Genomic DNA, 54773 nt, shown 5'->3' on the forward strand with positions numbered 1-54773 from the left:
TGCTGTCGAGCGTATGCGACACCCGGGGCGCGGGGCCCCGGGTGCTCCGGCGGCTAGACCGGCAGGTTCCACTTCTGGGTGCCGAGGCCGTTGCAGTCGTAGATCTGCAGCTTGGTGCCGTTGGCGGTGCCGCCGGAGGGGATGTCCAGGCAGCGGCCGGACTGCGGGTTGAACAGCGAGCCGTCGGCCCGGTGCCGCCACTGCTGGCCGCCGACGCCCGGGGCGCAGTCCCACACCTGGACCTTGGTGAAGTTGGCCGTGCCGTTGCCGTCGATGTCCAGGCACTTGCCGAACGCGCGCACCGTGCCGTCGGGGGCGACGGACCAGCGCTGGCCGGTGGCGCTGCTGCAGTCCCACAGCTGGGCGGCGTTGCCGTTGCCGCTGGTGTTGGTGTCGACGTCCAGGCACTTGCCCGCGACCCACGGCGTGGTGACCTGGCCGACCGGTCCGCCGAGGCCGCCGGTGCCGAACCGGATCTGGCACTGGTTGCCGGTGCCGAGCCAGGTGGCGGTCAGGTAGAGGAAGGAGGTGCCGTCGGCACGCGGCACGATCGGTGAGCTGTAGCCGGGGCAGGAGGGCTCACCGGGGTTGTAGCCGCCGGTGGGGTCGGTCAGGACCGGGGCCTCGATCTCGGTCCACTCCCCCGCACCGAGATGGGTGTTGGCGAAGACCACGGTGCCGGACTCCGACAGCACCGTCTTGTTCCCGGTGGGGCCGCTCACCACACGCTGGCCGGACATCAGCAGCGTGCCGTCGGGACCGCCGCCCGGCACCCAGGCGAGGTAGGGGGTGTGCAGCAGTTCCCTGCCGTCGGCGGTGCGCACCAGGGTGCCCGGGTCGTCGGCGGGCGCCCAGTTCAGGCCGTCGGGGCTGGTCTTGGTGTACACCTCGCAGGCGTGGTCGGCGTCGGTGGCGTCCCGGCACATCTCGTAGGCCATCATGAACCGCCCGTCGGGCAGCGGGACGACGATCGACATGCCGGGGCGGGCGAGGTTGTCGGCGGGGAAGGCGACGTCCTGGGTGAGGGTGCCGCTCCAGGTGCGGCCGCCGTCGGTGGAGGTGTAGTGGCCGATGACCTGGTTGTTGGTGGGGCTGTTCGCGGGCCGTTCGTCGGAGATGAAGCAGGCCAGCGTGTTGTCGGGGGCGAGCAGGAACCAGGGTTCCCAGATGCCGTGCCCGATGGTGTCGGGCAGGCCGCTGGTGCGGGTGCAGTCGGAGAGGTACTGCCAGCTGTTGCCGTGGTCGGTGCTCCTGAACACCTCGACGCGCTGGGTGGTGTAGTCACCGGCCTGCCAGGCGGTGCCGGCGGCGAGCAGGTCGCCCTGGTTCAGGCCGTTCGCGGTGCGCGGCACCTCGTAGAGGACGGGTGCCTCGATGTCCCAGCCCGGGGTGTGCGAGGTGATGGTGGAGATCGGGGCGGCGCTCCAGGTGCGGCCGCCGTCGGTGCTGCGGTGGACGGGCAGCGTGTTGGTGGCGCCCTGTTCCCGCCGGGCGTAGGTGGCGAGCATGGTCTGCCCGGCCGAGCCGTCGTGGTCGAGGCGGACGGCGCGCGGGTAGCTGTCGTCGCCCTGCGGGTGGGCCGCGAGGTCGGGCGACGCCAGGACCTGTCCGGCGGGCGCGGCCGACGCGGGCTGCGACCACAGGGACAGCAGGGCCGTGATCAGGGCGAGGACACCGAGCAGGGCCGGTGATCGTCCGAGGGTGAGTGACGGGTTGCGCACGGATCGACTCCTTGGTGGTGGGGATGTCGGGTGGTGCGGGATCGGTGGGTGGGATCGGGTGGGGCGGGCCGGAGGTCAGGCGGTGAGGCGGGCCGGAGGTCAGGCGGTGGGGCGGGCCTGCGGGTCGTCGCCGATGTACGGGTCGGTCCGCGTGTCCACGTCCAGCGCGGTCCGGGCGGCGACGGTGCCGTCCACGACCAGCGCCACGTGCAGTCGGCCGCTGGTCCAGCCCTCGGGCAGCGTGGCGGGCACGGTGACGGCGGCGCCGAGGACGTACGGCTTGGCCTCCGCGCGGCCGCCGGGGACGGCGTCGCCGGGAGCGTCGGGCGTCCTGGCGTACACCGGGGTCCAGGTGGTGTGCAGGGTGCCCGCGACCGGGTCGGCCCCGTGGTGGGAGACGTGGACGTCGACCGTGAAGTCGCGGTCGGAGGTGAGCAGGTCGCGGCCGGGTGCCACCGGCGTGACGTCCAGGACGAGGGTGGTCGGCGCGTTGGCGTGGGCCGGGTCGACGCCCGCGAGGTCCTTCGTACCGCGGCCGAAGTCCAGCAGCCCGGCGCTCTCGTGCTCGATGTCGTACAGCTCGGTGTACACGTACCCGGCGAGCCGGTCGTGGCGGCGCAGTTCCTGGGTCTGCCAGCGCAGGTGCCAGGCGCGGTCCAGGCCGGTGAAGCCGCCGCCGTACTCGCTGTTGAGGTTGGGCAGGCCGCGCAGCGGCTGTCCGGGGACGGCGAGCTTCTTGTGGACGACGAAGTCGGGGCCGAGCTTGACGGGGAAGTCGTCGCGTGCGCCGGAGAGCAGGTCGGCGACGGTGGTGGCCCAGGAGGCGGCGCTCTCGTCGTAGTAGTGCCAGTCGAGCAGGTCGGTCTTGACGTGCGTCCAGCCGGAGTTGTCGACGACCGGGCGGGTGGCGTCGAGGGCCTTGAGCCGGTCGTAGGCGTCGGCGGTGGCGCGCTGCTTGGCCGGGTCGCCGGGGATGTCCCAGTCCAGGCCCCATTCCTCGTTGTACAGGCCCCAGATGACGATGGCGGGGCTGTTGCCGTCGCGTTCGACCATCGGCTCGATCTGCTCGGCGAAGGCGGCGGTGGAGGCGGGCGAGAAGCGGCCGGGCGAGGCGGGTTCGGCCCACAGGAGCATGCCGAGGGTGTCGGCGTGGTGGGTGAAGCGGGGGTCCTCCAGCTTGAGGTGCTTGCGGACGAGGTTGTAGCCGGCCTCGGCGGCGAGTTCGAGGTCGTGGCGCAGGGCGGTGTCGTCGGGGGCGGTGATGCCGGTTTCGGGCCAGTAGCCCTGGTCGAGCACGCCGCGTACGAACAGCCGTCGTCCGTTGAGGTACAGGGATTCGCCGTCGACGGTGATGGTGCGCAGGCCGGTGTAGGCGGCGACGCGGTCGATGCCGTCGGCGGAGGTGAGTTCGGCGTCGACGTGGTAGAGGTGCGGGTCCTCGGGCGACCACAACCTGGGAGCCGAGAGCGGGAGTTCGGTACGGAGTCGTCCGTCGGGGTCCACGGTCGCCGTGACGGCGGTGTCCTCGTCGCGTACGCGCAGCCGCAGTTCGGCGCGATCGGCCGCGGGGCCGTGCACGACGGCTTCGACGGTGATGCCGGTCAGGTCGTCGTTCGGGCGCAGCCGGAGTGCGGCGAGGTGGGTGGCGGGGCGGGCCTCCAGCCAGACGCTCTGCCAGATGCCGGAGGACGGGGTGAAGCAGACGCCGTCGTAGTCGTCGCGGGGCATGCTGCGCTGCTTGCCGTGGGCGATGTCCCGCTTGTCGGCGGGGGCGTGGACCCGCACCGTGAGGAGCTGTTCGCCGTCGCCGAGCGCGTCGGTGACGTCGGCGGCGAAGGGGGTGTAGCCGCCCTCGTGGTGGGCGACCTCGGTGCCGTTCACCCAGACCGTGGCGGCGTGGTGCACGGCGCCGAAGTGGAGGACGACGCGCTGTCCGGCCCAGTCGGCCGGCACGGTGAACGTCCGCCGGTACCAGGCGGTCCGCAGCCAGTGCTCGGCGATGCCGGAGGCGGGCGTCTCCCAGGCGAAGGGCACGGTGATCGCGCGGTCGTAGCCGCCGGACGCGTCGGCGGAGTAGCGCTCGGCGGGGTCGGCGCGGAAGTCCCAGGTGCCGTTGAGGGTGAGCCAGGAGTGGGACCGGTCGAAGTGGGGCCGGGGGTATTCGGGACGGGGGGTGGTCATGGGCGTGAGTGCTCCGATTCGGTGCGGCTGCGGGGGATTCAGCGGTGTGGGGCGGGAGGTCAGCCCTTGACGCTGCCCGCGAGGATCCCGTTGATGAAGTGGCGTTGCAGCAGGACGAACAGGGCCAGCACGGGCAGCATCGCGATGCTCCCGGCGGCGAGCAGTTCGCCCCAGACGGTCGCGAAGTCGGCGCCGACGCGGTTGCCGGTGACGTTCTGCGCGAGGGTGGAGAGCACGACCTGGAGCGTCTGGTGGCCCTCGTCGTTGACGGCGACGACCGGCCAGACGAAGTCGTTGTAGATGTTCATGGCGGTCAGCACGCCGAGCGCGGCGATGCCCGGCCGGATGACCGGCACCACGATCCGGGCGAAGATGCCGAACTCGCTCGCCCCGTCCACGCGTCCCGCGTCGAGGAGTTCGTCGGGCACGGCGGCGATGGTCTGCCGCATCCAGAAGATGCTGAAGGCGTCGATGCTGCCGGGCAGGATCAGCGCCTGGTACGTGTTGACCCAGCCCAGTTGGCTCATCTCAAGGAGCAGCGGGATGACCAGCACGAGGGTCGGCAGCATCAGCGTGAGCATCAGCACGCCGAAGAGCAGGTTCTTGCCGGGAAAGCGGTACTTGGCGAAGGCGTAGCCGGCCAGCGGGCAGAAGAACATGGTCATCGCGCCCTTGACGGCGACGACGAGCACGGTGTTGACGAAGCCGGTGCCGATCGGCACGTCGTCGAACATCGCCCGGTAGTTGTCGAGCGTGGCCGAGCCGAGCGAGAAGGACAGCGGGTCGCGGACGATGTCGGCCGGCGGCTTCAGCGAGGAGCTGACGGCCCACCAGATGGGGTAGACGAACACGAGGGCGAGGAGGCCGAGCACCAGGTACTGCAGCGGCCCCGGCCGGGGCTGGGACAGGCTCCTGCCCGGCTTCTTGGTCCGGCTGGTCATGAGGCTGGTCATGGTCACTCGTCTCGGGAGCGGAGCAGGCGCACGGACAGCAGGGACAGGGCGAACACCAGCAGCACGAGCAGGAAGGAGTTCGCGGCGCCGGTCCCGAGGTCGGACGCCAGGATGTGGTTGTAGAGGTAGAGCCCGCCGGTGGTGGTCGAGCCGTACGGGCCGCCCTGGGTGACGACGAAGGGTTCGGCGAACATCTGGAACACCGCGAGGGTCTGCACCACGACGAGGAAGGCGATGCTGCGCCGGACCAGTGGCAGGGTCAGCGACCAGAACTGCCGCTTGCGGGAGGCACCGTCGAGGTCGGCGGCCTCGTACACGTCGGCGGGCACGGCCTGGAGTCCGGCGAGCAGGATGATGATCGCGAATCCGGTGGTCTTCCACAGGAACAGCAGCGCGAGCGTCGGTTTGGCCCAGGCGGTCGACTGGAGCCAGTCGACGTCCGGCAGGCCGACGAAGTTGAACAGGTGGTTGACCAGCCCGTAGTCGGTGTCGAAGGCGACGATCCAGACCTGGGCCATGGCCACCAGCGGGGTGACGAACGGTGCGATGAAGGCGACCCGGAACATGCCGCGCAGCCGCAGCCGCGCGTTGGCGAGCAGCACCGCCGCGGCCAGGCCGCCGACGATCTGGAGGGGCACGATCAGCAGCCACATCACCGCGCTGTTGCCCAGCGAGGACCAGAACTCCTCGCTGGTGAGCAGGTAGGTGTAGTTCTCCAGGCCGATGAACTTCGCCTCGCCGGCGCCCTTCCAGTTGGTGAAGCTCAACTGGAGGGCGAAGACGAGGGGGTAGAGGCCGAAGGCGGCGAAGACGATGTAGAACGGCGCGACGAAGAGGTAGGGCGCGAGGAAGGGCTTGCGCCGGGAGCGGGCGGGGCGCGGCGCGGCGGGTGCCGCCCGTTGCTTGCGGGGCGGGGTGAGGGTGCCGGAGGTCATGCGCGGTCCACCAGGTTGCGCTGGATCTTCTTGGTGGAGTCGTCGATGACGTCGTCGGGCGCCATCTTCCCCTCGATGAGCCGCTGGAGGTTGTTGCCGAGGTAGTCGACGGACTTGGCCCACCAGGCGGGGATCGGCGCGGCGGACGGGATGGTGTCGGCGGCGTCCACGGCGACCTTCCACAGGTCCTGTCCGCCGAGCGCGGCCACCGGTTCGAACAGCGGCTTGTCGGGGCGGCGGGCGGGTCCGTAGCTCGGCACGGAGGTGGTGAGTCCGCCCGGGTAGACCTCGCTCGGCCCGTACACCGCGCTGTAGCCGGGCTCCTTGAAGCACAGGAACTCGTACAGCAGCCAGGCGAGTTCGGGGTTCTTCGCCTTCGCCGGGATGATGAAGCTGCTGCCGCCCATGGCGCCGCTGCGCGCCCCGCCGGGGGTCCAGGCCGGCAGCGGTGCGGCGCGCCACTGGCCCTTGCCCTTCTTCAGCAGCTGCTGGGGCGCGAAGGACCACCACACCGCCCACGGGACGAGGGCCTGCTGACCGTTCTCCAGGGTGGCGAGGTCGGCCTGCTTGAGGTACTCGGCGTGGGTGACCAGGTCGTCGTCGACGGCGTCGCGGACCCAGTTGAGGACGTTGCGGTACTCCTTGGAGTCAAGGCGCACCTGCCCGTCGGCGTCGGCGAGGCTGGTGCCCTGCTGGCCCGCGAGCATCTCCAGCCAGAGCTGGCCGAGGAAGGGGTCCTTCTCCATGTGCAGGGGGCGGGCCTTGGGGTTCTTCTCCCGCAGCGACCGGGCCGCGGCCAGCAGGTCGTCGTAGGTCTTCAGCCCGGCCGGGTCGACGCCCGCGTCCTCCAGCAGGTCCTCGCGGTACCAGAGCAGCCCGGGGTCGAGGTCCCAGGGCACACCGTAGATCCGGCCGTCCACGGTGTTGACGGACAGCTTGTACGCCGAGGTCTTGTCGCGGTAGGGCGCTATCAGGTCCGTCAGGTCGTACAGGTGCTCCACCTGGCCGCCGATCTTGGCGTCGTCCCAGAAGCTGCCGTCGGGCAGGTCGGTGCCGCTGATCAGGGTGTTGGCGAGTTTGGCGTCGATGTCGACGGCCTGGTGGTTGACCTTGATGTCCGGGTAGGCCTTGCGGAAGGCGTCGATCGCCGCGTCGAAGACCTTGAACAGGTCGCCCGAGCGGTTCCAGATGGTGATCTCGCCCTTGGCCGACGCGCTGGGCGTCCCGGTGAGCTTGCGCGGCTCGGACCCGGAGGAACCGGGGGCGCACGCCGCGAGGGGACCGGCGAGCGCGCCGGCGCCGAGCGCGCCGCGCAGAACGCTGCGCCGCGGGACGAATGATCTGGACATGAGCACGGCTCCTCGGTCGGGATTGCGGGCTGGGGTGCGCGAGAGGAAGTGGCTGAGCAGGAGTGGACGTGAACGCGCGCAGGCGTCGTCGGCGGCGCGGCGGCACGCACCTGTCCCGTGCCGCCGCCTTCGCTTTGCAACGATGCAGAGATGATGCTGCGCCTTTTGCAACGATGCAATACCTGAGTAACATCAACCTTCGTCAGCGCCGGTCCGCACCGACGCGAACACGAGATGCTGCCGACCGAGGCCCCGCGGGGGCCGTGAGGGGGAACTGGATGGCCGGCTCCACGCTCCGCGACGTCGCCCGACGCGCCGGAGTCTCGATTCGCACCGTGTCCAACGTGGTCAACGGGTCGGTGCCCGTCTCCGACGAATTGCGGGTCCGGGTGCAGGCCGCGCTCGACGAACTCGACTACCGGCCCAACCTGGTGGCCCGCAATCTCCGCCGGGGCCGCAGCGGCATGATCGCCCTGGTGGTCCCGGAGCTGGACGTGCCGTACTTCGCCGAGCTGGCCCGCGAGGTGATCACCGCGGCCCGCACCCACGGGTACGTGGTCATGCTCGACCAGACGGACGGCGACGGCGAGCGCGAGCGGGAGCTGCTGGGCCGCGAGTCGCGCGCCACGATGTTCGACGGCCTGCTGCTGAGCCCGCTGGCCATCTCGGCGGACGAGCTGCGCCGCCGTACCAACCGGGTGCCCGTCGTGCTGCTCGGCGAGCACATCTTCAACGGCAGCTTCCACCACGTGGCGATCGACAACGTCGCCGCGGCCCGGGACGCGACGGAACACCTCGTCGGCCTCGGCCGCCGACGGATCGCCGCCATCGGCGACCAGCCCTACAGCACCGGCGAGACCGCGCAGTTGCGTACGACGGGCTACCGCCAGGCACTGGAACGGGCCGGACTCACCGTCGACGAGCAGCTGATCGTCCCGACCCCGCGTTTCCACCGCCACCTCGGCGCCCAGGCCATGGAGCGGCTGCTCGCCCTGCCCGAGCCGCCCGACGCGGTCTTCTGCTACAACGACCTGCTGGCCATCGGCGCCATGCACGCCCTGACCCGGGCGGGGGTACGGGTCCCCGACGACATCGCCGTCGTCGGGGTCGACGGCATCCAGGAGGGCCGGTACAGCTCACCGTCACTGACCACCGTCGCCCCGGACAAGGCCGCGATCGCGCGCACGGCGGTCAGCACCCTGCTCGGCGTGATCGACGGTTCGGCGCCCGCACCGACGGAGGCCAAGGCGCCGCACCGGCTGGTGGTGCGGGAGAGCACGGCGGGGGCACCGGCCGACTGACGACGCGCGGGCTCCCGCACGCCCCGGCACCCTTGCCGCGTCCCCGGTCCCGCCTCTAGCCTGACTTTGTGCCGCAAATAAACAAAGCCCGATCGCACAACGTCGTGCCGGGCTCCCGCGACGACCTCACCCGTCTCCGAATAGCCCTGACCGCCTTCTTCGCCCTCGACGGCTTCGTCTTCGCCGGCTGGGTGGTCCGGATCCCCGCCATCAAGGAGCAGACCGGCGCCTCCGCCAGCGCCCTGGGGCTCGCCCTGCTCGGTGTCTCGGCGGGCGCCGTGGTCACCATGACGCTCACCGGACGGCTGGCCCGCCGCTACGGCAGCCATCCCGTCACCGTCGCCTGCGCGGTCCTGCTCTGCCTCAGCGTCGCCCTGCCCCCGCTCACCCACTCCGCGCTCGCCCTCGGCGTCGTACTGCTGGTCTTCGGCAGCGCGTACGGCGGGATCAACGTGGCCTTCAACAGCGCCGCCGTCGATCTGGTGGCCGTGCTGGGGCGCCCGATCATGCCCAGCTTCCACGCGGCGTTCAGCCTCGGCGGCATGGTCGGCGCGGGGCTCGGCGGTCTCGTCGCCGGGGCGCTGTCGCCGACGCGGCACCTGCTCGCCCTCACCGTGACCGGCCTCCTGGTCACCCTCGTCGCGGGCCGGGCACTCCTGCGCTGCGAGCCCGCCGCGCCGCCGGACCGCACTCCCGAGGAGGACGGCACCCCGCGCCGCCCGGACCGCCGTACCCGTCGCCTCGTCATCACCTTCGGCCTGATCGCCCTGTGCACGGCGTACGGCGAGGGCGCCATGGCCGACTGGGGCGCCCTGCACCTGGAGCAGGACCTCGACGCCTCCCCGGGCCTGGCGGCGGCGGGCTACTCGTGCTTCGCGCTCGCCATGACCGTGGGCCGGCTGACGGGGACCACGCTGCTGGAACGCCTGGGCCGGACGGCCACGGTGGTGGCGGGCGGCACCACCGCGGTGGCCGGCATGCTGCTCGGTTCGCTCGCCCCGTCCGTGTGGGCGGCGCTGTTCGGCTTCGCGATCACCGGCCTCGGGCTCGCCAACATCTTCCCGGTCGCGATCGAGCGGGCCGGCGCGCTCGGCGGCCCGAGCGGGGTCGCGACCGCGTCCACCCTGGGCTACGGCGGCATGCTGCTCGGTCCGCCCGCGATCGGTTTCATGGCCGACTGGTTCTCCCTCCCGGCCGCCCTCACCAGCGTGGCCGTGCTCGCGGCGGTGGCGGTGCTGGTCGCGGTCGCCACGCGGCGCGCGGCGGTGCCTGGCTGAGCCGGGCGCCGCCCGGGAACGGGAACGTGCCGGGGAGGCCTGCCGTCGAGCGCGCTCCATACGGCACACTCCCTGTCATGAAGACCGCGGCGTACGTCGAGAGCCTGGACCGTGAAGGCGCGTTGCTGGCCGCGGCCGCCGAGGCGGCGGGCGGCGACGCCGTGGTGCCGACCTGCCCCGGCTGGCGCGTGCGGGACCTGCTGCGGCACACGGGGATGGTGCACCGCTGGGCGACGGCGTTCGTCGCCGAAGGGCACACCGGTCCCCGGCGCGCCGACGACCCGCCCGCCCTCGACGGCGCCCGGCTGGTGAGCTGGTTCCGGGACGGACACGCACGGCTCGTCGAGACCCTCACCGGCGCCGCGCCCGACGTGCGGTGCTGGCAGTTCCTGCCCGCGCCGTCACCGCTGGCCTTCTGGGCCAGGCGGCAGGCGCACGAGACGACGGTGCACCGGCTCGACGCCGAGTCGGCGCGCGGCGGTGAAGCCACCGGCATCGGCGTGGACTTCGCGGTGGACGGCATCGACGAGCTGCTGTGTGCCTTCCACGCCCGCCCGAAGAGCGCCGTGCGCACCGAGGAGCCCCGCACGCTGCGGGTACGGGCGACGGACGCACCGGACGCCGTGTGGACCGTATGGCTGTCCGCGCAGCCGCCGGTGACCGTGCGGGGGGCCGCCGGGACCGCCGACTGCGAACTGTCCGGCCCCGCCGCACGCCTCTACCCGGCGCTGTGGAATCGCCGGCCGTTCCCGGAGGTGACCGGCGACGGCTCGCTCGCCGCGCTGTGGCGCGAGCGGTCGGGCGTCACCTGGAATTGAGGCGGGTGTCCCGGCGGTGTCGGTCAGCCGGCCAGCATCCGGTGCAGCACCGCCCGCTGCACCGGGAGCGCCTCACCGTGCCGGGCGCGTCCCTTCGGCGTGAGCGCCACCCGCACGCCCCGCCGGTCCTCGGGGCACAGGGAGCGCTCGACGAGACCGTCCTTCTCCAGCCGGGCGACCAGCCGGGACAGCGCGCTCTGGCTGAGGTGGACCCGCTCGGAGATCTGCTGGACGCGGTATCCGCAGGGGCCGGAGCCGTCCTCGTCCCGGGTGCCGGCCAGGACGTCGAGGACCTCGAAGTCGCTTCCGCACAGGCCGTGTCCGTGCAGCGCACGGTCGAGTTCGCACTGGACGCGGGCATGGAGGACCAGGATCGAGCGCCACCGGGTCACGAGCGCCTGTTCGGCCTTCTTCGCCGCCATCCGCGCACCGTAGCAGAGCTCCGCGCGGCGGGCACCGCGCTGCCGAAACGCCGCCGCTCTGGGAGACTTGCCGCCATGGATGCCCATGGGGGACGGCGCACGCAGGGCGAGCGGGACGCCGTCACGGTCGAGATCGGCTACGCGCTGTGCAGCGCGGCGTTCGCGGCGGCCGTGCTGTTCGGTGCCGTGGCGGGGCCCGCGTACGTCTTCGGCCTGACGGGCGGCGTGCGCTCCGCGCTCGTCGGGGCGGGCGCGATGCTCGCCGTGGTGGTGTTCGCCGTCCGGGTGGTGAGCGTGCTGGTCCGGTTCGGGCGCGGCACTCAGCCCAGCCAGCCGGGCCGCACCAGCCCCGACTCGTAGGCGAGGACGACCAGTTGGGCCCGGTCACGGGCACCGAGTTTGACCATGGTCCGGCTGACGTGGGTCTTGGCGGTCAGCGGGCTGACGACCAGCCGGCGGGCGATCTCCTCGTTGGACAGTCCGATGCCGACCAGGGCCATCACCTCGCGCTCCCGTTCGGTCAGCCGGGCCATCTCGCCGGCCGCCGCGGGCTCCTTGGAACGGGCCGCGAACTCGGCGATCAGCCGCCGCGTCACGCCCGGCGACAGCAGCGCGTCGCCGTCCACCACCGCCCGCACGGCGCGCAGGAGTTCCTCGGGTTCGGTGTCCTTGACCAGGAAGCCGGAGGCTCCGGAGCGGATCGCCTCGAAGACGTACTCGTCGAGTTCGAAGGTGGTGAGCATGACCACCTTCACGTCGGGCAGCCCCGGGTCGCGGGTGATCCGGCGGGTCGCGGCGAGGCCGTCGAGCAGGGGCATGCGGATGTCCATGAGGACGACGTCGGGGCGCAGTTCGCGGATCGAGCGCACCGCCTCCTCGCCGTCGGCGGCCTCCGCGACCACCTCGATGTCCGACTGCGCGTCCAGCAGCGCCCGGAAACCGGCCCGTACCAGTGACTGGTCGTCGGCGAGCAGTACGCGGATCACCGGTCGTCCTCCTTCGTGCGGTTCGGGCGGTTCGGGTGCTTCATGTCGATCGGCAGGGCCGCCAGGACCCGGAAGCCGCCGTCGGGACGCGGGCCCGCCTCGATGGTGCCACCCAGCGCCGCCGCGCGCTCCCGCATCCCGGCCAGCCCGTTGCCGCTGCCGCCCGCCTCGGCGCCGGTCGCGGGGCCGTCGTCGTCGACGCGCAGCAGCAGCGTGCCCCCGTCCCGGTCGAGGCGCACGCGCGCGTGCCGCGAGCCCGAGTGCCGTACGACGTTGGTGAGCGCCTCCTGCACGATGCGGAACGCCGCGAGGTCGGTACCGGGCGACAGGCGCGGCGGTTTCCCCTCCACCTCGACGGTGAGGCCCGCGCTCGCCGCCTGCTCGACCAGCTCCGGGAGCCGGTCGAGGCCGGGGGCCGGAGCGCGCGGCGCGTCCCCGGGGGTGCGCAGCGTGTCGAGTACCTGCCGCACCTCACCGAGCGCTTCCTTGCTCTGGTCCTTGATGGTGGTGAGTGCGGTGCGGGCCTGTTCCGGGTCGGTGTCCAGGAGGGCGAGTCCCACGCCTGCCTGCACGTTGATGACGGAGATGCTGTGCGCGAGTACGTCGTGCAGCTCGCGGGCGATCCGCAGCCGTTCCTCGTCCGCCCGGCGCCGCGCCGCCTGGGCCCGCTCGGCCCGCTCCCGCGCCCACTGCTCGCGGCGGGCCCGGGCCAGCTCCGACAGGGCGGCGATGGCCACGACCCAGGTGGCGATCACGAGTTCCTGCCCCCAGGAGGCGGCCGAGTCCCCGGACGGCGGCAGCCACCGGTAGAGCCAGTGCGCCACCAGGGCGTGCCCGGCCCACAGGGTTCCCATCGCCGCCCACGCGGCCCTGCGGTGCCCGGCGACGACGGCGCTGAAGCAGGCCACCGCGACGGCCACGAACACCGGGCCGTACGGGTATCCGGCGCCGAGGTAGACCAGGGTGGTGACCGCGGTGCCGAACACGACCGGCACCGGGTACCGCTGCCGCCACAGCAGGGCGGCTCCCGTCACGAAGAGCAGCACGCGTGCGAAGGGGTCCAGTCCGGCCCGCTCCGCCTCCTGGGCGTGGGCGGCGAAGTTGGAGCCGACCAGCACGAACGCCGTGACGAGCACGGTGGAGCGCCAGGGCCAGGCGGGGCGCTGTTCCTCGTCGCCCCGCCGGTTCCACCACGGGGGCCCGTGCCACCACCACTGCGGCGCCCGGCCCGCGCGCTCGCGCTGTCCGTCCATGACCGCCACGCTAGACGCCGGGCCCGGCGGGCGGCGTCACCCGCGCGTGGTGATCACACGTACTCCCGGCGAAGTACACCCCTCCACGGCCCGCGAGCCGCCACGGCCCCGGACCCGCGGCCGGATGGGCGGGGCGCACCGGGCCGACCGGACGAGCGAGACGGTCCGCCGGGTGACAAACGGCTCGGCCTCGCGGGCCACCCGCGCCGTCACGGTCCCGGGCGGCGGGCCGGGGGGCCGGGGTCCGTCCGGTGGGCCCCGGGCCGTGGCTCGGTGGGCAGCACCGGCTCGGCGAGACCCTTGCCCGGGTGTGCCTCGCGGTCAGGTCCTGGCCGGGCGGGCGCCGACGGCCGGACTCGGCCGGACCGCCGCCGACGGCCGGTCGCCCGCGGTCAGGCGCCGGTCTCTTCCCCCGTGGACGACGTGGACGACGCGGGCGGCGCGGACGGCGCGGACGCTTCGGCCGCCTCGGACCGGCGGTCCATCGCTCCCAGCGCCCGCTGCGCCAGCGGATGGCTGCGCACCAGCTCGCCCAGCGAGGTCGAGCCCTGCGTGATGTCCCTGAACGCCTTCCAGGCCGGGCGGAAACCGGTCAGGGCCGCGTGGAAGAGGCCGGGCCGGCGCTCGAACACCGCCAGCATCCGCTTGCCGACGCTCATCTCCACGCCCAGCCCGGCCTTGATCGCGAACGCGTAGTTCAGGGCCTGCTTGCGCGCGTCCACCGCGTCGTGGGCCTCGGAGATGCGCACGGCCCACTCCCCCGCGAGCCGTCCCGAGCGCAGCGCGAAGGAGATGCCCTCGCGGGTCCACGGCTCCAGGAGCCCGGCCGCGTCCCCGCACACCAGGACCCGCCCGCGCGAGAGCGGCGAGTCGTCCGCGCGGCAGCGCGTCAGGTGGCCGGAGGAGATGCTCGGTTCGAATCCGGCGAGCCCCAGCCGGGCGACGAAGTCCTCCAGGTACCGCTTGGTCGCCGCGCCCTCGCCGCGCGCCGAGATCACCCCGACCGTGAGCGTGTCGCCCTTGGGGAAGACCCAGCCGTAACTGCCGGGGATCGGGCCCCAGTCGATGAGCACCCGGCCCTTCCAGTCCTCGGCGACCGTCTCGGGCACCGGGATCTCCGCCTCCAGGCCGAGGTCGACCTGGTCGAGCTTCACCCCGACGTGCGCGCCTATCCGGCTGGCGCTGCCGTCCGCGCCGACCACGGCCCGGGCCAGCACCGTCTCGCCGCCCTGGAGGACGACGGCGACCGTGCGCCGGTCCGGGACCGCCGACCCGTGCTGCTCCACCCGGGTCACGGTCGCCCCGGTGCGCAGCTCGGCGCCCGCCTTCTGGGCGTGCTCGACGAGCTGCAGGTCGAACTCCGGCCGGTTGATCAGCCCGAACAGCATCTGCCGGGAGCGCCGGGTCCGGGTGAAGCGCCCGTTGTTCGAGAAGGTCACCGCGTGCACCCGGTCCTGGAAGGGCAGCTCGAAGCCGGGCGGGAGGCTGTCGCGCGAGGGGCCGATGATGCCGCCGCCGCACGTTTTGTAGCGGGGCAGCTCGGCCTTCTCCAGCAACAGCACGCGCCGCCCCGCGACCGCCGCCGCGTAGGCGGCCGAGGCCCCTGCCGGTCCCGCGCCCACCACGACCACGTCCCAGACCTGACGCGCGTCGTCCGCCGAAGAGTTCTCGCTGCTCACGATGGTCTACTGCTCCGATCAAACCGCATGCCGCACCTGACCCCCGCATCCTACGGCGGGCATCGCCGCAGGCCACTGTGGGAGGATCGGCCCGTCATTCCAAGTACTCCTTGGTACAACGTCGCACCCACAAGGAGCGTGCCCATGTCGTCGAATCCGGTCGCCGAGACCGTCGCTTCGCTGATGCCCCGCGCGAAGGAGGAACTGGCCGCGCTGGTGGCCTTCAAGTCGGTGGCCGACTTCGACCAGTTCCCACGCAGTGAGAGCGTGGGAGCCGCCAACTGGATAGCGGCGGCCCTGCGCGCCGAGGGCTTCCAGGACGTGGCCCTGCTGGACACGCCGGACGGCACGCAGTCGGTGTACGGGTACCTGCCGGGACCCGAGGGCGCGAAGACGGTGCTGCTCTACGCCCACTACGACGTGCAGCCGCCGCTGGACGAGGCGGGCTGGGCCACTCCGCCGTTCGAGCTGACCGAGCGCGACGGCCGCTGGTACGGGCGCGGCGCCGCGGACTGCAAGGGCGGCGTGCTGATGCACCTGCTCGCGCTGCGCGCGCTGAAGGCGAACGGGGGCGTGCCGGTGCACGTCAAGGTGATCGCCGAGGGTTCCGAGGAGCAGGGCACGGGCGGCCTGGAGCGGTACGCCGAGGCCCACCCGGACCTGCTGGCCGCCGACACCATCGTCATCGGCGACGCGGGCAACTTCCGGGTCGGTCTGCCGACGGTCACCTCCACGCTGCGCGGCATGACGCTGCTGCGCGTGAAGGTCGACACGCTCGAAGGCAACCTGCACTCGGGCCAGTTCGGCGGCGCGGCGCCCGACGCGCTGGCCGCCCTGATCCGCGTACTGGACTCGCTGCGCGCGGAGGACGGCTCGACGACGGTCGACGGTCTGGCGGCGGACAGCACCTGGGAGGGGCTGGCCTACGACGAGGAGCAGTTCCGCCGGGACGCGCGGGTGCTGGACGGCGTGGAGCTGATCGGCTCCGGTTCGGTCGCCGACCGGATCTGGGCGCGGCCGGCCGTCACGGTGCTCGGCATCGACTGCCCGCCGGTCGTCGGCGCCACCCCGTCGGTGCAGGCGGGTGCGCGGGCGCTGGTGAGCCTGCGGGTGCCGCCGGGCGTGGACGCGGCGGAGGCCACCAAGCTCCTCCAGGCCCACCTGGAGTCGCGTACGCCGTGGGGCGCCCGGGTCGCCGTCGAGCAGATCGGCCAGGGCCAGGCGTTCCGCGCCGACACCACGAGCCCGGCGTACCAGGCCATGGCGGACGCGATGGCGGTGGCGTACCCCGGCGAGGAGATGCAGTACGCCGGTCAGGGCGGCTCCATCCCGCTGTGCAACACCCTGGCGTCCCTCTACCCGGAGGCGGAGATCCTGCTGATCGGCCTGAGCGAGCCGGAGGCGCAGATCCACGCCGTGAACGAGAGCGTGTCCCCCGAGGAGCTGGAGCGGCTGTCGGTGGCGGAGGCGCACTTCCTGCGCAACTACGCGGCGAGCTGAGTCCGCTCCCGTCCCGCGTTCCGCCGTCGGCACAGGGGCCTCGCCACCCGGTGGGGCCCCGCCGTCAGCCGACCGGCGTGCCCGCCTCCAGGTAGTGGGCGGCGCCGCGTTCCCGGGCCCGCAGCGCCCAGCGCAGCCGCTCGTAGCGGACCGGGGGCAGCAGGTCGGCGGCCTCGTCCTCGGTGGCGAACCGCCAGTCGCGCAGCTCGGGGCCGGGCAGCACGACCCGGTCGGCGTCCGCGGCGTCGAGCCGGCCGCCGTCGAAGAGCAGCCGCAGCCCGCCGTAGGCGGGAGGCGCCGGTGGTTCCCAGTCGACGACGAGCAAGGCCGGTACGTCCCGCAGGCGGAGGCCGGTCTCCTCGGCGACCTCGCGCATGCCGGCGCGGGCGGGCGCCTCGCCGGGTTCGACGACGCCGCCGGGGAACTCCCAGCCGGGTTTGTAGGTGGGGTCCACGAGCAGAACCCGGTCCCGCTCGTCGAAGAGCAGGACGCCGGCGGCGACGGTCTCGCCGGTGGGCTCGGGTGTCTGGACGATCTCGCAGGCCGGCACGGCACCCGAGCCGACGGCCTCGGCGACCCGGGCGGCGGCCTCGTAGGGGGTGAGGGCGCCGGTGTCGACGGGGTGGGCGTCGGCGGTGAGCCAGGAGGCGACGGCGGCGCGGTAGGGCTCGATGTGGTCGTAGGACCACTGCCGTACCCGCAGCTCGCCGTCCGGGAGGTCCCGCGGTACCTCGCGGCTCGCTATTCGCTCCCGCAGGATCGTTTCGGCCGGGGCCAGCAGGATGTGCCGGACCTCGATCCGGCGGGCGGCGAGACCGCCGAAGATCTCGTCCCGGTACTCCTGGCGCAGCAGGGTCATCGGGACCACGAGCGTCCCGCCGAGGTCGGCGAGCAGCGCCGCCGCCGTGTCGATCACCAGCCGGCGCCAGATCGGCAGGTCCTGGAAGTCGCCCACCTCGGCCAGGCGTTTGGGCGGCAGCAGGTGCGCGAGTGCCCCGCCGACGACCTCGGGGTCGAAGAGCGTGCTGTTCGGGATCAGTTCGATCAGTTCCCGTGCGGTGGTGGTCTTCCCCGCACCGAACGCGCCGTTGATCCAGACGACGGTCACATGTCCCCCTCTTCTGTTGGCCCACTGTGGCTTGCCCGCTTCACCCCGCCACGGAAACCAGCCCGGCCGGTGACGTGGGAAAGGGCATATGACAGCGGCGCCGGTGCCCCCGCGAGGGCACCGGCGCCGGGTGGCCCCGGCCGGGCGCGTCGGCCCGGCCCGGGGCGTCAGCCCAGCGGCCCCAGGGCGTCGTCGTCGAGGGTCAGGCTCTCGGTGGCGACGGTGTCCTCCAGGGTACTGACGGTGTCGTCCACCCCGAGATTGAGCGGAAGGTCGCTCGGGGCGGCGTGGGACGGGCTGACGGCCGCGACGACGAAGCCGGTGGCGAGGGTCGCGAGGGCGAGGATGCTGCGCTTCTTCATGCCCCGTTCAACTACGCCGACGCCCCGGGGTCACGGGCAGGACCGCGGGAGTCGCCCGTGCCACGCGGTCCGCCCCGGCCGCCGCGGCGCGGGCCTCAGACGTGCGCGGCTGTCGCGGCCGCCGTCCTCGACAGGGCCGCGGCGGCCGCGCCGACCAGTCCGGCGTCCGTCCCCATCTGGGCGGGGACGACCGCGAGGCGCTGGACGAAGGACAGCGTCGCGTAGTCGGTGAGGGCCTTGCGCAGCGGGGCGAAGAGGACGTCCCCCGCCTTGCCCACTCCCCCGCCCACCACCGCGATGTCGATCTCGACGAGGGTCGCGGTGGCGGCGATACCGGCGGCCAGCGCCTGCGCGGCCCGCTCGAAGGACGCGACGGCGACGGGGTCGCCCAGCCTGGCCGCGGCGGCGACCGCGGCGGCGGAGGTGTCGCCGTCGGGGCCGGGCACCCAGCCCCCTTCCAGGGCACGGCGGGCGATGTTGGGCCCGCTGGCTATGCGCTCCACGCAGCCGCGCGCGCCGCACGGGCAGGGGTCGCCGTCCAGGTCGACGCTGATGTGACCGATGTGCCCCGCGTTGCCGGTCGGTCCGGGGTGCAGCCGGCCGCCCAGCACCAGTCCGCCGCCGACGCCGGTCGAGACCACCATGCACAGCGCGTTGTCGTGCCCGCGGGCGGCGCCCTGCCAGTGTTCGGCCGCCGTGATGGCCACCCCGTCGCCGATCAGCTCCACCGGCAGTCCGCCGGCGGCGGCCCGGACTCGTCGGACCAGCGGGTAGTCGCGCCAGCCGGGCACGTTCACCGGGCTGACCGTGCCGGCCGAGGCGTCCACCGGACCGGCGCTGCCGATGCCGACCGCCGTGGCCCGCTCCCACAGGGGCGACGCGGTCAGCTCGGCGAACACGTCCTCGACGGCGCGCATCACGGTGTCACCGTCCTCCCGGGCGGGTGTCGCACGCTGTGCGCGCGCCTGGATGCGGCCGTGGCCGTCCACCAGTGCGCCGGCGATCTTGGTGCCGCCGATGTCCAGCGCTGCCACTAGGTCGGTGTGCATCAGAGTCGGATCTCCCCGTCGGACCGAAAGCGAAAAAGCCGTACAACACGAGCGCGCGGCGACCGGCCCCGTGGTGGGGACGAGGGCCGGAGAGTGCGATGGACAGTGTCTCCCGCATCTGACAACGTTGTCCAGGCTCTATGCTCGACGCCACATCCTCATACAAGCCCATGACCGACACATCCCCCCGGACAGCAGGAGCCGACGCAATCCCGTGGACGACAGGACAGGACACCGCATCGTGCCCGACGCGACCCGCCGCGCAGACCGCCTCCCCGGGAACCGTTACGGCAACCGCCCGACCATGAAGGACGTCGCCGCCCGGGCGGGAGTCGGCCTCAAGACCGTCTCCCGGGTGGTCAACGGGGAGCCCGGCGTCACCCCGGAGACCGAGCGCCGCGTCCAGGAGGCCATCGACGCGCTGGGCTTCCGCCGCAACGACAGCGCGCGGGTGCTGCGCAAGGGCCGCACCGCGAGCATCGGCCTGGTCCTGGAGGATCTGGCGGACCCGTTCTACGGGCCGCTCAGCCGCGCCGTGGAGGAGGTGGCCCGCGCCCACGGCGCCCTGCTGATCAACGGGTCCAGCGCGGAGGACCCGGAGCGCGAGCAGGAGCTGGTGCTCGCCCTGTGCGCGCGGCGCGTGGACGGTCTCGTGGTGATCCCCGCCGGGGACGACCACCGGTATCTGGAGCCCGAGCTGAAGGCGGGCGTCGCCACGGTGTTCGTGGACCGTCCGGCGGGGCAGATCGACGCGGACGTGGTGGTCTCCGACAACTTCGGCGGTGCCCGCGACGGGGTGGCCCACCTGATCGCGCACGGGCACCGCAGGATCGGCTTCATCGGCGACATGCCCCGCATCCACACCGCCGCCGAGCGGCTGCGCGGCTACCGGGCGGCGATGGAGGACGCGGGCATACCGGTCGAGGACTCCTGGATGTCCCTGGGTGTCACCGATCCCGTGCGGGTGCGCCGGGCGGCCGAGGAGATGCTCGCCGACCCGCAGCCGGTCACCGCGATCTTCACCGGCAACAACCGGGTGACGGTCACCGTGATCCGGGTCCTGGCCGAGCACACCCGGGGCGTCGCCCTGGTCGGTTTCGACGACATCGAGCTGGCCGACCTGCTCCAGCCGGGCGTCACCGTGGTCGCGCAGGACGCGGCCGCCCTCGGCCGCACCGCCGCCGAGCGGCTCTTCCGGCAGCTGGACGGCTCCCTCCTCGCCCCCGACCGCGTCGAACTGCCGACCAGGCTGGTCACCCGGGGCTCGGGCGAGCTGCCGCCGTCGCACTGACCGGGCCGCGCCGCCCTGGCCGCCGGGAGGAGACCCACCGTGTCGCAACCACCGTCCGAGGGCCGCGAGCCCGTGCCGCCGCCCGGCGGCGACCGCACCCTGCGGGCGCTCGGGCTGGACGGTGTACCGCGCGAGGAACCGCTGCTGTACCCGGGCGCGTGGCCCCGGGAGTCCGGGCTGCTGGACGGGGACCGGCTGCTGCCGCTGGAGCGGCCCGCGCGTCAGGAGTGGGAGGACGGGGAGGGCCGGGTTCCGGTGCTGGCGATCGGATCCAACGCGAGCCCGGCGCAGCTGCTGCACAAGATGGCCGAGTTCGGGATCGGCTCGCCGATCCCGATGGTGAGGTCCCGGGTCACCGGACTGGACATCGGCGTCTCCGCGCACGTGAGCCGCATGGGCTACGTGTCCGCGTCGCCGGTGGGCGCCCCCGGCACCGTACGGGAGCTGTTCGTGCTGTGGCTCGACGCCGAGCAGCTCGCGGTGATCGACGCGAGCGAGGGCGTGCCGATGGCGGGCGGCAACTTCGACCGCGTCTGGCTGCCCGCGCCCGACGTGCGCGTCGAGCCGGGGGACGGCTCGGTGCTGGGCGGTGCGTACGCCTACGTCAACCGCCACGGCGTGCTGCACGACGGCACCGGTGCGCCGCGGCGGCATCCGGGGGCGCAACGGCCCCTGATCACCGAGTTGCTGCACGGGTCGGCCCGGCTGCGGGAGCTGTTCGGGGCGACGCCCGAGGAGTTCAGCGCGCGGGCGCGGGCGGACCGGCGGCTGTGCGACCGGGGGACGCGGCTGTTCGCCGAGGAGCAGCGGGTGACGGCGTCCGGCCTGGAGCGGTACGTGGGCTCCGGGCCGGACGATCCCCTCGCCGGGGGCCGGACGCCGTCGGCGGGACCTACTGCGCCGATGCCGTGAGGTCGCCGCGCCGCGGGCCCGAGAAGCCCTCCAGGTCGGCGCGGGTCAGGCCGGTCAGCCGGGCGACCTCGCCGATGTCGAGGGCACCGCAGTCCAGGCCGCGCAGCAGGTAGCCGCTGAGGGCCTTGGCGGTGGCGGGCTCGTCCATCACGTCGCCGCCGGTGCGGTTGGCGTAGCGGGCGAGGCGGGCGGCGGCCTGTTCGAAGCCCTCGCGGTAGAAGGCGAAGACGGCGGCGTACCGGGTGGGGATGTGGCCGGGGTGCATGTCCCAGCCCTGGTAGTAGGCGCGGGCCAGGGCGCGGCGGGTGAGGCCGTAATGCAGCCGCCAGGCGTCGTGGACCTGCGTGGTGGGGCCGACCGGCAGGACGTTGGTGGAGCCGTCGGAGACCCGTACGCCGGTCCCGGCGGCGGCGACCTGCATGACCGCCTTCGCGTGGTCGGCGGCCGGGTGGTCGCTGGCCTGGTGGGCGGCGGAGACGCCGAGGCAGGCGCTGTAGTCGAAGGTGCCGTAGTGCAGGCCGGTGGCGCGGCCCTCGGCGGCCTGGATCATGCGGGCGACGGTGGCGGTGCCGTCGGCGGCGAGGATGGACTGGCTGGTCTCGATCTGGATCTCGAAGCCGATCCGGCCGGGTGTGAGGCCGCGCGCCTTCTCGAAGGCCTCCAGGAGCCGCACCATGGCGGTGACCTGCTCGGGGTAGGTCACCTTGGGCAGGGTGAGGACCAGCCCGTCGGGCAGGCCGCCGGCCTCCATCAGGCCGCTGAGGAAGACGTCGAGGGTGCGGATGCCCCGGGCGCGCACCGGAGCCTCCATGCACTTCATGCGGATGCCCATGTAGGGGGCGGCCGTGCCCTGCTCGTACGCCTCGGCGATCAGCCGGGCGGCGCGGGCGGCCGCCTCGTCCTCCTCGGCGTCCGTACGGTTGCCGTAGCCGTCCTCGAAGTCGACGCGCAGGTCTTCGATCGGCTCGCGCTCCAGTTTGGCGCGCACGCGCGTGTACACGGGCTCGGCGAGGTCGTCGGCGAGGCCGAGGACGGCGGCGAAGGAGGCGGCGTCCGGGGCGTGTTCGTCCAGGGCGGCGAGCGCCCGGTCGCCCCAGGTGCGGATGGTGTCGGCGGCGAAGACGTCACCGGGGACGTAGACGGTGTGGACGGGCTGGCGGGTGCCCGGGTCTCCGGGGTAGCGGCGCTCCAGCTCCGCGTCGACCGGTGCGAGGGAGGCACTGATCTCCTCGCCGACGGCGCCCGCGAGGCTCGTTGCCACCTTCTCCTGCTGACCCATTCGACACCCTCCTGATGTTCATTTTTCCGCTGAACGGAATCCGTTATCCGTAGAGTGAAGTTATCTGGCGCCTCTTCGCCGGTCAACACCATCCTGCGCGCACGCCGAGGCCCCCGCGACGTCCGTGGACGTCACCGGGGGCCTTGGCGTGCCGTGCGGCGGGGAGGGTCAGCCCTTGCGGGTCTTGACCTCCTCGGTGAGCTGCGGGACGACGTCGAAGAGGTCGCCGACCACGCCGTAGTCGACCAGCTCGAAGATCGGGGCCTCGGCGTCCTTGTTGATCGCCACGATCGTCTTCGAGGTCTGCATGCCCGCGCGGTGCTGGATCGCGCCGGAGATGCCGGAGGCGATGTACAGCTGCGGGGAGACGGACTTGCCGGTCTGGCCGACCTGGTTGGTGTGCGGGTACCAGCCCGCGTCCACCGCGGCGCGCGAGGCGCCGACGGCCGCGCCGAGCGAGTCGGCGAGCGCCTCGATGATCGCGAAGTTCTCCGCGCCGTTGACGCCGCGGCCGCCGGAGACGACGATCGCGGCCTCGGTCAGCTCCGGGCGGCCGGTCGACTCGCGCGGCGTGCGCGAGGTGACCTTGGTGCCGGTGGCGGCGGCGGAGAAGGTGACCGACAGGGCCTCGACGGCACCGGCGGCCGGGGCGGCCTCGACGGCGGCCGAGTTCGGCTTGACCGTGATGACCGGGGTGCCCTTGGAGACGCGGGACTTGGTGGTGAAGGCGGCGGCGAACACCGACTGGGTGGCCACCGGGCCCTCGTCGCCGGCCTCCAGGTCGACGGCGTCGGTGATGATGCCCGAGCCCAGGCGCAGCGCCAGGCGGGCGGCGATCTCCTTGCCCTCGGCGGAGGACGGGACCAGGACAGCGGCCGGGGAGACGGCGGCGACGGCGGCCTGGAGGGCGTCCACCTTCGGCACGACCAGGTAGTCGGCGTACTCGGCGGCCTCGTGGGTGAGGACCTTCACCGCGCCGTGCTCGGCGAGGGCGGCGGCGGTGTCACCGGCGCCGTTGCCCAGCGCGACGGCCACCGGCTCGCCGACGCGGCGGGCCAGGGTCAGCAGCTCCAGGGTCGGCTTGCGGACGGCACCGTCCACGTGATCGACGTAGACGAGAACTTCAGCCATGGGACTTCTTCTCTCCTGCTTGCGAAAGATGAGGGGCGGTAAGGGCGGCAGGGCCTCAGATGAACTTCTGGCCCGCGAGGAACTCGGCGAGCTGCTTGCCGCCCTCGCCCTCGTCCTTGACGATCGTGCCCGCGGAGCGCGCCGGACGCTCGGCGGCCGACTCGACGACCGTGTAGGCGTTCTCCAGGCCGACCTCGTCCTCGTCGATCTCGAGGTCGGAGAGGTCCCAGGACTGAACCGGCTTCTTCTTGGCCGCCATGATGCCCTTGAAGGAGGGGTAACGCGCCTCGCCCGACTGGTCGGTGACCGACACGACCGCCGGCAGCGAGGCCTCCAGCTGCTCCGTCGCCGAGTCGCCGTCACGGCGGCCCTTCACGACGCCGTCCTCGACCGAGACCTCGGACAGCAGCGTCACCTGCGGTACGCCCAGGCGCTCGGCGAGCAGCGCGGGGACGACGCCCATGGTGCCGTCGGTGGAGGCCATGCCGGAGACGACCAGGTCGTACCCGGCCTTCTCGACGGCCTTGGCCAGGACCAGGGAGGTGCCGATGGCGTCGGTGCCGTGCAGGTCGTCGTCCTCGACGTGGATCGCCTTGTCCGCGCCCATGGACAGCGCCTTGCGCAGCGCGTCCTTGGCATCCTCGGGGCCCACCGTCAGGACGGTGACCTCGACGTCGTCGTCGGAATTCTCGGAGATCTGCAGCGCCTGTTCGACCGCGTACTCGTCCAGCTCGGAGAGCAGACCGTCCACGTCGTCCCGGTCGACGGTCAGGTCATCGGCGAAGTGCCGGTCGCCAGTGGCGTCGGGCACGTACTTCACAGTGACAACGATCCTCAAGCTCACGCCGGCTCTCCTACTGCGTCGACATTTCAGTGCTGCCTCTTGCAGGCAGCATAGGCGCCCCAAGCGGCCGATCCCGGTCGGGGCGACCTGCGCTCCGCCCGGAATATTACTCGTCAGTACACCCAGTTCCTGCCCGCTAAGCAAGCGCTTTGAACTGTGACCTTCGCAACGCAGCGTAACCGGAACCCGACGCCTTCGCAGCAGCCGTCCCGCTGACCGGTCAGTCGCGCAGACCCCGGTAGCGCCCCTGGTGGTACAGCAGCGGTTCGCCGGCTCCGGCGGGGTCGCCGAGGAGGACTTCCGCCAGCACGATCCGATGGTCCCCCGCGGGCACCCGGCCGGCCACCCGGCACACGAGCCAGGCGAGCACGCCGTCCAGCACCGGCACCCCCTCGGGCCCCTCCCGCCAGACGGTGGGTGCGGCGAAGCGGTCGGCGCCGCTGCGGGCGAAGGTGGCGGCCAGCTCCTCCTGGTGCTCGCCGAGCACATGGACGCCGACGTGCTCCGCCTTTGACACCGCGGGCCAGCTCGACGAGCCGGTGCCGATGCCGAAGGAGAGCAGCGGCGGGCGGGCGGAGACGGAGGTGAGGGACGTGGCCGTGAAACCGACCGGGCCGCCGGGTCCTCGCGCGGTGATCACGGCGACGCCCGCCGCGTGCCGCCGGAAGACGGACCGCAGCAGGTCGTCGGTGGCGGGCCGGGGTGCGGCCAGGTCGGGTGTGACCGTCATGCGGGGTGGTCCTTCTGCGTTGCGCCTCGGTCCCGGAAACGGCGAGCGGGGCATGGGGGCAGGCTGACGACGGGTGGCACACACAGTCAATTACGTCCCGGGATGTGGGGGCTGTGGAGAAGACCTCACCACCGGCGTGGCGCTTGTCACACCGCCTCGCCCAGCGCGGCGATCACGTCCGCCCTGCGCGGCTGACCGGTGGCACGCCGCACGACGCGGCCGTCGGCGTCCAGGACCAGCACGGTGGGAGTCCTGAGCACGTCGAGGGCGCGGACGAGTTCGAGGTGTCCCTCGGCGTCGATCTCGACATGGGCAACACCGGGGACCAGACCGGCCACCTCGCCCAGCACCCGCCGGGTGGCCCGGCAGGGTGCGCAGAAGGCACTGGAGAACTGCACGAGCGTCGCGCGGGAGCCCAGCTCCGCACCGAGATCGGCCGCGTCGACCCGTACGGCGGTGGCCCCCGACCGGTTGCCGTCGTCCTGCCCGCGCACCAGCGCGCCCCCGTTCCGCCGCCACCGCGGCACTCTTGGGCGCGCGTACCCCGCACGCCACCGGTTCGGTACTCCGAAGGTGCAGCGTTCGCGGAGCCGCGGAGATTCCCGCCCACCGTCGCATTTCGGCCACGCGAGGGACCGGCAAGTGATGAGGATCTCGCCGCGCGCGGGCACCAAGGCTGGTACACCGGCCGTTCTTGGGGCACGATCTGCGACAAGCCGCAAACCTACGGCTGCGTAACTTTCGACTGGGAGTTTCCCTTCCCAGGCTGACAAGGAAGGGTCCGACCCGCCCATGGCAGAAATCGTCTACCGTCCGGTCATCGGTCTCGCCCGCACCATGTTCAAGGTGTGGGACCTCAAGATCGACTGCCGTGGGTCGGAGAACATCCCGCGCACGGGCGGCGCCGTACTGGTGAGCAACCACATCAGCTACCTGGACTTCATCTTCGACGGTCTGGCCGCACTGCCGCAGAAGCGGCTGGTGCGCTTCATGGCGAAGGAGTCGGTCTTCCGGCACCGGATCTCCGGTCCGCTGATGCGCGGGATGAAGCACATCCCGGTCGACCGCAAGCAGGGCGAGGCGGCCTACGCGCACGCCCTGGACTCGCTGAAGTCCGGCGAGATCGTCGGGGTCTTCCCCGAGGCGACGATCTCCGAGTCGTTCACCCTGAAGAGCTTCAAGTCGGGTGCCGCGCGACTCGCGCAGGAGGCGGGCGTCCCGCTGGTTCCCATGGCGCTGTGGGGTACCCAGCGACTGTGGACCAAGGGCCACCCGCGCAACTTCAAGCGCAGCCACACCCCCATCACCATCCGGGTCGGCGAGGCGATGGAGGCCCCGCGCGAGCAGTACGCGGGTGCCATCACCCGGCGGCTGCGCGAGCGGGTGCAGGAGCTGCTGGAGGCCGCTCAGCGCGCCTACCCCGTGCGCCCCAAGGGAGCCGACGACACCTGGTGGATGCCGGCCCATCTCGGCGGCACGGCCCCGACGCCCGAGCAGCTGCGCACCGCCCAGGCGCACTGAGCCGGGCGCTTCAGAGCGCGGTGGGGAGGGTCTCCCACAGGTGCGGGCGGTCGGTGGCCGCCTTGAGGACGTCCAGGACGGCGGGATGCGGCGCCGCGTACAGCTCCGGACAGTCCTCCTCGCCCGCCGCGTGGTCCGGCGTGAAGGCCAGTCGCTCCCTGCCCAGGGAGAACCGCGCGTTCACGCCGGGCTTGTTCCCGCGCGGATCCTGCCGGTGCCAGGCACCGTCGAGGCGTACCGCGACCAGCCCGTGCACCACGTCGAACCGCTGGTAGCACAGCGCGGTGGGGATGTCCTCGGCCCGCAGCAGCGCGGCCAGCGCGTGGGCCTTGGCGTAGCAGATGCCGGTGCGCTGCTCCAGGACGTCGGAGGCCCGCCAGGTGACGCGCGGATCCCCGGAGTCCTGTGAGTGCGGGATGGTGTCGCGCACGAACTCGAAGGCCAGGCGCGCATAGGCATACGAATCCTCCGCCTGCCTGGCGAGTGAGCCGGCCACCTCCCGCACGCGCGGATGGTCATGGTCGATGGCCTCGTCGGCAGCCAGATAGGCGGACAGGTCGGGGTTCTTCTGGATCAGCTCCATGCCCGCAGAGCATAGGAAAGCGATCACCCGCCAGTCAATGACTTTTCAGGTGACCGCATACCTATGCAGTGTCGGGAGATGTCCCCGTCAGCGCGCCGTCTCCTCCTTGAGGGCGGCCACGAACGCGTCGACGTCGTCCTCGGTGGTGTCGAAGGCGCACATCCAGCGCACGTCGCCGGCGGCCTCGTCCCAGAAGTAGAAGCGGAACCGCTTCTGCAGGCGCTCGCTCACCTCGTGCGGCAGCCGGGCGAAGACCGCGTTGGCCTGCACCGGGTAGAGGATCTCCACGCCGTGCACGGCGCGCACGCCCTCGGCCAGGCGCTGGGCCATCTCGTTGGAGTGCCGGGCGTTGCGCAGCCACAGGTCCTTGGCCAGCAGCGCCTCCAGCTGCACGGACACGAAGCGCATCTTGGAGGCCAGCTGCATGGACAGCTTGCGCAGGTGCTTCATGTGGCGCACCGCGTCCTGGTTCAGGACCACGACCGCCTCGCCGAACAGCGCCCCGTTCTTGGTGCCGCCGAGCGAGAGCAGGTCGACGCCGACCGCGTTGGTGAACGTCCGCATGGGGACGTCCAGCGAGGCGGCGGCGTTGGCTATCCGGGAGCCGTCCAGGTGCACCTTCATGCCGTGCGCGTGGGCGTGCTCGCAGATGGCGCGGATCTCGTCGGGCGTGTAGAGGGTGCCCAGCTCGGTGCTCTGGGTGATCGAGACGACCTGCGGCATCGCGCGGTGCTCGTCGTCCCAGCCGTACGCCTGGCGGTCGATCAGCTCGGGGGTGAGCTTGCCGTCGGGGGTGGGGACGGTGAGCAGCTTGAGGCCGCCCATCCGCTCGGGGGCGCCGCCCTCGTCGACGTTGATGTGCGCGCTCTCGGCGCTGATCACGGCGCCCCAGCGGTCGGTGACCGCCTGGAGCGCGACGACGTTGGCGCCGGTGCCGTTGAAGACCGGGAACGCCTCGGCGCCGGAGCCGAAGTGGCTGCGGATCACCCGCTGCAGGTTCTCGGTGTAGTCGTCCTCGCCGTACGCGACCTGGTGTCCGCCGTTGGCCAGGGCCAGGGCGGCGAGCACCTCCGGGTGCGCCCCGGCGTAGTTGTCACTGGCGAAACCGCGGACCTCGGGGTCGTGATGGCGACGCGCGTCGGTCTTCGGGGGGTTCACGGCTTCTCGGTCAGCCACAGACGGTTTCCGTTCACTTCCGCGGCGGGCTTGCCCCAGACACCGGCGACGGCCTCGGCGAGGTCACGCACGTCCGTGAAGCCCGCGAACTTCGCGTTGGGGCGCTCGGCGCGCATCGCGTCGTGCACCAACGCCTTGACCACCAGGATCGCAGCCGCCGACGTCGGTCCCTGCTCGCCCCCCGCCTTGCGGAAGTAGTCCGCCATGGCCAGCGTCCACGCCTCGGCGGCGGCCTTGGCGGCCGAGTAGGCGGCGTTGCCCGCGGTGGGGCTGGACGCGCCGGCGGCGCTGATCAGGACGTAGCGGCCGCGGTCGCTGCGCTGGAGCGCCTCGTGGAAGGCGAGGGAGGTGTGCTGCACGGTGCGGATGAGCAGCTTCTCCAGGAGGTCCCAGTCGCCGAGTTCGGTCTTGGTGAAGCTCTTGCTGCCGCGCCAGCCGCCCACGAGGTGGACCATGCCGTCGACGTGGCCGAACTCCTGCTCGGTGCGGTCGGCCCAGGCCCGGGTGGAGTCCAGGTCGAGCAGGTCGACCGTCTCGCCGGTGACGGTGGCGCCGCCGTGCGCGTAGCGCGCCGCGTCCACCGCCTCCGCCAGCCGCTCCGGGTCGTTGTCCGCGCCGACGACGGTCGCACCCGCCTCGGCGAGCCGCAGCAGCGCGGCCCGTCCGGCGGGTCCGCCCGCTCCTGCCACCGCGATCACCGCGCCGTCGAGCGCCCCGTTCCCCATGGTCCTCGCCTCCCGAGCCTGCTGAGCCGGTGTCTGCCGTGCGTGTTCGTGCGTGCCGCCGCCGTCGCTCACGCGGCGGCCCGCTGGGCGCCGTCCGCGGCCGCGGTGATACCCCGGGTCGAGGCGATCACCTTCTTCAGCTTCTTGGACAGGGCCTCGTAGAACATGCTCAGCGGAAACTCGTCCGGAAGCACGTCGTCGACGAGTTTGCGCGGCGGCAGGGTCAGGTCCAGGGCGTCGGGGCCCTTGGCCCACTTCGAGCCCGGGTGCGGGGCGAGGTAGGTGGAGACCAGCTCGTAGCCGGCGAACCAGTGGACGATCTTGGGGCGGTCGATGCCGTCGCGGTAGAGCTTCTCGATCTCGGCGCACAGCTGGTTGGTGACCTGCGGGGCGCGCTGCCAGTCGATGAAGAGCTTGTTGTCGGTCCAGCGGACGACGTCGTGCTTGTGCAGGTAGGCGAAGAGCAGCTGGCCGCCGAGACCGTCGTAGTTGCGCACGCGCTCGCCGGTCACCGGGAAGCGGAACATGCGGTCGAAGAGCACCGCGTACTGCACGTCGCGGGCCTGCGGGACGCCGTCCGCCTCCAGCTTGACGGCCTCCTTGAAGGCGGTGAGGTCGCAGCGCAGCTCCTCCAGGCCGTACATCCAGAACGGCTGGCGCTGCTTGATCATGAACGGGTCGAAGGGCAGGTCGCCGTGGCTGTGGGTGCGGTCGTGGACCATGTCCCACAGGACGAAGGCCTCCTCGCAGCGCTTCTGGTCGTCGACCAGCGCGGCGACGTCCTCGGGCAGCTCCAGGCCCAGCAGGTCCACGGCGGCCTCGGTGACGCGGCGGAAGCGGGCGGCCTCGCGGTCGCAGAAGATGCCGCCCCACGAGAAGCGTTCGGGGGCCTCGCGCACGGCGATGGTCTCCGGGAAGAGGACGGCGGAGTTGGTGTCGTAGCCGGCCGTGAAGTCCTCGAAGGTGATGCCGCAGAACAGCGGGTTGTCGTAACGGGTGCGCTCCAGCTCCGCCAGCCAGTCGGGCCAGACCATGCGCAGCACGACCGCTTCGAGGTTGCGGTCCGGGTTGCCGTTCTGCGTGTACATCGGGAAGACGACGAGGTGCTGGAGGCCGTCCGCCCTGTTGGCCGCGGGCTGGAAGGCCAGCAGCGAGTCGAGGAAGTCGGGCACCTCGAAGCCGCCGTCGGCCCAGCGGCCGAGGTCGGTCACCAGGGCCTCGTGGTAGGCGCGGTCGTGCGGCAGCAGCGGGGACAGCTCGCGCACGGCCTCGGTGACGCGGCGTACGGCGTCCTCGGCGGCGGCCCGCTCGGGGGCGCCCTCGGCGTCGAAGTCGATCGACCCGTCCTTGGACTGCCATGGCCGGATCCGCTCCACGGCATCCTTGAGCACGGGCCACGCCGGGTGTTCCACCACCCTGCTCGCCGGAGGAACGTCGCCCTCCACACCCACCTGCACAAGAATTTCCGTCATGTCCCATCCTCCACGGGAGAAGCTTGCGTCAAGACACCGTAGGCATACGACGTTTCTCCAATCAAGGGGCGACTCCGTAAATTATCCTGCCTCACCCCGGGCTTCGCCGCATTTTTTCCTGTCGATCGTCGGATTCGTATACCCGGCGCGGCACGGGGGAAACGGTCCGGCAGGGCCGTTAGGCTGCCGCCCTGCCACGCCGACGTCGACGGAAGCGAGTCGAGCCTTGAACTTCCTCACCATCGGTCACCGCGGAGCGATGGGTGTCGAACCCGAGAACACCCTGCGCTCCTTCGTCGCCGCCGAGCAGGCCGGCCTCGACGTCGTCGAACTGGACCTGCACCTGAGCAAGGACGGCGCGCTCGTCGTCATGCACGACGCGGACGTGGACCGCACCACCGACGGCACCGGTGCGATCGCCGACAAGACCCTCGAGGAACTGCGCGCCCTGGACGCCGGCCGCGGGGAGCGGATCCCGGTCTTCGAGGAGGTGCTGGACGCCGTCTCGGTGCCGTTGCAGGCCGAGATCAAGGACGCGGCGGCCGCGCGCCTCCTCGCCGACGTGATGCTCCGGCGGGACCTGGTGGACCGGGTGGAGGTGATCTCGTTCCACGACGAGGCCATCGTCGAGATCGCCCGGCTGGTGCCGGGGGTGCGGACGGCCCTGGTCGCGCAGTTCTACGGCCCCGAGGTCGTGGACCGGGCCGTGGAGGCGGGCGCCAAGACCCTGTGCCTGGACATCAACAGGGTCACGCTGGAGATCGTGCGGAAGGCCCGCAAGGCGGGACTGCGGGTCTTCTGCTGGACCGTGAACACCCAGGACCACCTGCGACTGGTGCGCGCCCTCGGCCTGGACGGCGCGACGACCGACTACCCGGAGATCAAACGCACCGGCCGCTTCACCGCCTGAGCGGTCACACCAGCGGCTTGACCAGCAGCTCGAACCGGAGGTCGGCGCGCTGTGGGACGCCGAAGCGCTCGTCGCCGTACGGGAAGGGGGTCGTCTCTCCCGTGCGGCGGTAGCCGCGGCGCTCGTACCAGGCGATGAGGTCCTCGCGCACCGAGATCACGGTCATGTGCATCTCCGTGACGCCCCACGTCGTGCGGGCCTGCCGCTCCGCCTCCGCGATGATGGCCCTGCCCAGTCCCGCGCCCTGGAGCGCCGGGCTGACGGCGAACATCCCGAAGTAGGCGTGCTCCCCGCGGTGCTCGAGCTGGCAGCAGGCCACGATCCGGCCGTCCCGCTCCACCGTCAGCAGGCGGCTGTCCGGCGCCTTGACGACCGCCAGCACGCCCTGCGGGTCGGTGCGCTGCCCCTGGAGGATGTCCGCCTCGGTGGTCCACCCGGCCCGGCTGGAGTCGCCCCGGTACGCGGACTCTATGAGCGCCACGACGGCGTCCACGTCGGCGTCGGTGGCGTCACGGTAGGTCACTGGGCTGGCGGCGGTGTCCATGGGGGGCGTCTCCGGTTCGGTCTCGGGCACGGCGCGGGCACCGATGAGCGTAACTCCGTCGACGGCTGCCACTAGGGCCTGTCTGACAATTCGCGTCGTCGCCCGAAGGGCGGCCGCGCGGCGTCAGGTGCGTGCTCTCGGCGTGCCGGCCCCAGACCCGCGTACTGGCCGTACTCGGGTCTGGGGCCGGTGCGGCGAGAGTGCGTGCATGGCGTCGCGCGGCAGACGGGAATTGTCAGACAGGCCCTAGCCTCGGGACGCATGGTGCACGTACTCGGCAGCCGGACCCTGCTCCGCCCCACCGACCCCGACCGCTCCCGCGCCTTCTACGGCGAGCAGCTCGGTCTCGCCGTCCACCGGGAGTTCGGCACGGGTCCGGAACGGGGCACCGTCTACTTCCTCGGCGGCGGTTTCCTGGAGGTCTCCGGGCGCTCCGACGCTCCCCTCACCCCCGGGCTCGCCCTGTGGCTCCAGGTCGAGGACGCGGCGGCGGCCCACGAGGAACTGCGTGCCAAGGGGGTCGAGATCGTGCGACCGCCGGTCAAGGAGCCGTGGGGGCTGGTGGAGATGTGGGTCGCGGACCCGGACGGTACCCGGATCGTGCTGGTGGAGGTGCCCGCGGAGCATCCGCTGCGCTACCGGCCCGGGATCTGAGCGGGCGGGCACCGCGACCGGGGCGCGTACGTGCCGGATGGCCGCGGCCCCGGCCCGGCCTTAGCGTGCTGGAGGGGGACGGACGGTCTGCGGCCCCGGCGGAAGGACGCCAGCACATGAAGCTCCACGAACCGGTGACCGGCGGGCCCTGCTGGGCGGAGCTCGGGACCACCGACCTGGAGGCGGCCAAGCGGTTCTACACCAAGGTGTTCGGCTGGCGTCCCGAGACGGACCCGCGGCAACAGGCGGGCGGCTACACGATCGCCCGGATCGACGACGCGCCGGTCGCCGCCCTGACTCCGCTGTACCAGCAGGGGCAGCCGGTCGCGTGGAACGTGTCCTTCGCCGTGCGCGACGCGGACGCGGCCGTACGGCAGGTGACGGCGGCCGGCGGGGTGGCCCTCCAGGGGCCCGCGGACGTCTTCGACGCGGGCCGGTTCGCGGTGGCCGCCGATCCGACCGGGGCGGTGTTCCAGTTGTGGCAGGGACGCTCGTTCCCCGGGGCCGGACTGTTCAACGCGCCCGGCTCGCTGGGCTGGGTGGAGTTGCTGACCCGGGAGCCCGACCGGGCCGCCGACTTCTACACGACGGTGTTCGGCTGGAGCGTCGGCGCCTCGGACCGCTATCCGCAGTGGGGGATCGACGGGGCGGACTTCGGCGGCATGGTGACCATGGACGACAAGTTCCCGCACGAGGTCCCGGCGCACTGGCTGCCGTACTTCGCGGTGGCGGACGTGAACACCGTCGCGGCCGGCACGACGGACGGCGGCGGCACCGTGCTCATGGAGCCGACCTCCGTGCCCGACGGGCCCCGCATCGCGGTGCTGCGGGACCCGCAGGGCGCGATGTTCGGGGTGTACCGGGCGGGCGACGAGCGCTGATCCTCCCGGGTGCGCGGGAGGCCGTACCGGTTTGGCAGCGCGCTCAGGCCCGCAGCGCGTCCAGACGGCCCTCCAACTGGCCGAGGAGCCCGCCGAGGAGCGCCGCCAGCTCACCCTGCCGCGACCCGGCCACGCCGGACAGGACGGCCGACTCGTAGGCGAGCTGTTCGGGCAGGATGCCGTCGACCAGGTCGCGTCCGGCGTCCGTGAGGCGGACATGGGCGACCCGGCGGTCGCGGGTGTCGCCGCGGCGCTCGACGAGGCCGCGCTCGGTGAGCTGCTTGAGGCGCTTGGTCACGGCTGCGCCGGAGGAGAAGGTCTCCCGGGCCAGCTCCCCGGGGGTCAGCTCGTGCCCGGTGCGGCGCAGCGCGCCGAGCAGGTCGAACTCGGCACGGCTGAGGCCCGCCCGGCGCAGCGGCGCGTCCTCGGCCTGCTGGAGGAGGGCGGCGCAGCGGTTGATCCGGCCGATGATCTCCATGGGCCCGGTGTCGAGGTCCGGGTGGACGGCACGCCACTGACGTACGACCGCGGCCACGGTGTCCCCGCCCGGCCCCGTCCCGCCGTCACCGGACCCGGACCCGGTTCCCCCGTCGTGCGCTCCCCCGTCGTGCACTCCCCCGTCGGTTGCGGTCATGGCCGTACGTCCTCCGTTCTCGTGCTCGCGCCCCGGTCCGGACGCGTTGCCTGGCGTCGCACCGCCTCGGCGAGCGTACGGTGTCCGGCCTGCTCGGCGAGCACGACCCTCTCCTGGGGCAGCGCGCGTCCCCACCATTCACCGGCCGCCCCGTCGGCGGTGGCCCGCAGGTCGGTCAGCGCGGCGGCCAGGCCACGGCGCGCGGCCTCCAGGGCGCCGGGGGCGGGGACGGGCTCGGCGAGGAGGCGCGCGGCGCGCTCCCGGGCCCGGTCGGCCGCGGTCACCGCCTGTTCGACGCGGTTTCCGGCACGCCGGTTGGTGACGACGACGGCGGCGAGGAAGCCGACCAGGGCGCCGACGAGGGTGTCCACGGCCCGCTCGGCCATCAGGTCGCCGGGGGCCTGGTACCCGGCGAACTCGGTGACGAGCAGGGCCATCGGGGTCACGCAGACGCTGCCGAGCCAGTAGTTGCGGGTGATGAGGGCCTCGGCGCCGAAGTTGAGGGCGAGGCAGCACAGGACGAGCAGTGCCTGCCCGAGGTGGGCGAGCGGGGCTATGGCGGCGAAGAGCAGCACTCCGGCGAGGTTGCCGACCACGCGCTGCACGGCCCGGCTCCAGGTCAGGGTGACGTTGGCCTGGTAGAGCGCGGCGGCGGTGACCAGGGCCCAGTAGGGGCGGCCGATGCCGAGGGCGAGGGAGGCGTACCCGGCCAGCGCGCAGCCGAGGGCGGTGCGGGCGGCGATCGGGGTCAGCGGGCCGAGCCGCTGCCACAGGGGCGCGGGGCGGGCGGCGAGTTCGGCGTCCACACCGAGGAGTTCGTCGGTGTCCTCCGGGGCGTCGCCGGTGCGGGGGATCCGGCCGCCGCCACGCAGGGCGTGGGCCCAGGCACGCAGCCGCTCCGGGTCGGTGTCGGCGGGGGCGGCGAGGGCGACCTCGGCGCGGACGACGAGGCGTTCCAGGGCGTGCCGGGTGGTGGCGCGGGCGCCCGTGGACGGCAGGGCAAGCAGCGTCTGCCAGGCGGCCTGTACGGCGGCGTACCCGGCGGCGCGGGCGGAGGCGTGCGCGTCGCCCTCCCCCGTGCCGCCCTCACCGGTGCTGACGGTGTCGCGGGAGGCGGCGGCGTACGCGGCCGCCGCGTTCAGGGCCTGGGCGGTGGCCCGGCGTTCCGGGCCGTGCGGACGGACCGGGGCGGGTGCCATGCCGACGAGCCAGGCCCAGGCGCCCGCGGCGGCGGCGAGTGCCAGGTGGCCGGGGACCTGGCCGAGGGTCTGCGGGACGAAGAGGGCGGCGGAGCTGATGAAGGTCAGGACCACGTTGCCCGGCGGACCGACGCGGGTGGCGTCGCACAGGGCCTTCTGCGCGGCGGCCAGCAGCGCGCCGACGGTGACGAGGACGACGGCGTTCCGGGTGAGCGAGGCGGTGACCAGGGCGACGGCGAGGCCGCCGAGCATGCCGAGCACGACCCACGCCAGGGTGCGGGCCCGGGCGGCGTAGGGGCGGTTGTGGGCGTAGAGCGCGCACAGGGACCCGGCCATCGTGTACATCGCCAGGTCGAGCCGGCCGAGCGCCAGCAGGAGGAGGTTGGGCGGGGCGACGGCGGCGACCGAACTCAGCGCGGGCTTGAACCAGATCTCGGAGGGCCGGCGCAGGCGCAGCACGCCGGCCAGGGACAGACGTGGGGCGGGCGAGGTGCCGGAGGTGGGGGTCGCACTGCTCATGGGAAACAGATTAACGAGTGTTTTACCAGTAAATCAAATGCGGCGAGTGAGCCGGTCCATATCACCGACCAGCGACGATCCACCGCGGTGAGGGCGTGCGCTCCCCCGGATGCCCCCGCGTACACCCTTGCGCTCGCGTGCGCGCCGCACGGCCCGGGCAGTTCTTGACAGACCGTGGACCGCCGAACGGGGAGGTGCGTGTGCACGGACCGGCGTCACCCGGATGGCTGCTGGTCGCGCTGTGCGCGGCGACCGGCACCTACTGCCTGCTGCGGATGCGCAGCAGCGTCGAGGAACAGCGCGGGGCCGCGGGCGGCGAGGCGCTCATGGGGTTCGGCATGGCCGCCATGGCCGTGCCCGCGGCGGTCTTCTCCCCGCCCGGCTGGGTCTGGCCCGTCTACGCGGTGGTCTTCGGCGCCGCGGGACTGCGGGCGTTGTGGGCGGCCCGGACGGGGCGCCACCACCTGCACCACGTGGTGGGAGCCGCGGCGATGGTCTACATGGCGATGGTGATGGCCGCCTCCCCCGCCCACGGGCACGCGCACGGCGCGTCGGGCACACCGGTGCTGACGGGAGTGCTGCTGCTCTACTTCACGGGATACGTGCTGCTGACCGGGGTCCGTCTGATACCCGTCGTGGCGGGGGGCGGTGCGGGGGCCGGCGGCCGTGCGGCGGCCGGGTGGGGCGACCGGCCGGAGCTGGCACGGGCCTGCCGGCTCTCCATGGCGATCGGGATGCTGGCCATGCTGCTCCCCCTGTGACTCCGGCCCGACGAGGGTTGCCCGGCGTTCACCGCGCGCAATCGTTGCCTGCGTCACTTTGCGCGTCCGGCCGTACTGCCGACGGCACGGCGCTCATAGGCTGCCCCCATGATTCTCCCCGCGGCACTGCTGCTGCTCGGTGCGCTGACCGCCGTGCTCGCCCCCAGGCTGCTCGCCCGGGCGGACTGGCCGGATCGCGAACCGGTGGTCGCCCTGTGGGTCTGGCAGTGCGCGGTGGCGGCGGTGATCGTGTGCTGCGCGCTGTCGATGACGCTGAGCGCGGCGGCGGCCTGGCACGCGGTGGGCGGACCCGTCTTCGCGACGGCTCCCGGTCCGGTGGTCGAGGCCTACGCCCTGGGCACGTCCGGGCTCTGGGCGGACACGACGGCCGTCACGCTGGCCTGCGGCGGACTGTGGAGCGCGCTGATGCTGGCCCGGGAGGTGGCGCGGGCCCGTGCCCGGCGTCGGCTGCGCCGCGCGGAACTCCGGCACCGCGCTCCGCTGCTGCCCGGCGAGGAGCCCGGCCCGGGGCGGCTCGTCGTACTGGAGGGCGAGCGGCCGGACGCCTGGTGGCTGCCCGGCACTCCCCCGCAGCTGGTGGTCACCACCGCCGCCCTGCGTCGCCTCAAGGGGCGGCAACTGGACGCGGTGCTCGCCCACGAGAAGGGACACGCGCAGGCGCGGCACGACTGGCTGCTGCACTGCTCCGCCGCGCTGGCGGACGGGTTCCCGCAGGTTCCGGTCTTCGCCGGGTTCCGCGACGAGATGCACCGCCTGGTCGAACTCGCCGCCGACGACGTGGCCTCCCGCCGTTTCGGCCGGCTGACGACCGCCCTGGCACTGGTCGAACTCAACGAGGACCGCGGCGTCTTCGGTCCGTGCCCGACCGCCCGGGCGGACGTCCCGCAGCGGGTGCACCGCCTGCTCACCCCGCCGAACCGGCTGACGGCGGCCCGCAGGCTGCGGCTGACCGCGGCGGCCGCGCTGGTACCGGTGGTCCCGGTCCTGCTGGCGTTCGCGCCGGGGCTGCGGGCGTTGGGCTAGCCCCTGCCCCTGCCCTCTCCCCCTGCCCCGGTATTGGCCCCGGAGCCACCCGTTCGGCGAGGATCGCAGCATGCAGACGCCGCCGGTCGACTCCCCGCCCGCCCCGCCGCAGCCACGCACCGCCCTCCGTGTCACCTGGGTACTGACCGTGTGCTCCGTGCTCCTGCTCACCCTGGTGGCCGTCGAATGGCGTCCGTTGGTGCGGCTGGACGAGGACATCGCCGGCACGACCCACCGCTGGGCCGTCGAGGAAGGCGGCCTCACACACGCCATGCGGATCCTCACCGACTGGGTGTGGGACACCTGGACGATGCGCCTGCTGTGCGCGGTGGTGGTGCTGTGGCTGTGGTGGCGCCGGGCGGACCGGTGGACGGCCGTGTGGCTGGGAGCGACGTGTCTGCTGGGCAGCCTGCTGCAACAGGCCCTCAAGGCGGCGGTGGACCGCCCGCGCCCGGTCTGGCCGGACCCCGTGGACTCCGCGCACTACGCGGCCTTCCCCTCCGGGCACGCCATGACCGCGACGTTCGTGTGCGGCCTGCTGGTGTGGCTGCTGCACCACTACGACGCCGGGCGCGCCCCGCGCCGTACCGGCCTGGCCGTCGCCGTGGTCTCGGTGGCCGGGGTCGGCGTGACCCGGGTGTGGCTCGGCGTCCACTGGGCCACGGACGTGCTCGGCGGCTGGCTCCTGGGCGGGCTGGTCGTGGCGCTCGCGGTACTGGTGCACCGGCGCGGACATCCGTGAGCGGCGCGGCGCACCGCCGGGCCGGTTTCCGCCCGCCCCGCGGCACGGCCCCCGTCTCGCCCTTCGCCCCCCTAGGGCCTGTCTGACAATTCCCGTCTGCCGCGCGACGCCATGCACGCACTCTCGCCGCACCGGCCCCAGACCCGAGTACGGCCAGTACGCGGGTCTGGGGCCGGCACGCCGAGAGCACGCACCTGACGCCGCGCGGCCGCCCTTCGGGCGACGACGCGAATTGTCAGACAGGCCCTAGGATCCGGCCCATGACCGCCGTTCTGTTCGACTTCTCCGGGACCCTGTTCCGGATCGAATCCACCGAAGCCTGGCTGCGCGCGGCGCTCGACGGTGCCGGACTGGAGCTGGCCGCGCCGGAACTGGCCGAGAAGGCCGAGGCTCTCGAGCGGGTGGGAGCGCTGCCCGGCGGCGCACCGCCGCTACGGGTTCCGGCGGAACTCGCCGAGGTGTGGGAGACCCGCGACGACAGCTCCGCGCTGCACCGGGCCGCGTACACCGGGCTCTCCCGGCAGGTGCCGCTGCCGGACCCGGGCCTGCACGACGTGCTGTACGAGCGGCACATGTCGCCGGACGCGTGGCGTCCCTACGCCGACGCCGCCGAGGTGCTGAGCGCGCTGCGCGGGCGCGGAATCGCCGTGGGGGTGGTCAGCAACATCGGCTGGGACCTGCGGCCGGTCTTCCGCGCCCACGGCCTCGACCGGTACGTGGACGCGTACGTCCTGTCCTACGAGCACGGCATCCGCAAGCCCGACGCCCGGCTGTTCGGCCTCGCCTGCGCGGCGCTGGGCGTGGAGCCGGAGCGGACGCTGATGGTCGGCGACGACCGGAGGGCGGACGGTGGCGCGGCGGCACTCGGGTGCGGGGTGCACTTCGTCGACCACCTGCCGGTGGCCGAGCGCCCGGCGGGACTGCGGCCGGTGCTGGACCTGACCACGTAGCCCTGGGCAACCACCGGGTGGTTCCGCCCGCCTCGGACGATCCCCCGTGTCGCCCGAGGCAGACGGTAGCCGGAGCGGCCGTCGAGGCCGCTCCGTCTGCGCCGAGTATAGTTGGCTGGCAGCCAGTCAACGCAGGAGTACAGCATGTCCCCGCGCAGCGCCTCGGTCAATGAAGAATTGCGGCGGCGCTCGAAGGAGCGTCTCCTGCAGGCCGCCGTGGAGCTGGTGGGCGAGCGCGGGTACGAGGCGACCACGCTGGGCGACATCGCGGACCGGGCGGGCTCCGCGCGGGGGCTGGTCTCGTACTACTTCCCCGGAAAGCGCCAGCTGGTGCAGTCCGCGGTGCACCGGTTGATGCACCGCACCCTGGAGGAGGCCCTGGAGCGCGAGCCGCGCACCGCCGACGGGCGTGAGCGGCTGGCGCGGGCCGTCGACGCGATCCTGGGGCTCGCCCGGGACCGGCCGGTGCTCATGCGCCAGCACATGGCGGGCCTGCTCCAGGCGGAGGTGGGCTTCGTGCCGTGCCCGGAGCAGCGGAGGCTGGCGGAGCTGCTGCGGGACACGGTGGCCCGGCACGGCTCGCGGAACGTCGACCGCGACTACCCGATGCTGCGCGCACAGCTGATGGGTGCCGTCTTCGCGGCTCTCGTGCCCGGGGTGCCGATGCCGGTGCCGGAGCTGCGCGCCGAGTTGTTCGAGCGCTACCGGCTGGACTGGAAGCTGGGTGTCCCGCCGGACGCCGAAGCGCCCGGCGGGACGACGTGCGACCCGGACCTGTCGCGGTTCTTCGCGACCGGCGTGCCCGACCGGCAGGACCGGACGGACCGGGGTCCTCAGTCGAAGTAGTCCGGCTGCGTCTGCGTGTTGAGCTCCCGCAGGTGGACCCGCTTGGCCGGGTCGGTGCGCCGGTCGCTGAGCTTGAGGACGTCGAAGCCCTTGGCGATGTCGTTCGAGTAGATGTAGCCGTTGTAGTAGTACGCCGACCAGGAACCGCCGGTGGTCATGGTGTCGGTGGTCAGCGGACCCCGCTCGAAGTAGGCGATCTCCCTGGGCCGCGAGGAGTCGGTGAACTCCCAGACGGAGATGCCGCCCTGGTACCAGGCCTGGACCATGATGTCCTTGCCCTTGACCGGGATCAGCGAGCCGTTGTGGGCCACGCAGTTCTCGGTGTCCGCCTGGTGGCGCGGGATCTTGAAGTAGCTGCGGAAGACCAGCTTGCGGTGCTCGCCCCGGCCGACGATGTCGTAGATGCCGTCGGCGCCGCGGTTCGGGCCGATCTCCGCGTTGCAGGTGGCGGCGCCGCCGCCGCCCAGCTCGTCGGTGAACACGACCTTGTTCGCCTTCTGGTTGAAGGTCGCCGAGTGCCAGAACGCGAAGTTCACGTTGTCCTGGACGCGGTCGATGACCTTCGGGCGCTCGGGGTCCTTGATGGAGAACAGGATGCCGTCGCCCATGCAGGCGCCGGCGGCCAGGTCCTCGGAGGGCAGGACGGTGATGTCGTGGCAGCCGGTGGTCTTCGAGACGCCCGGGTTGGTGGGCCCGCCCGGGTTGCCGCCGCCGTCGGATCCCTCACCGGGGAAGAGCACCGGGAAGCCCACGAGGGCCGCCCGCTCGGGCGCCTTGCGCGGCACCTTGATCACGGAGATGCCGTCGTGCGGCGGCTGGCAGTCGGGGTAGGCAGCGTTCGGCGAGTACGAGGAGACGTAGATGTAGACGTTCCTGCGCTCGGGCACCAGCGTGTGGGTGTGCGAGCCGCAGGCGGTCTCGACGGCGGCGACGTACTTCGGGTTCCGCTTGTCGCTGATGTCGAAGACCTTCATGCCCTCCCAGGAGGACTTCTCGGTCGCGGGCTGCGTGGTGCTGTTGCAACTGCTGTCGCTGCGCGAGGAGTCGGTCGACAGGAACAGCAGGTCCCCGGAGACGGAGATGTCGTTCTGGGAGCCGGGACACAGCACCTGGGCGACGGTCCTCGGCTTCTTCGGGTTCTTGATGTCGAAGATGCGGAAGCCGTCGTAGTTCCCGGCGAAGGCGTACCGGCCCTGGAAGGCCAGGTCCGAGTTGGTGCCGGGCAGCGCGTCCTTGGGGATGTTGGTGAGGTGCTCGATGTTGTCCGAGTGGACGATCTCGTCCTGGCCGGGTATCTCGCCGCTCTCGATGGCGTCGCGCACCTCGGCGCGCGCGCTCTTGGACACCTCCTTCGACGTGGCCGGAGCGTCCCCGGGGTCGGGGGTCGCCACGGCAGGGCCGGCGGTGAGCAGCGCGGACAGGAGACCGGCGGCGGCAGCCGCGACTCCCAGGCGTCTGCGCCGCGTTCGCGGGTCGTTCAACAGGGTCACTGTTTCCTCCCAACGTCCGTTCCCGTCGGAACGGTTCACGCATCCCGCAGTATCGTCTTCGCCATGCACATCTCAACAGGGGGCAACAAACTCGCAATGAAGTTTTCTGATCAGTGACGCGCGGAAGCGTGCTAGGACGGTCACCGCACCCACAAGGTGCTCCGCCTCCCTCCACCCAGAGGGGCACCCGCAGCCACAGGAGGTCGTTGTGTCCTTTCGCCCCGCGATGTCCAGCGCGTCACTCGTCACGGCCTCGCTGACCGCACTGGCCGTGCTCGGGCTGGGGGCCTGCGACTCGGGACCGGACACCGGTTCGGCGGCCGCCGCCGGCCCCTCGGTGATCGCGCCGGGCAAGCCGGGCGAGGGCAACCGGACCCTGTCCGCCGAGGACGCCGAGAAGCAGCGCGCCGACGACGACTCCCCCAACTCGGCGGACGTCTCCTATGCGCGGATGATGATCCAGCACCACGCCCAGGCGCTGAAGATGACCGAACTGGCGCCGCAGCAGGCCGAGTCCGGCCGGGTCAAGAAGCTCGCAGAACGGATCTCGGCCGCGCAGGGACCGGAGATCAAGGCGATGGAGGGCTGGCTCGAGACGCACGGCGAGAAGGTGACGGGCGGCGGTCACGACCACGCCGCGATGCCGGGCATGGCGACCGAGGCGCAGCTGAAGCAGCTGCGCACGGCCGAGGGCAAGGCATTCGACCGGCTCTTCCTCACCCTGATGATCACTCACCACGAGGGTGCGATCAGCATGGCCACGGACGTGAAGTCCGGGGGCAACAACGTGCTGATCGAGGAGATGGCGGACGACGTGGTCGCCCAGCAGACGAGCGAGATCTCACGCATGCGCGCGATGCTGTGACGACCCGGAGGCCGGGTGCCGGGACGCGCCCGCGGAGGTGCCTCAGCGGCGCGCGCGACGGGGCGCCAGGAACCCCTCGTCGCGCGCCTGGCCGATCAGCCTGAGCGACCTGCGTCTGCTGTGCCCGGTCGCGCGCATCACCGCGAGGACCGGATCACCGCCCTCCTCCCGGGCCGTCCGGTACTCCTGCGCGACGAGCCTGCGTCCCTCCCGCCCGCGCGGCCACGCGGCCCGGGCCCGCCGCGGCGCGGCCGGCGCGCCACGCGCGGGAGCCGCGACGCAGGCCTCGAAGAGCGGATCCTCCAGCCACTCGGCCAGTACGGCCAGGTCGTCGAGGGACAGCGGCGGCCGGGCCCGTACGTCCTCGACCCGCACGTCCCCACCGGACAGCACGGCGAGCGCGTCCACCCGGGCGCCGTCGGCGAAGGCCAGCCGGACGTCGAACCACGAGGTCGTGGTGGAGCCCTCGCTCACCACCCAGGCGTGCCGCACGGACATCTCACCGTCGTCCGGACAGCGGTCGGAAAGCTGAAGAGAACGATCAACGAAGGATGCTTCGAGCACATACGCAACGTAACCGAATGATCACATTCCATACGAACAGAACACGCTTCGTTCATCCAGCGCGGCACCCTGTCAGCGCAGCGGGCCGCGCGTCCGAGGCGTTGACTAGAAAGCGCTTACCCTCTACGGTCCGTTCATCAGCATGACCGTCGCGAACGCCGCCACTCCACCCTTCCCCACAGGTGGGGCCGCGGCGTTCGGGTTCTCGGTCATGATGACGCACGACGTCCACGTACATGTTCCGTTCCACCCCCACTCCCTATGGAAGGGACCAGAACATGACCCCTGTGACACGACCGCGAGCGCGGCGCGCGGCGACCGGCGCACTGGGCGCGCTCGGCCTCTCGGTTGGCATGCTCATGACTTCCGAGGCCTCCTCGGCACAGGCCGCCACCTGGCCGACCCCCAACGGCAGCGAAGGCGTCTCCTCCACCATCTCGGTCTCCGGCACCAAGGACTACGGGATGAAGCGCCTGTACGGCACCGGCGACCTGGGCTCCGGCGGCCAGGACGAGGACCAGGGCCCGATCCTGGAACTGGCCCCCGGCGCCGTCCTGAAGAACGTGATCATCGGCGCCCCGGCCGCGGACGGCGTGCACTGCGAGGGCGGTTGCACGCTCCAGAACGTCTGGTGGGAGGACGTCGGCGAGGACGCGGCGACCTTCCGGGGCTCCTCGTCGTCGAACGTCTACACGGTCTCCGGCGGCGGCGCCAAGGAGGCCTCCGACAAGGTGTTCCAGTTCAACGGCGCCGGAACGCTGAACGTCTCCGGCTTCGCCGTCAAGAACTTCGGCACCTTCGTCCGGTCCTGCGGCAACTGCTCGACGCAGTACAGGCGCACCATCAACCTCAGCGGCATCGAGGTGAACTGGAAGGGCGGCCGGATCGCCGGCATCAACACCAACTACGGCGACAGCGCGACCCTGCGCGACATCACGATCGTCGGGGACGACGGCAAGAAGATCGTCCCGTGCCAGAAGTACATCGGCAACGACGACGGCGACGAGCCGGACTCGAACGGCTCGGGCGCCGACGGCACGTACTGCAAGTACTCCTCGTCCGACATCACCTACCAGTGACGCGTCGGGTCCGGGCGTCGCCGTGCGCCCGGACCTGCCCGGACTGCTCCCGCTGATAGCGCGCGTAGGCGTCCCGCAGGGCCGTCCCCGGCCAGTCGGACGGCAGCAGCTCCGGGGGCAGCACCGGGTCGGCGAGCAGGTGCCGCACGACGGCCGCGAAGGCGGTGAGCCGGCCTGCCGGGTGCCGGACCCGCTCGACCTCGGCGAGCAGTCCCCGTGCCGTGTCCGCCCAGGAGTCCAACGGCCACAGACGGGCGGCCAGTTCGCGGGCGGGGGCCTCGGGGCGTGAGACGAGCCGCTCGGCCACCCGGTCGAGAGCGGCGGGCAGCGGGCGGTCGAGGTTGGCGGGCCGCAGCCAGACGCCCTCGCGGAGTTCGGCCAGCCGCAGGGCGGTCAGCCCGGTGCGCAGCTCGGCACGGGCGGCGGGACCGCGCCCGGTGGCGGTGACCACGAGCACCTCCCAGTCGCCGTCCCACGCGCGCGTGTGCGGACGCACCGCCTCGTCCTGGCGCCGCTGGCGCTCCAGCAGCCGCCCGCTGAGCCGGTAGCCGGTGTCCGTGCGGCGCAGGTCCCCGGCGGCGGCCATCCGGCTCAGCGCCGCGCGCGCGGTGGAGGCGCCGACGTCGAACCCCGCCACGAGCCGCACCAGGTCCCGCGCCGGCAGTTCCGGCGGGTGGGTGCCGAGCAGCAGGCTCAGGACGACGGACCGCGCGGACAGCGGACGCAGCTCCGGCCCGCCGGGCGCCTCGGAACCGGTCATCCGCGCGCGGGGGTGTCGTTCGTCCACATGAGCACGTACTGTACGTGCGCCCACGGTGTTGCACTATTGCTGCGGTCGCAGAGATGGTGCAACACTCGGGGTATGACGACACTCGCGCAGGATCCGCCGTACGAGTCCTACGAGCCGTCCGGGGAGCCCTGGGGCCGCCCGGAGGGGTACGCGACGCACGACGTCACCAACCAGCCCCCTCCCCTGGCCCCCTACGACGCGTCCGACGACACGGTCCTGCTGGAGGGCGTGCGCCGGGAGGGCGCCGGCTGGGCCGAGGACGGCTTGCGACGGCTGGGCCGCCGGGCGGGCAGCGCGGAGGCCCAGGACTGGGGCGACCTCGCGAACCGCCACGAGCCCGTGCTGCGCACCCACGACCGGTACGGCAACCGGGTCGACGAGGTCGAGTACCACCCGAGCTGGCACCACCTGATGCGGGTGGCCGTCGGCGAGGGCCTGGCCGGCGCGCCGTGGGCCGACGAGCGTCCGGGCGCCCACGTCGCGCGGACCGCCGGCGGACTGGTCTGGGGTCACACGGAGGCGGGGCACGGGTGCCCGACCTCGATGACGTACGCGGCGGTGCCCGCGCTGCGCGCCCAGCCCGAGCTGGCGAGGGTCTACGAGCCGCTGCTGACCTCCCGGGAGTACGAACCGGGGCTGCGGACGCCCACGGACAAGCGCGGTCTGCTGGCCGGCATGGGGATGACCGAGAAGCAGGGCGGCTCGGACGTCCGGACCAACACCACGACGGCCACCGCGACCGCCGAGCCCGGCGTCTACACGCTGCGCGGGCACAAGTGGTTCACGTCGGCGCCGATGTGCGACGTGTTCCTCGTGCTGGCCCAGGCGGCCGGAGGGCTCTCCTGCTTCCTGGTGCCCCGCGTGCTGCCCGACGGCACCCGCAACACCTTTCGCGTCCAGCGCCTCAAGGACAAGCTCGGCAACCGCTCCAACGCCTCCTCCGAGCCCGAGTTCGACGGGACGGTGGCCTGGCTGGTCGGGCCCGAGGGGCAGGGCGTCAAGACGATCATCGAGATGGTCAACTGCACCCGGCTGGACTGCGTGATGGCCTCGGCGACGCTGATGCGCAAGACCCTCGTCGAGGCCGGTCACCACGTACGGCACCGCACCGCGTTCGGCGCCCGGCTGGTCGACCAGCCGCTGATGCGCAACGTCCTGGCCGACCTCGCGCTGGAGTCCGAGGCCGCGACCACCCTCACCCTGCGGCTGGCCGGCGCGGCCGACCGCGCCGTGCGCGGCGACGCGGGGGAGGCGGCGTTCCGGCGGATCGCCACCGCCGTCGGGAAGTACTGGGTGACCAAGCGGGGACCGGCGTTCACCGCGGAGGCCCTGGAGTGCCTGGGCGGCAACGGCTACGTGGAGGAGTCGGGCATGCCCCGCCACTACCGGGAGGCGCCGCTGCTGTCGATCTGGGAGGGCTCGGGAAACGTCAACGCCCTCGACGTGCTGCGGGCGCTGGGCCGCTCCCCCGCCGCCGCGCAGGCGCTCTTCGGGGAACTGTCCCTGGCGCGCGGGGCGGACGCCCGGCTGGACGCGGCGGCGGACCGGCTCCGGGCGGGGCTCACCGAGGCGTCCGAGACCGGTGCCCGCCGCCTGGTGGAGCTGATGGCCCTCACCCTCCAGGCCTCCCTCCTGGTCCGGCACGCCCCGCCCGCCGTCGCCGACGCCTTCTGCGCCACCCGGCTCGGCGGCGACTGGGGGCACGCCTTCGGCACGCTGCCGGACACGGCCGACCTCGACGGGATCCTGGCGCGGGCGCTTCCGGGCGAGGGCTGAGCAGGCGGCGGCAGGAGGCCTCTTTGGACCCGACACCACCGTCCTGACCTGCGGCGACGCTCCTTTCGGGGGTGACTGTCAGTGCCTGGGTGCAGACTGGCCCGTGTCCGAGACGAAGGCGTCGACGAAGACGCCGCGGAGGTGATCGGCATGACCGAGGTACTGCTCGCCGTGGGCACCCGCAAGGGCCTGTTCATCGGGCGCCGGCGGGGTGGCACCTGGGAGTTCGACGAGAGTCCCTACTTCAACGCACAGGCGGTCTACTCGGTCGCCCTGGACACCCGCGGCGACACCCCGCGGCTGCTGGCCGGCGGCGACAGCGCGCACTGGGGTCCGTCGGTGTTCCACTCCGACGACCTGGGCCGGACCTGGACCGAACCGGCCGCGCCCGCCGTGAAGTTCCCCAAGGACACCGGCGCCTCGCTGGAGCGGGTGTGGCAGCTGCACCCGGCGGCCGCCGAGCCGGACGTGGTGTACGCGGGCACGGAACCGGCGGCGCTGTACCGCTCGGAGGACCGCGGTGAGAGCTTCGAGCTGGTCCGCCCGCTGTGGGAGCACCCCACGCGGTCGAAGTGGGTGCCGGGCGGTGGCGGCGAGGGGCTGCACACCGTCCTCACCGACGCCCGCGACCCCAGGTCCGTGACGGTCGCCGTCTCGACCGCGGGCGTGTTCCGCACCGCCGACGGGGGCGCGAGCTGGGCGCCGTCGAACTCCGGTGTTTCCGCCGTCTTCCTGCCCGACCCCGACCCGGAGTTCGGCCAGTGCGTGCACAAGGTCGCGCGGGACGCGGCCGACCCGGACCGCCTGTACCTCCAGAACCACTGGGGGGTCTACCGCAGCGACGACGCCGGAGCGCGCTGGACGGACATCGGCGAGGGCCTGCCCTCCACGTTCGGTTTCGCGGTGGCCGCCCACCCGCACCGCGGCGACACGGCGTACGTCTTCCCGATCAACGCCGACGCCGACCGGGTGCCCGCGGACCACCGGTGCCGGGTCTTCCGCACGGCGGACGCGGGCAAGAGCTGGGAGCCGCTCTCGGCGGGCCTGCCCCAGGAGGACCACTACGGCACGGTGCTGCGCGACGCGCTGTCCACGGACGACGCGGACCGGGCGGGCGTGTACTTCGGCAACCGCAACGGCGAGGTGTTCGCGTCGGCCGACGACGGCGACAGTTGGCGGCAGTTGGCCTCCCACCTGCCGGACGTGCTGTGCGTGCGGGCCGCGGTCGTCGGATGATCCGGACCGGGGGGACGGGCCTTGGCCACCGGTTGATCGGCGTCACCCGTACGGCAGTAGGGTGACGCCCGTGGCACCACGACCCTTGAATGAAATCGTCGAAGCGGGCTGGGCGAAGGCCCTGGAGCCGGTCGCCGGACGGATCACCTCGATGGGTGAGTTCCTGCGCGCGGAGATCGCCGCCGGACGCACCTACCTCCCGGCGGGGGCGAACGTCCTGCGGGCCTTCCAACAGCCCTTCGACGACGTCCGGGTTCTGATCGTCGGACAGGATCCCTACCCCACTCCGGGGCACGCCGTCGGACTGTCGTTCTCCGTCGCGCCCGAGGTACGCCCGCTGCCCGGCAGCCTCGTCAACATCTTCCGGGAGCTGAACACCGACCTGAATCTCCCGCAGCCCGCCAACGGGGATCTGACGCCCTGGACACAGCAGGGCGTGCTGCTGCTCAACAGGGCGCTCACCACGGCCCCGCGCAAGCCCGCGGCCCATCGCGGCAAGGGCTGGGAGGAGGTCACCGAGCAGGCGATACGCGCGCTGGCGGCGCGCGGCAAGCCGATGGTGTCCATCCTCTGGGGCCGCGACGCCCGCAATCTGCGGCCGCTGCTCGGCGATCTGCCGGCCGTGGAGTCCGCGCACCCGTCCCCCATGTCGGCCGACCGGGGCTTCTTCGGCTCCCGTCCGTTCAGCCGGGCCAACGAGCAGCTGATGCGCCTGGGAGGTCAACCGGTGGACTGGCGCCTGCCGTGAGCACCGGCTTCCTGGCCGTGGACTCCGGCGGCTCGGGGCTGCGCGTCGTGGTCGGCGCCGTCGGTGACAGCGGCGGCAGCGGCCGCGGCGGCGGACACGGCCCGCTGGGTCGGCGGGTCTCGCGGGAGCCCGTCCGCACCGGTGCGCGCGGGATCGACCCCGAGCACCTCTTGGGGCAACTACTGCCGATGGCCAGGGCGTTGACCGCCGAAAGCGGCGTCACCCGGATCGACACGGTCGTCGTCGGAGCCGCCGGGCTGGCCACGCTGGGCGACGCGCTGCGCGCCGAACTGCCGGGCGCACTGGCCCGGGAGCTGGGTGTGCGGACGGTCGCCCTGGTCGCCGACGCCGTCACCGCGTACGTGGGCGCCCTCGGGCCACGGGCCGGAGCGGTGGTGGCCGCCGGTACCGGCCTGATCGCGGTCGGCACCGACCTGACCCGCTGGCGCCGGGCGGACGGCTGGGGGCATCTGCTGGGCGACTGCGGCGGCGGTGCCTGGATCGGGCGGGCCGGTCTCGAGGCGGCGCTGCGTGCCCACGACGGACGGGAGGGCGGCTCCGCTTTGCTGCTGGCCCGCGCCGAGGAGCGTTTCGGCCCGGCGGCGGGACTGCCCGGACAGGTGTATCCGCGGCCGGACCGTCCGGCCGTCCTGGCCTCCTTCGCACCGGAGGTCGCGGCGTGCGCGGCCACCGACCCCGTCGCGGCGGAGATCCTCGGTGCCGCCGCCCGGCACCTGGCCGACTCGGCCGCCGCGGTCTGTCCGGCCGCCGGTGAGCCCCTCGTCGCCGTCACCGGCGGGCTGACGCGGCTGGGCGATCCGCTCCTCGTACCGCTGCGGGAGGAGCTGGCGAAGCGCCTGCCGCAGGCGCGGTGGACGGCGGCCGAGGGTGATCCGCTGGACGGCTCGGTCCGGGTCGCGACCGATCTGGCAACCGGTTCGTTCACGCTTCCGAGTGACGACAGCATGCTGTGGGTGACGACCGTGCCGGACGGCTGAGAACCGGTCCGCCGGCGAGGTGAATCATGCCGATGTCGGCCGATCCGTACATCACTCATCAGACAAAACCGGACGGATACCGCTCACCCGCACCCTCCCCGAACGGGGAAACCCCGGAAACCAGTAACATGCGGCGCCATGAGCTCCCCCACTGGGCCCGCGTCCGGCCTGCCAGTACGAATGCCGCGCCCCCGCCAGCCCGGACGGCACCGCCGTCCCGAACCCCTGGTGGCTCCCGAGGGCGCGCCGGCGCTCGTCCTCGCGGTGCCGGGGACGCCCAGTAGCGCCACCCGGGGCCTCGCCGACGAGGTCATCAGCATCGCCCGTTCCGAGCTGCCCGGGCTCGACGCCCGGATCGGCCACCTCGACGGGGACGACGACGCCGAGTTCCCCTCCCTGACCGCCGTGCTCGTCCGGGCCGCCGAGGAGCGCACCGCCCGCTTCGAGCAGGCGCGCGCCGCCGGACTGGACGTGAAGGAGCCGGACGGCCCCGTCGCGGTCGTCGTGCCGCTGCTCGCCGGGCCGGACAACGCGCTGCTGCGCCGGATCCGGCAGGCCGTGATGGACAGCAAGATCGCGGCCGAGCTGACCGACGTTCTCGGACCGCACCCGCTGCTGGCCGAGGCGCTGCACGTGCGGCTCTCCGAGGCCGGTCTCGCCCGCGCCGACCGCGCCCGGCTGTTCACCGTGGCGACCGCCGCGGACGGCATCATCCTCGCCTCCGTCGGCGGTGACGAGGCCGTCCAGGCGGCCGGGATCACCGGCATGCTGCTCGCCGCGCGCCTGGCCGTGCCGGTGATCGCGGCGGCGCTGGACGAGGAGGGCTCGATCGCGTCCGTCGCCGAGCAGCTGCGCTCCTCGGGCTCCCAGCAGCTGGCGCTCGCGCCGTATCTGATCGGTCCGGAGATCGAGGCGTCCGTGCTGGAGGAGGCCGCCAAGGAGGCGGGCTGCTCCACCGCCGAGCCGCTCGGCCCGTACCCGGCGATCGGCAAGCTGGCGCTGGCCAAGTACACGACGGCGCTCGGTATCTCGCCGCAGCAGGCGCAGGGGGCGCCGGCTCGGTGAGGCGCGCTCGCGCTTGCGCGTCCAGGCGTGCGTGAAGGGGCCCGCTCCGGAGAGGAGCGGGCCCCTTCCGCGTGGGTATGGGCGGGGGTGGCGGGCGCGCTGCTTGGCCCTTGGGCGCGCTGCCCGGCCCTTGAGCTACGCGGGGGCGAAGATCACGCAGGAGGCTGCCGGGACCGCGAGGGAGCCCGTGCGGCGGGGGATGCCCGTGACCGGGTCCAGTGCGAACCAGGTCACGTCTCCCGAGCGCTCGTTGGCCGCGTACAGGAAGCCGCCGGACACGGCGATGTCGCGAGGCCAGTGCCCACCGCAGGGCACGGTGGCGGACAGCCGCAGGCCGTCCGGCTCCACGACGAACACGGACAGGACGTCCTCGCCACGGGTCGCGGTCCACACGAAGCGGCCGTCGGGCGACACGGCGATGCCGGACGGGTAGGCGTCGCCCGCCGGGGCCCCCGGCAGCAGCGGCACCTCGGTGAGGGGCTTGAGCACGCCGTCGTCGGCGTCCCAGTGGCAGACGGTGACGGTGGGCGCCAGTTCGTTGACGACATAGGCCTGGGAACCGTCCGGATGGAAGGCCAGGTGCCGCGGTCCCGACCCCGGCCGCAGCGCGACCTCCCGGTGCACGGCGGGGGCACCGTCGGTCAGGGTGCAGACCCGCACGGAGTCGGTGCCGAGGTCCACGCTGACGGCCCAGCGCCCGCTGGGGTCGGGCCGCACCTGGTGCGCGTGCGGTCCCTGCTGACGCTGGGCGTGCGGACCGGAGCCGGTGTGCCGCAGCACGCCGGACGCGGAGCGGGCCAGGGTGCCGTCGGCGCGGACCGGTACGGCGGTGACGGTGCCGGAGCCGTAGTTGGCGGTCAGTACGTGCCCGGCGTACAGGCTGAGGTGGGTCGGTCCGTCGCCCTCGACGGGCACCGGCCGTCCGGCGGGCTCGGGCCTGTCCCCGCTCACCCGGTAGGCGGCCACCGCGCCCTCGGCCGTCTCGCTGACGGCGTAGAGCGTGTCCCCGTCGGGCGCCAGGGCCAGGTAGGAGGGGTCGGCCAGACCGTCCGTGCCGCTCACGACCGTGAGGGCGCCGCTGTCTGGGGCGACGGTCGCCGTCAGGATCCCGGGGCCGCCGGCCGCCGTGAACGACCCGATGTATGCCCGCCGCTGCCGCCTGCCGCCGTCCGTCACCGCTGCCCCTCTCGTCCCGCTTCGTCCTGCGTCGCGTCGAGTGCCGACCCGCTCGCCCGGCCTGATCGTCCGCCCGGGAGCGACGGTAGCAGTCGATCACGTGCGGTCTAGACCAAACGGGTGTCGCGGGGGCGGAACGGGTGTCGCGGGGGCGGTCGGCGAGCCGGGTCAGGCGCCGGCCAGGCGGGAACCGGAGGGGGTGCGCAGGGGCGCGGCGAGTTCGGCGAGGGCCTGTTCCAGGTCGTGGAGGTGCGCCAGCGCGGGTTCGGCGGCGCGCGGCCCGCCCGCACGGGCGGGGACGGTACCCCCTCCGGTGAGCGCCTCGACCGCGGCCTCGACACGCCAGCAGGCGGCCGCCAGCCGTGCGTCGTGCGAGGCTTCGGGGTCGGCGGCCACGGCGACCAGGCCGCGGATCTCCCGGGCGCAGTCGTCGAGCAGGTCCAGGACCCGGCGGGCCCGCCGCCTGCGGCCGTGCATCGGGCTCAGCGGGTGCACGAGCGGGGCGACCGACAGCCGCACCCGGCCCAGCAGCTGCTCCAGCTCCGCCACCCGCGGCGCCGGATCGGCACCCTCGGTTCCGGCGAGCCGGGCGGCGGCCTCCGCGGTGCAGGCGTGCACGCAGCGCAGGGCGCGCTGGATCCACACGTCGGTGACGGCGTGCGTGGTGACGGGCAGGACGAAGAGCACGGCGAGCGCGGCGCCGAGCGCACCCACGCCGGTCTCGGCGATCCGCAGCGCGAGCAGGCCGGGGCCGAGGACGCCCAGGAGGCCGTAGAGCAGCTCGGCGAGCAGGGTCACGCAGAACATCATCCAGGTGTAGGAGACCGCGGCGGTGTAGAAGATGCCGAAGACACAGGCGGCGGCGAGTACGGCGGTGGGCACCGGTGCCCCGGCCACCGGCACGGCGATCAGGAAGCCCAGGCCGATGCCGACGACCGTGCCCAGGACCCGGCGGAAGCCGCGCACCAGCGTCTCGCCGCGCGAGGTGGTGTTGACGAACACCCACCAGGTGGCGCCGACGGCCCAGTACCAGCGGTCGTCGGACACCAGCTGGCCCACGACCAGGGCGAAACCGGCGCCCGCGGTGGCCTGCACGGCCTGCCGGGTGGTGATGCGGGCCAGTCCGGTGCCGGCGGGCGGCGCGGGGACGGCGGGCGCCGGGCGGCGGCGCTCGTAGCACCACAGGCCGAACCGCACCGTCGCCGCGGTGGCCACGGACAGCAGGACGGCGGCGAACATCTCGGGCAGCCGGTCCGTGGTGGCGTGCAGGAACTGGGCGATGAAGAAGGTCATGAAGGCGAAGACGCCGAGGCTGTGCCCGCGCGGGCCCCAGCGACGCGCGTACACGCCGGCTCCGACGACGGCGAGGAAGGTGAGGTCCCGGGCCACCGGAAGGTCGTGCAGCGCGGCGGCAGCGGTCAGCACGGGGAGCCCGGCGACCGGCAGCAGCGCGGTGGTGACGGCCTGGCCGCGCACGGTGGCGTCGGTGACGGTGAAGAGCGCGAGCAGGGCGGCGAGGCCGCCGATGATCGCGCCGACCAGAGAGATACCGGCCACTCCGCACACCACGACGGCCAGCCCGATGCCGAGGACGGCCCGGGCGGCGAACCGCAGCCGGGACCGTCCCGGGTCCGGGCTCACGAACACCTTCTTCAGCACTGATTACCGCCCCCTCGCTCGCTCACGCCCACCGGCCCGGAAGTCGCCGACCGGCCCGGAAGTCACCGCATGCAAAAGGCGCCGCGGGGTCCGCAGCGCCATCGACTCGTCCATAGGAGCATCCCGGCCGCCAGTGGCTCAACAGGCTGCCGCCAGAGTGGGCCATTGGTACTGTGATCACGGCATGCCTGCGGCCACCGGAGAGCCAATGGCCGACTGGAGAGGGCTGGACCCGCGATGGCCGTCGACGAACTCGACACCCGCATCCTGCGGCTGCTGCTGGAGCAGCCGCGCACCAGCGTGCGCGAGTACGCCCGGGTCCTCGGGATCGCCCGCGGCACCCTCCAGGCCCGCCTCGACCGCATGGAGCGGGACGGCGTGATCACCGGTACCGCTCCGTCCCTCTCCCCCGCCGCACTGGGCCACCCGGTGCTCGCGTTCGTGCACATCGAGGTCACCCAGGGCCGTCTGGACGAGGTGGGCGAGGCGCTGGCGGCCGTGCCGGAGATCGTCGAGGCGTTCTCGATCACGGGTGGCGGGGATCTGCTGACCCGCGTCGTGGCCCGCGACAACGCGCACCTGGAAGACGTGGTGCAGAAGCTGATCAGCCTGCCCGGCGTGGTCCGCACCCGCAGCGAGGTGGCGTTGCGCGAGCGCGTGCCGCACCGGTTGCTGCCCCTGGTGGAGTCGATCGGGCGCTCGGCCCGCAGGTGATCCTTGGCATCCTGGACGCCATGAGCACCATGGGCCCGCTGGGCGGCATCTCGGTCATCTTCGATCTCGACGGAACGCTCGTGGACAGCGAGCCGAACTACTACGAAGCGGGCCGGCGCACCCTCGCCGAGTACGGCGTCCCGGACTTCACCTGGGCCGACCACGAGGCGTACGTGGGCATCAGCACCCAGGAGACGGTCGCCGACTGGAGGCGGCGGTACGGGCTGCGGGCCACGGTCGAGGAACTGCTCGCCGTGAAGAACCGGCACTATCTCGGGCTCGCCCGCACCTCGGCCCGCGCGTATCCCGAGATGCGGAAGTTCGTCGAGCTGCTGGCGGCCGAGGGCGTACCGATGGCGGTGGCGTCCGGT

General features: G+C 73.0%; 54 protein-coding genes (1 of these 54 only partly in view). 25 read left to right on the forward strand and 29 right to left on the reverse strand.

What is annotated here, in order from left to right; genetic code table 11:
* Positions 1 to 53: 53 nt before the first annotated feature.
* The 5 genes from ACH4D3_RS24390 to ACH4D3_RS24410 all read right to left on the reverse strand — a co-directional run bounded on the left by ACH4D3_RS24390 (position 54) and on the right by ACH4D3_RS24410 (position 7139).
* Positions 54 to 1721 (reverse strand): ricin-type beta-trefoil lectin domain protein, encoded by a 1668-nt coding sequence (locus tag ACH4D3_RS24390; RefSeq protein WP_398325502.1) that lies wholly within the window; start codon positions 1719 to 1721, stop codon positions 54 to 56.
* A gap of 99 nt (positions 1722 to 1820) precedes the next feature.
* The gene (locus ACH4D3_RS24395; RefSeq protein ID WP_398325505.1) at positions 1821 to 3902 is read right to left on the reverse strand and encodes a glycoside hydrolase family 2 protein; all 2082 of its coding nucleotides are present in this window, start codon (positions 3900 to 3902) and stop codon (positions 1821 to 1823) included.
* Positions 3903 to 3961: 59 nt separating this feature from the next.
* Positions 3962 to 4855: a carbohydrate ABC transporter permease gene (locus tag ACH4D3_RS24400; protein WP_398325508.1), complete on the reverse strand. Its 894-nt coding sequence runs from the start codon at positions 4853 to 4855 to the stop codon at positions 3962 to 3964.
* Positions 4856 to 4857: 2 nt separating this feature from the next.
* Complete coding sequence (locus tag ACH4D3_RS24405) at positions 4858 to 5790, reverse strand: carbohydrate ABC transporter permease (protein WP_398325512.1); 933 nt, start codon at positions 5788 to 5790, stop codon at positions 4858 to 4860.
* On the reverse strand, positions 5787 to 7139 hold the full coding sequence (locus tag ACH4D3_RS24410) for an ABC transporter substrate-binding protein (protein ID WP_398325515.1): 1353 nt from the start codon (positions 7137 to 7139) through the stop codon (positions 5787 to 5789). The genes ACH4D3_RS24405 and ACH4D3_RS24410 overlap by 4 nt, the downstream gene beginning before the upstream one ends.
* A 278-nt stretch (positions 7140 to 7417) precedes the next feature.
* On the opposite strand from ACH4D3_RS24410, the gene ACH4D3_RS24415 reads away from it, so the two are divergent.
* The 3 genes from ACH4D3_RS24415 to ACH4D3_RS24425 all read left to right on the forward strand — a co-directional run bounded on the left by ACH4D3_RS24415 (position 7418) and on the right by ACH4D3_RS24425 (position 10535).
* Positions 7418 to 8440, forward strand: coding sequence for a LacI family DNA-binding transcriptional regulator (locus tag ACH4D3_RS24415; protein WP_398325518.1), 1023 nt, complete (start codon positions 7418 to 7420; stop codon positions 8438 to 8440).
* 104 nt (positions 8441 to 8544) lie between these two features.
* A complete protein-coding gene (locus ACH4D3_RS24420) occupies positions 8545 to 9717 on the forward strand; it encodes an MFS transporter (RefSeq protein WP_398325521.1) in 1173 nt (390 codons plus the stop codon).
* A 77-nt stretch (positions 9718 to 9794) separates the two neighbouring features.
* Positions 9795 to 10535: a maleylpyruvate isomerase family mycothiol-dependent enzyme gene (locus tag ACH4D3_RS24425; RefSeq protein WP_398325524.1), complete on the forward strand. Its 741-nt coding sequence runs from the start codon at positions 9795 to 9797 to the stop codon at positions 10533 to 10535.
* Between the two features lie 23 nt (positions 10536 to 10558).
* Here ACH4D3_RS24425 and ACH4D3_RS24430 read toward each other — a convergent pair whose 3' ends face one another.
* On the reverse strand, positions 10559 to 10957 hold the full coding sequence (locus ACH4D3_RS24430) for a MarR family winged helix-turn-helix transcriptional regulator (RefSeq protein ID WP_398325527.1): 399 nt from the start codon (positions 10955 to 10957) through the stop codon (positions 10559 to 10561).
* 75 nt (positions 10958 to 11032) lie between these two features.
* Here ACH4D3_RS24430 and ACH4D3_RS24435 point away from each other — a divergent pair, with 75 nt between their 5' ends.
* Positions 11033 to 11317 (forward strand): DUF6332 family protein, encoded by a 285-nt coding sequence (locus ACH4D3_RS24435; RefSeq protein ID WP_398325530.1) that lies wholly within the window; start codon positions 11033 to 11035, stop codon positions 11315 to 11317.
* Here ACH4D3_RS24435 and ACH4D3_RS24440 read toward each other — a convergent pair.
* From ACH4D3_RS24440 to ACH4D3_RS24450, 3 genes are all read right to left on the reverse strand, one after another.
* A complete protein-coding gene (locus ACH4D3_RS24440; RefSeq protein WP_398325533.1) occupies positions 11278 to 11943 on the reverse strand; it encodes a response regulator in 666 nt (221 codons plus the stop codon). The two genes, ACH4D3_RS24435 and ACH4D3_RS24440, sit on opposite strands and share 40 nt — an antisense overlap.
* Positions 11940 to 13196 (reverse strand): sensor histidine kinase, encoded by a 1257-nt coding sequence (locus ACH4D3_RS24445; RefSeq protein ID WP_398325536.1) that lies wholly within the window; start codon positions 13194 to 13196, stop codon positions 11940 to 11942. The genes ACH4D3_RS24440 and ACH4D3_RS24445 overlap by 4 nt, the downstream gene beginning before the upstream one ends.
* Before the next feature lie 392 nt (positions 13197 to 13588).
* The gene (locus ACH4D3_RS24450; RefSeq protein WP_398325539.1) at positions 13589 to 14875 is read right to left on the reverse strand and encodes a geranylgeranyl reductase family protein; all 1287 of its coding nucleotides are present in this window, start codon (positions 14873 to 14875) and stop codon (positions 13589 to 13591) included.
* Positions 14876 to 15019: 144 nt separating this feature from the next.
* Between ACH4D3_RS24450 and ACH4D3_RS24455 the strand changes: the two genes are divergently transcribed.
* Positions 15020 to 16375: a dipeptidase gene (locus ACH4D3_RS24455; protein WP_398325542.1), complete on the forward strand. Its 1356-nt coding sequence runs from the start codon at positions 15020 to 15022 to the stop codon at positions 16373 to 16375.
* Positions 16376 to 16439: 64 nt separating this feature from the next.
* On the opposite strand, the gene ACH4D3_RS24460 is transcribed toward ACH4D3_RS24455, so the two are convergent.
* The 3 genes from ACH4D3_RS24460 to ACH4D3_RS24470 all read right to left on the reverse strand — a co-directional run bounded on the left by ACH4D3_RS24460 (position 16440) and on the right by ACH4D3_RS24470 (position 18894).
* Complete coding sequence (locus tag ACH4D3_RS24460) at positions 16440 to 17483, reverse strand: NUDIX domain-containing protein (protein WP_398325545.1); 1044 nt, start codon at positions 17481 to 17483, stop codon at positions 16440 to 16442.
* Positions 17484 to 17650: 167 nt separating this feature from the next.
* A complete protein-coding gene (locus ACH4D3_RS24465; RefSeq protein WP_398325548.1) occupies positions 17651 to 17845 on the reverse strand; it encodes a hypothetical protein in 195 nt (64 codons plus the stop codon).
* A 95-nt stretch (positions 17846 to 17940) separates the two neighbouring features.
* Positions 17941 to 18894, reverse strand: coding sequence for an ROK family protein (locus tag ACH4D3_RS24470; protein ID WP_398325550.1), 954 nt, complete (start codon positions 18892 to 18894; stop codon positions 17941 to 17943).
* 214 nt (positions 18895 to 19108) lie between these two features.
* Between ACH4D3_RS24470 and ACH4D3_RS24475 the strand changes: the two genes are divergently transcribed.
* Together ACH4D3_RS24475 and ACH4D3_RS24480 are read left to right on the forward strand one after the other, a co-directional pair.
* Entirely contained in the window at positions 19109 to 20185 is a 1077-nt protein-coding gene (locus tag ACH4D3_RS24475; protein WP_398325553.1) for a LacI family DNA-binding transcriptional regulator, read from the forward strand.
* A 39-nt stretch (positions 20186 to 20224) separates the two neighbouring features.
* Positions 20225 to 21097, forward strand: a complete 873-nt coding sequence (locus ACH4D3_RS24480; protein ID WP_398325556.1) for a hypothetical protein — start codon at positions 20225 to 20227, stop codon at positions 21095 to 21097.
* Here the strand turns inward: ACH4D3_RS24480 and ACH4D3_RS24485 are convergent.
* The 5 genes from ACH4D3_RS24485 to ACH4D3_RS24505 all read right to left on the reverse strand — a co-directional run bounded on the left by ACH4D3_RS24485 (position 21078) and on the right by ACH4D3_RS24505 (position 25608).
* Positions 21078 to 22376: a DUF6986 family protein gene (locus ACH4D3_RS24485; protein ID WP_398325559.1), complete on the reverse strand. Its 1299-nt coding sequence runs from the start codon at positions 22374 to 22376 to the stop codon at positions 21078 to 21080. The genes ACH4D3_RS24480 and ACH4D3_RS24485 overlap by 20 nt on opposite strands.
* 168 nt (positions 22377 to 22544) lie before the next feature.
* Complete coding sequence (locus ACH4D3_RS24490; protein WP_398325562.1) at positions 22545 to 23507, reverse strand: electron transfer flavoprotein subunit alpha/FixB family protein; 963 nt, start codon at positions 23505 to 23507, stop codon at positions 22545 to 22547.
* 55 nt (positions 23508 to 23562) lie between these two features.
* Positions 23563 to 24351 (reverse strand): electron transfer flavoprotein subunit beta/FixA family protein, encoded by a 789-nt coding sequence (locus ACH4D3_RS24495; RefSeq protein WP_398325565.1) that lies wholly within the window; start codon positions 24349 to 24351, stop codon positions 23563 to 23565.
* A gap of 220 nt (positions 24352 to 24571) precedes the next feature.
* Complete coding sequence (locus ACH4D3_RS24500; protein ID WP_398325567.1) at positions 24572 to 25081, reverse strand: flavin reductase family protein; 510 nt, start codon at positions 25079 to 25081, stop codon at positions 24572 to 24574.
* A 146-nt stretch (positions 25082 to 25227) separates the two neighbouring features.
* Positions 25228 to 25608, reverse strand: coding sequence for a TlpA family protein disulfide reductase (locus tag ACH4D3_RS24505; RefSeq protein WP_398325570.1), 381 nt, complete (start codon positions 25606 to 25608; stop codon positions 25228 to 25230).
* Positions 25609 to 25873: 265 nt separating this feature from the next.
* On the opposite strand from ACH4D3_RS24505, the gene ACH4D3_RS24510 reads away from it, so the two are divergent.
* Positions 25874 to 26602 (forward strand): lysophospholipid acyltransferase family protein, encoded by a 729-nt coding sequence (locus ACH4D3_RS24510; RefSeq protein ID WP_398325573.1) that lies wholly within the window; start codon positions 25874 to 25876, stop codon positions 26600 to 26602.
* A gap of 10 nt (positions 26603 to 26612) precedes the next feature.
* Here the strand turns inward: ACH4D3_RS24510 and ACH4D3_RS24515 are convergent, their stop codons facing one another.
* The 4 genes from ACH4D3_RS24515 to ACH4D3_RS24530 all read right to left on the reverse strand — a co-directional run bounded on the left by ACH4D3_RS24515 (position 26613) and on the right by ACH4D3_RS24530 (position 30558).
* On the reverse strand, positions 26613 to 27185 hold the full coding sequence (locus ACH4D3_RS24515; protein WP_398325576.1) for a transglutaminase domain-containing protein: 573 nt from the start codon (positions 27183 to 27185) through the stop codon (positions 26613 to 26615).
* Positions 27186 to 27272: 87 nt separating this feature from the next.
* Positions 27273 to 28343 (reverse strand): threonine aldolase family protein, encoded by a 1071-nt coding sequence (locus ACH4D3_RS24520; protein ID WP_398325579.1) that lies wholly within the window; start codon positions 28341 to 28343, stop codon positions 27273 to 27275.
* Complete coding sequence (locus tag ACH4D3_RS24525; RefSeq protein WP_398325582.1) at positions 28340 to 29086, reverse strand: SDR family NAD(P)-dependent oxidoreductase; 747 nt, start codon at positions 29084 to 29086, stop codon at positions 28340 to 28342. The genes ACH4D3_RS24520 and ACH4D3_RS24525 overlap by 4 nt, the downstream gene beginning before the upstream one ends.
* A gap of 68 nt (positions 29087 to 29154) precedes the next feature.
* On the reverse strand, positions 29155 to 30558 hold the full coding sequence (locus ACH4D3_RS24530; RefSeq protein WP_398325585.1) for a DUF6421 family protein: 1404 nt from the start codon (positions 30556 to 30558) through the stop codon (positions 29155 to 29157).
* A gap of 226 nt (positions 30559 to 30784) precedes the next feature.
* Here ACH4D3_RS24530 and ACH4D3_RS24535 point away from each other — a divergent pair, with 226 nt between their 5' ends.
* Complete coding sequence (locus ACH4D3_RS24535; RefSeq protein WP_398325587.1) at positions 30785 to 31468, forward strand: glycerophosphodiester phosphodiesterase; 684 nt, start codon at positions 30785 to 30787, stop codon at positions 31466 to 31468.
* Between the two features lie 4 nt (positions 31469 to 31472).
* Here ACH4D3_RS24535 and ACH4D3_RS24540 read toward each other — a convergent pair whose 3' ends face one another.
* Positions 31473 to 32012, reverse strand: coding sequence for a GNAT family N-acetyltransferase (locus ACH4D3_RS24540; protein ID WP_398326378.1), 540 nt, complete (start codon positions 32010 to 32012; stop codon positions 31473 to 31475).
* Between the two features lie 261 nt (positions 32013 to 32273).
* Between ACH4D3_RS24540 and ACH4D3_RS24545 the strand changes: the two genes are divergently transcribed.
* Positions 32274 to 32666: a VOC family protein gene (locus ACH4D3_RS24545; protein WP_398325590.1), complete on the forward strand. Its 393-nt coding sequence runs from the start codon at positions 32274 to 32276 to the stop codon at positions 32664 to 32666.
* Positions 32667 to 32782: 116 nt separating this feature from the next.
* Positions 32783 to 33547, forward strand: a complete 765-nt coding sequence (locus ACH4D3_RS24550) for a VOC family protein (RefSeq protein ID WP_398325593.1) — start codon at positions 32783 to 32785, stop codon at positions 33545 to 33547.
* Positions 33548 to 33590: 43 nt separating this feature from the next.
* Here ACH4D3_RS24550 and ACH4D3_RS24555 read toward each other — a convergent pair whose 3' ends face one another.
* Together ACH4D3_RS24555 and ACH4D3_RS24560 are read right to left on the reverse strand one after the other, a co-directional pair.
* The gene (locus ACH4D3_RS24555; RefSeq protein ID WP_398325596.1) at positions 33591 to 34181 is read right to left on the reverse strand and encodes a MarR family winged helix-turn-helix transcriptional regulator; all 591 of its coding nucleotides are present in this window, start codon (positions 34179 to 34181) and stop codon (positions 33591 to 33593) included.
* Positions 34178 to 35899, reverse strand: a complete 1722-nt coding sequence (locus tag ACH4D3_RS24560; protein ID WP_398325599.1) for an FUSC family protein — start codon at positions 35897 to 35899, stop codon at positions 34178 to 34180. Before ACH4D3_RS24560 ends, ACH4D3_RS24555 begins: the two co-directional genes overlap by 4 nt.
* 200 nt (positions 35900 to 36099) lie before the next feature.
* Between ACH4D3_RS24560 and ACH4D3_RS24565 the strand changes: the two genes are divergently transcribed.
* The 5 genes from ACH4D3_RS24565 (at position 36100) to ACH4D3_RS24585 (ending at position 40242) form a co-directional block, all read left to right on the forward strand.
* A complete protein-coding gene (locus ACH4D3_RS24565) occupies positions 36100 to 36660 on the forward strand; it encodes a DUF5134 domain-containing protein (protein WP_398325602.1) in 561 nt (186 codons plus the stop codon).
* 108 nt (positions 36661 to 36768) lie between these two features.
* A complete protein-coding gene (locus ACH4D3_RS24570; protein WP_398325605.1) occupies positions 36769 to 37704 on the forward strand; it encodes a M56 family metallopeptidase in 936 nt (311 codons plus the stop codon).
* Positions 37705 to 37774: 70 nt separating this feature from the next.
* Entirely contained in the window at positions 37775 to 38446 is a 672-nt protein-coding gene (locus tag ACH4D3_RS24575) for a phosphatase PAP2 family protein (protein ID WP_398325607.1), read from the forward strand.
* Between the two features lie 260 nt (positions 38447 to 38706).
* The gene (locus ACH4D3_RS24580) at positions 38707 to 39396 is read left to right on the forward strand and encodes an HAD family hydrolase (RefSeq protein ID WP_398325610.1); all 690 of its coding nucleotides are present in this window, start codon (positions 38707 to 38709) and stop codon (positions 39394 to 39396) included.
* Between the two features lie 144 nt (positions 39397 to 39540).
* Positions 39541 to 40242: a TetR/AcrR family transcriptional regulator gene (locus ACH4D3_RS24585; RefSeq protein ID WP_398325612.1), complete on the forward strand. Its 702-nt coding sequence runs from the start codon at positions 39541 to 39543 to the stop codon at positions 40240 to 40242.
* Here ACH4D3_RS24585 and ACH4D3_RS24590 read toward each other — a convergent pair.
* Positions 40230 to 41732: an LVIVD repeat-containing protein gene (locus tag ACH4D3_RS24590; protein WP_398325615.1), complete on the reverse strand. Its 1503-nt coding sequence runs from the start codon at positions 41730 to 41732 to the stop codon at positions 40230 to 40232. The two genes, ACH4D3_RS24585 and ACH4D3_RS24590, sit on opposite strands and share 13 nt — an antisense overlap.
* Positions 41733 to 41940: 208 nt before the next feature.
* Here ACH4D3_RS24590 and ACH4D3_RS24595 point away from each other — a divergent pair, with 208 nt between their 5' ends.
* Entirely contained in the window at positions 41941 to 42597 is a 657-nt protein-coding gene (locus tag ACH4D3_RS24595; protein WP_398325618.1) for a DUF305 domain-containing protein, read from the forward strand.
* A gap of 42 nt (positions 42598 to 42639) precedes the next feature.
* On the opposite strand, the gene ACH4D3_RS24600 is transcribed toward ACH4D3_RS24595, so the two are convergent.
* Positions 42640 to 43095, reverse strand: coding sequence for a DUF6214 family protein (locus tag ACH4D3_RS24600; protein ID WP_398325621.1), 456 nt, complete (start codon positions 43093 to 43095; stop codon positions 42640 to 42642).
* Between the two features lie 344 nt (positions 43096 to 43439).
* On the opposite strand from ACH4D3_RS24600, the gene ACH4D3_RS24605 reads away from it, so the two are divergent.
* Entirely contained in the window at positions 43440 to 44240 is an 801-nt protein-coding gene (locus ACH4D3_RS24605) for a pectate lyase (protein WP_398325624.1), read from the forward strand.
* On the opposite strand, the gene ACH4D3_RS24610 is transcribed toward ACH4D3_RS24605, so the two are convergent.
* The gene (locus ACH4D3_RS24610; RefSeq protein ID WP_398326381.1) at positions 44227 to 45000 is read right to left on the reverse strand and encodes a PaaX family transcriptional regulator C-terminal domain-containing protein; all 774 of its coding nucleotides are present in this window, start codon (positions 44998 to 45000) and stop codon (positions 44227 to 44229) included. The two genes, ACH4D3_RS24605 and ACH4D3_RS24610, sit on opposite strands and share 14 nt — an antisense overlap.
* Positions 45001 to 45102: 102 nt before the next feature.
* Between ACH4D3_RS24610 and ACH4D3_RS24615 the strand changes: the two genes are divergently transcribed.
* The 5 genes from ACH4D3_RS24615 (at position 45103) to ACH4D3_RS24635 (ending at position 50853) form a co-directional block, all read left to right on the forward strand.
* On the forward strand, positions 45103 to 46806 hold the full coding sequence (locus ACH4D3_RS24615) for a DNA alkylation response protein (protein ID WP_398325627.1): 1704 nt from the start codon (positions 45103 to 45105) through the stop codon (positions 46804 to 46806).
* Between the two features lie 81 nt (positions 46807 to 46887).
* Positions 46888 to 48042 carry a WD40/YVTN/BNR-like repeat-containing protein gene (locus tag ACH4D3_RS24620; protein ID WP_398325630.1) on the forward strand — a complete coding sequence of 385 codons (1155 nt, stop codon included), beginning with the start codon at positions 46888 to 46890 and terminating at the stop codon, positions 48040 to 48042.
* A gap of 70 nt (positions 48043 to 48112) precedes the next feature.
* A complete protein-coding gene (locus ACH4D3_RS24625) occupies positions 48113 to 48790 on the forward strand; it encodes a uracil-DNA glycosylase (protein WP_398325633.1) in 678 nt (225 codons plus the stop codon).
* On the forward strand, positions 48787 to 49788 hold the full coding sequence (locus ACH4D3_RS24630; RefSeq protein ID WP_398325636.1) for an N-acetylglucosamine kinase: 1002 nt from the start codon (positions 48787 to 48789) through the stop codon (positions 49786 to 49788). Before ACH4D3_RS24625 ends, ACH4D3_RS24630 begins: the two co-directional genes overlap by 4 nt.
* A 138-nt stretch (positions 49789 to 49926) precedes the next feature.
* Entirely contained in the window at positions 49927 to 50853 is a 927-nt protein-coding gene (locus ACH4D3_RS24635; protein ID WP_398325639.1) for a sirohydrochlorin chelatase, read from the forward strand.
* A 135-nt stretch (positions 50854 to 50988) separates the two neighbouring features.
* On the opposite strand, the gene ACH4D3_RS24640 is transcribed toward ACH4D3_RS24635, so the two are convergent.
* Together ACH4D3_RS24640 and ACH4D3_RS24645 are read right to left on the reverse strand one after the other, a co-directional pair.
* Positions 50989 to 52029 (reverse strand): lactonase family protein, encoded by a 1041-nt coding sequence (locus ACH4D3_RS24640; protein ID WP_398325641.1) that lies wholly within the window; start codon positions 52027 to 52029, stop codon positions 50989 to 50991.
* Between the two features lie 168 nt (positions 52030 to 52197).
* Positions 52198 to 53688, reverse strand: a complete 1491-nt coding sequence (locus tag ACH4D3_RS24645; RefSeq protein ID WP_398325644.1) for an FUSC family protein — start codon at positions 53686 to 53688, stop codon at positions 52198 to 52200.
* A gap of 237 nt (positions 53689 to 53925) precedes the next feature.
* Between ACH4D3_RS24645 and ACH4D3_RS24650 the strand changes: the two genes are divergently transcribed.
* Together ACH4D3_RS24650 and ACH4D3_RS24655 are read left to right on the forward strand one after the other, a co-directional pair.
* A complete protein-coding gene (locus ACH4D3_RS24650; protein ID WP_398325647.1) occupies positions 53926 to 54402 on the forward strand; it encodes an Lrp/AsnC family transcriptional regulator in 477 nt (158 codons plus the stop codon).
* Positions 54403 to 54431: 29 nt separating this feature from the next.
* Positions 54432 to 54773 carry the start of an HAD family hydrolase gene (locus ACH4D3_RS24655; protein WP_398326384.1) on the forward strand. Its footprint extends 366 nt past the window's final position, so only the first 342 of its 708 coding nucleotides appear in the window; its start codon is at positions 54432 to 54434; its stop codon lies off the right edge, out of view.

It is taken from the genome of Streptomyces sp. NPDC018026, assembly GCF_044327745.1.
GTDB classification, from domain to species: domain Bacteria; phylum Actinomycetota; class Actinomycetes; order Streptomycetales; family Streptomycetaceae; genus Streptomyces; species Streptomyces rubrogriseus.

What these genes read in the sequence shown, in the direction of transcription:
- ACH4D3_RS24500 (WP_398325567.1), bottom strand. Translation starts at nt 25,081, where the DNA reads ATGACGGTCACACCCGACCTGGCCGCACCCCGGCCCGCCACCGACGAC.
- ACH4D3_RS24585 (WP_398325612.1), top strand. Translation starts at nt 39,541, where the DNA reads ATGTCCCCGCGCAGCGCCTCGGTCAATGAAGAATTGCGGCGGCGCTCG.
- ACH4D3_RS24635 (WP_398325639.1), top strand. Translation starts at nt 49,927, where the DNA reads ATGAGCTCCCCCACTGGGCCCGCGTCCGGCCTGCCAGTACGAATGCCG.
- ACH4D3_RS24515 (WP_398325576.1), bottom strand. Translation starts at nt 27,185, where the DNA reads ATGGAGCTGATCCAGAAGAACCCCGACCTGTCCGCCTATCTGGCTGCC.
- ACH4D3_RS24570 (WP_398325605.1), top strand. Translation starts at nt 36,769, where the DNA reads ATGATTCTCCCCGCGGCACTGCTGCTGCTCGGTGCGCTGACCGCCGTG.
- ACH4D3_RS24415 (WP_398325518.1), top strand. Translation starts at nt 7,418, where the DNA reads ATGGCCGGCTCCACGCTCCGCGACGTCGCCCGACGCGCCGGAGTCTCG.
- ACH4D3_RS24610 (WP_398326381.1), bottom strand. Translation starts at nt 45,000, where the DNA reads ATGACCGGTTCCGAGGCGCCCGGCGGGCCGGAGCTGCGTCCGCTGTCC.
- ACH4D3_RS24470 (WP_398325550.1), bottom strand. Translation starts at nt 18,894, where the DNA reads ATGCACACCGACCTAGTGGCAGCGCTGGACATCGGCGGCACCAAGATC.
- ACH4D3_RS24485 (WP_398325559.1), bottom strand. Translation starts at nt 22,376, where the DNA reads ATGGGTCAGCAGGAGAAGGTGGCAACGAGCCTCGCGGGCGCCGTCGGC.
- ACH4D3_RS24540 (WP_398326378.1), bottom strand. Translation starts at nt 32,012, where the DNA reads ATGGACACCGCCGCCAGCCCAGTGACCTACCGTGACGCCACCGACGCC.
- ACH4D3_RS24445 (WP_398325536.1), bottom strand. Translation starts at nt 13,196, where the DNA reads ATGGACGGACAGCGCGAGCGCGCGGGCCGGGCGCCGCAGTGGTGGTGG.
- ACH4D3_RS24395 (WP_398325505.1), bottom strand. Translation starts at nt 3,902, where the DNA reads ATGACCACCCCCCGTCCCGAATACCCCCGGCCCCACTTCGACCGGTCC.
- ACH4D3_RS24525 (WP_398325582.1), bottom strand. Translation starts at nt 29,086, where the DNA reads ATGGGGAACGGGGCGCTCGACGGCGCGGTGATCGCGGTGGCAGGAGCG.
- ACH4D3_RS24530 (WP_398325585.1), bottom strand. Translation starts at nt 30,558, where the DNA reads ATGACGGAAATTCTTGTGCAGGTGGGTGTGGAGGGCGACGTTCCTCCG.
- ACH4D3_RS24465 (WP_398325548.1), bottom strand. Translation starts at nt 17,845, where the DNA reads ATGAAGAAGCGCAGCATCCTCGCCCTCGCGACCCTCGCCACCGGCTTC.
- ACH4D3_RS24615 (WP_398325627.1), top strand. Translation starts at nt 45,103, where the DNA reads ATGACGACACTCGCGCAGGATCCGCCGTACGAGTCCTACGAGCCGTCC.
- ACH4D3_RS24550 (WP_398325593.1), top strand. Translation starts at nt 32,783, where the DNA reads ATGAAGCTCCACGAACCGGTGACCGGCGGGCCCTGCTGGGCGGAGCTC.
- ACH4D3_RS24605 (WP_398325624.1), top strand. Translation starts at nt 43,440, where the DNA reads ATGACCCCTGTGACACGACCGCGAGCGCGGCGCGCGGCGACCGGCGCA.
- ACH4D3_RS24580 (WP_398325610.1), top strand. Translation starts at nt 38,707, where the DNA reads ATGACCGCCGTTCTGTTCGACTTCTCCGGGACCCTGTTCCGGATCGAA.
- ACH4D3_RS24435 (WP_398325530.1), top strand. Translation starts at nt 11,033, where the DNA reads ATGGATGCCCATGGGGGACGGCGCACGCAGGGCGAGCGGGACGCCGTC.
- ACH4D3_RS24545 (WP_398325590.1), top strand. Translation starts at nt 32,274, where the DNA reads ATGGTGCACGTACTCGGCAGCCGGACCCTGCTCCGCCCCACCGACCCC.
- ACH4D3_RS24575 (WP_398325607.1), top strand. Translation starts at nt 37,775, where the DNA reads ATGCAGACGCCGCCGGTCGACTCCCCGCCCGCCCCGCCGCAGCCACGC.
- ACH4D3_RS24510 (WP_398325573.1), top strand. Translation starts at nt 25,874, where the DNA reads ATGGCAGAAATCGTCTACCGTCCGGTCATCGGTCTCGCCCGCACCATG.
- ACH4D3_RS24600 (WP_398325621.1), bottom strand. Translation starts at nt 43,095, where the DNA reads ATGTCCGTGCGGCACGCCTGGGTGGTGAGCGAGGGCTCCACCACGACC.
- ACH4D3_RS24555 (WP_398325596.1), bottom strand. Translation starts at nt 34,181, where the DNA reads ATGACCGCAACCGACGGGGGAGTGCACGACGGGGGAGCGCACGACGGG.
- ACH4D3_RS24425 (WP_398325524.1), top strand. Translation starts at nt 9,795, where the DNA reads ATGAAGACCGCGGCGTACGTCGAGAGCCTGGACCGTGAAGGCGCGTTG.
- ACH4D3_RS24560 (WP_398325599.1), bottom strand. Translation starts at nt 35,899, where the DNA reads ATGAGCAGTGCGACCCCCACCTCCGGCACCTCGCCCGCCCCACGTCTG.
- ACH4D3_RS24405 (WP_398325512.1), bottom strand. Translation starts at nt 5,790, where the DNA reads ATGACCTCCGGCACCCTCACCCCGCCCCGCAAGCAACGGGCGGCACCC.
- ACH4D3_RS24650 (WP_398325647.1), top strand. Translation starts at nt 53,926, where the DNA reads ATGGCCGTCGACGAACTCGACACCCGCATCCTGCGGCTGCTGCTGGAG.
- ACH4D3_RS24410 (WP_398325515.1), bottom strand. Translation starts at nt 7,139, where the DNA reads ATGTCCAGATCATTCGTCCCGCGGCGCAGCGTTCTGCGCGGCGCGCTC.
- ACH4D3_RS24490 (WP_398325562.1), bottom strand. Translation starts at nt 23,507, where the DNA reads ATGGCTGAAGTTCTCGTCTACGTCGATCACGTGGACGGTGCCGTCCGC.
- ACH4D3_RS24430 (WP_398325527.1), bottom strand. Translation starts at nt 10,957, where the DNA reads ATGGCGGCGAAGAAGGCCGAACAGGCGCTCGTGACCCGGTGGCGCTCG.
- ACH4D3_RS24455 (WP_398325542.1), top strand. Translation starts at nt 15,020, where the DNA reads ATGTCGTCGAATCCGGTCGCCGAGACCGTCGCTTCGCTGATGCCCCGC.
- ACH4D3_RS24400 (WP_398325508.1), bottom strand. Translation starts at nt 4,855, where the DNA reads ATGACCAGCCTCATGACCAGCCGGACCAAGAAGCCGGGCAGGAGCCTG.